The organism is Luteimicrobium sp. DT211, from assembly GCF_049844995.1.
In the GTDB taxonomy this organism is placed as follows: Bacteria; Actinomycetota; Actinomycetes; order Actinomycetales; family Cellulomonadaceae; genus Luteimicrobium.
On the sequence record NZ_JBNCMC010000002.1, the window covers coordinates 230,687 to 288,230 of the forward strand.

General features: G+C 73.7%; 48 protein-coding genes (2 of these 48 cut by a window edge). 18 read left to right on the plus strand and 30 right to left on the minus strand.

Annotated features, from left to right (window positions below; all coding sequences use genetic code 11):
• The 18 genes from ACLQ14_RS05175 to ilvD all read right to left on the minus strand — a co-directional run.
• Positions 1-43, minus strand: the beginning of a protein-coding gene (locus ACLQ14_RS05175; protein ID WP_425810585.1) for a helix-turn-helix domain-containing protein. 2,273 nt of this gene lie to the left of the window's left edge; 43 of the gene's 2,316 nt are visible here — the first part of the coding sequence; its start codon is at positions 41-43; its stop codon lies beyond the left edge, outside the window.
• Between the two features lie 24 nt (positions 44-67).
• Positions 68-958, minus strand: a complete 891-nt coding sequence (locus tag ACLQ14_RS05180) for an RNA polymerase sigma-70 factor (RefSeq protein WP_425810587.1) — start codon at positions 956-958, stop codon at positions 68-70.
• Positions 959-1,049: 91 nt separating this feature from the next.
• Entirely contained in the window at positions 1,050-1,814 is a 765-nt protein-coding gene (locus ACLQ14_RS05185) for an SDR family oxidoreductase (RefSeq protein WP_425810589.1), read from the minus strand.
• Between the two features lie 61 nt (positions 1,815-1,875).
• Positions 1,876-3,276, minus strand: coding sequence for an NAD(P)/FAD-dependent oxidoreductase (locus tag ACLQ14_RS05190; protein WP_425810592.1), 1,401 nt, complete (start codon positions 3,274-3,276; stop codon positions 1,876-1,878).
• Between the two features lie 64 nt (positions 3,277-3,340).
• Positions 3,341-4,672, minus strand: a complete 1,332-nt coding sequence (locus tag ACLQ14_RS05195) for an FAD-binding oxidoreductase (protein WP_425810594.1) — start codon at positions 4,670-4,672, stop codon at positions 3,341-3,343.
• 419 nt (positions 4,673-5,091) lie between these two features.
• A complete protein-coding gene (locus ACLQ14_RS05200; protein ID WP_425810596.1) occupies positions 5,092-7,893 on the minus strand; it encodes a glycoside hydrolase domain-containing protein in 2,802 nt (933 codons plus the stop codon).
• A 97-nt stretch (positions 7,894-7,990) separates the two neighbouring features.
• Positions 7,991-8,779, minus strand: a complete 789-nt coding sequence (locus ACLQ14_RS05205) for a hypothetical protein (RefSeq protein ID WP_425810598.1) — start codon at positions 8,777-8,779, stop codon at positions 7,991-7,993.
• A gap of 93 nt (positions 8,780-8,872) precedes the next feature.
• A complete protein-coding gene (locus ACLQ14_RS05210; protein ID WP_425810600.1) occupies positions 8,873-10,474 on the minus strand; it encodes an MFS transporter in 1,602 nt (533 codons plus the stop codon).
• 34 nt (positions 10,475-10,508) lie between these two features.
• Positions 10,509-11,834 carry an APC family permease gene (locus ACLQ14_RS05215; protein WP_425810602.1) on the minus strand — a complete coding sequence of 442 codons (1,326 nt, stop codon included), beginning with the start codon at positions 11,832-11,834 and terminating at the stop codon, positions 10,509-10,511.
• Positions 11,831-13,198: a M20/M25/M40 family metallo-hydrolase gene (locus ACLQ14_RS05220; RefSeq protein ID WP_425810604.1), complete on the minus strand. Its 1,368-nt coding sequence runs from the start codon at positions 13,196-13,198 to the stop codon at positions 11,831-11,833. The genes ACLQ14_RS05215 and ACLQ14_RS05220 overlap by 4 nt, the downstream gene beginning before the upstream one ends.
• Before the next feature lie 38 nt (positions 13,199-13,236).
• Positions 13,237-14,688 (minus strand): anaerobic C4-dicarboxylate transporter family protein, encoded by a 1,452-nt coding sequence (locus tag ACLQ14_RS05225; protein ID WP_425810606.1) that lies wholly within the window; start codon positions 14,686-14,688, stop codon positions 13,237-13,239.
• A 106-nt stretch (positions 14,689-14,794) separates the two neighbouring features.
• Positions 14,795-15,241: a hypothetical protein gene (locus ACLQ14_RS05230; protein WP_425810608.1), complete on the minus strand. Its 447-nt coding sequence runs from the start codon at positions 15,239-15,241 to the stop codon at positions 14,795-14,797.
• 14 nt (positions 15,242-15,255) lie between these two features.
• Complete coding sequence (locus ACLQ14_RS05235) at positions 15,256-15,525, minus strand: SHOCT domain-containing protein (protein ID WP_425810610.1); 270 nt, start codon at positions 15,523-15,525, stop codon at positions 15,256-15,258.
• On the minus strand, positions 15,525-15,977 hold the full coding sequence (locus ACLQ14_RS05240; RefSeq protein ID WP_425810612.1) for a DUF6325 family protein: 453 nt from the start codon (positions 15,975-15,977) through the stop codon (positions 15,525-15,527). Before ACLQ14_RS05240 ends, ACLQ14_RS05235 begins: the two co-directional genes overlap by 1 nt.
• 147 nt (positions 15,978-16,124) lie before the next feature.
• The gene (locus ACLQ14_RS05245; protein WP_425810614.1) at positions 16,125-18,680 is read right to left on the minus strand and encodes a LuxR C-terminal-related transcriptional regulator; all 2,556 of its coding nucleotides are present in this window, start codon (positions 18,678-18,680) and stop codon (positions 16,125-16,127) included.
• A 204-nt stretch (positions 18,681-18,884) separates the two neighbouring features.
• Positions 18,885-19,235, minus strand: coding sequence for a DUF2277 domain-containing protein (locus ACLQ14_RS05250; RefSeq protein WP_425810616.1), 351 nt, complete (start codon positions 19,233-19,235; stop codon positions 18,885-18,887).
• A gap of 96 nt (positions 19,236-19,331) precedes the next feature.
• Complete coding sequence (locus tag ACLQ14_RS05255; RefSeq protein WP_425810618.1) at positions 19,332-20,882, minus strand: tannase/feruloyl esterase family alpha/beta hydrolase; 1,551 nt, start codon at positions 20,880-20,882, stop codon at positions 19,332-19,334.
• A gap of 128 nt (positions 20,883-21,010) precedes the next feature.
• Positions 21,011-22,882: a dihydroxy-acid dehydratase gene (gene ilvD, locus ACLQ14_RS05260; protein ID WP_425810620.1), complete on the minus strand. Its 1,872-nt coding sequence runs from the start codon at positions 22,880-22,882 to the stop codon at positions 21,011-21,013.
• Between the two features lie 88 nt (positions 22,883-22,970).
• Here ilvD and ACLQ14_RS05265 point away from each other — a divergent pair, with 88 nt between their 5' ends.
• Both ACLQ14_RS05265 and ACLQ14_RS05270 read left to right on the plus strand, forming a co-directional pair.
• Positions 22,971-23,819: a helix-turn-helix transcriptional regulator gene (locus tag ACLQ14_RS05265; RefSeq protein WP_425810622.1), complete on the plus strand. Its 849-nt coding sequence runs from the start codon at positions 22,971-22,973 to the stop codon at positions 23,817-23,819.
• Between the two features lie 38 nt (positions 23,820-23,857).
• Positions 23,858-24,508 (plus strand): CatB-related O-acetyltransferase, encoded by a 651-nt coding sequence (locus ACLQ14_RS05270; RefSeq protein ID WP_425810625.1) that lies wholly within the window; start codon positions 23,858-23,860, stop codon positions 24,506-24,508.
• Between the two features lie 91 nt (positions 24,509-24,599).
• Here the strand turns inward: ACLQ14_RS05270 and ACLQ14_RS05275 are convergent, their stop codons facing one another.
• Positions 24,600-25,817 carry an MFS transporter gene (locus tag ACLQ14_RS05275; RefSeq protein WP_425810627.1) on the minus strand — a complete coding sequence of 406 codons (1,218 nt, stop codon included), beginning with the start codon at positions 25,815-25,817 and terminating at the stop codon, positions 24,600-24,602.
• An 83-nt stretch (positions 25,818-25,900) separates the two neighbouring features.
• Here ACLQ14_RS05275 and ACLQ14_RS05280 point away from each other — a divergent pair, with 83 nt between their 5' ends.
• Together ACLQ14_RS05280 and ACLQ14_RS05285 are read left to right on the plus strand one after the other, a co-directional pair.
• Positions 25,901-26,302: a DUF6804 family protein gene (locus tag ACLQ14_RS05280; protein WP_425810629.1), complete on the plus strand. Its 402-nt coding sequence runs from the start codon at positions 25,901-25,903 to the stop codon at positions 26,300-26,302.
• Between the two features lie 64 nt (positions 26,303-26,366).
• Positions 26,367-27,239: an LLM class F420-dependent oxidoreductase gene (locus ACLQ14_RS05285; protein WP_425810631.1), complete on the plus strand. Its 873-nt coding sequence runs from the start codon at positions 26,367-26,369 to the stop codon at positions 27,237-27,239.
• A gap of 36 nt (positions 27,240-27,275) precedes the next feature.
• Here ACLQ14_RS05285 and ACLQ14_RS05290 read toward each other — a convergent pair whose 3' ends face one another.
• The 4 genes from ACLQ14_RS05290 to ACLQ14_RS05305 form a co-directional block, all read right to left on the minus strand.
• The gene (locus ACLQ14_RS05290; protein ID WP_425810634.1) at positions 27,276-28,808 is read right to left on the minus strand and encodes an ATP-binding protein; all 1,533 of its coding nucleotides are present in this window, start codon (positions 28,806-28,808) and stop codon (positions 27,276-27,278) included.
• Between the two features lie 13 nt (positions 28,809-28,821).
• Entirely contained in the window at positions 28,822-30,612 is a 1,791-nt protein-coding gene (locus ACLQ14_RS05295) for an FAD-dependent oxidoreductase (RefSeq protein ID WP_425810636.1), read from the minus strand.
• A gap of 111 nt (positions 30,613-30,723) precedes the next feature.
• Entirely contained in the window at positions 30,724-31,389 is a 666-nt protein-coding gene (locus tag ACLQ14_RS05300; RefSeq protein ID WP_425810638.1) for an FMN reductase, read from the minus strand.
• Positions 31,390-31,472: 83 nt separating this feature from the next.
• Positions 31,473-32,651, minus strand: a complete 1,179-nt coding sequence (locus tag ACLQ14_RS05305; protein WP_425810640.1) for an LLM class flavin-dependent oxidoreductase — start codon at positions 32,649-32,651, stop codon at positions 31,473-31,475.
• Positions 32,652-32,792: 141 nt separating this feature from the next.
• Between ACLQ14_RS05305 and ACLQ14_RS05310 the strand changes: the two genes are divergently transcribed.
• The 3 genes from ACLQ14_RS05310 to ACLQ14_RS05320 all read left to right on the plus strand — a co-directional run bounded on the left by ACLQ14_RS05310 (position 32,793) and on the right by ACLQ14_RS05320 (position 34,228).
• Positions 32,793-33,416, plus strand: coding sequence for an L-threonylcarbamoyladenylate synthase (locus tag ACLQ14_RS05310; RefSeq protein ID WP_425810642.1), 624 nt, complete (start codon positions 32,793-32,795; stop codon positions 33,414-33,416).
• Between the two features lie 223 nt (positions 33,417-33,639).
• On the plus strand, positions 33,640-33,849 hold the full coding sequence (locus ACLQ14_RS05315; RefSeq protein WP_425810644.1) for a helix-turn-helix transcriptional regulator: 210 nt from the start codon (positions 33,640-33,642) through the stop codon (positions 33,847-33,849).
• A complete protein-coding gene (locus tag ACLQ14_RS05320) occupies positions 33,821-34,228 on the plus strand; it encodes a hypothetical protein (RefSeq protein WP_425810646.1) in 408 nt (135 codons plus the stop codon). The genes ACLQ14_RS05315 and ACLQ14_RS05320 overlap by 29 nt, the downstream gene beginning before the upstream one ends.
• A 74-nt stretch (positions 34,229-34,302) precedes the next feature.
• On the opposite strand, the gene ACLQ14_RS05325 is transcribed toward ACLQ14_RS05320, so the two are convergent.
• A complete protein-coding gene (locus ACLQ14_RS05325) occupies positions 34,303-35,544 on the minus strand; it encodes an MFS transporter (protein WP_425810648.1) in 1,242 nt (413 codons plus the stop codon).
• 134 nt (positions 35,545-35,678) lie between these two features.
• Positions 35,679-36,254 (minus strand): Dps family protein, encoded by a 576-nt coding sequence (locus ACLQ14_RS05330; RefSeq protein WP_425810650.1) that lies wholly within the window; start codon positions 36,252-36,254, stop codon positions 35,679-35,681.
• Positions 36,255-36,370: 116 nt separating this feature from the next.
• Between ACLQ14_RS05330 and ACLQ14_RS05335 the strand changes: the two genes are divergently transcribed.
• A complete protein-coding gene (locus ACLQ14_RS05335; protein ID WP_425810652.1) occupies positions 36,371-36,724 on the plus strand; it encodes a hypothetical protein in 354 nt (117 codons plus the stop codon).
• Between the two features lie 11 nt (positions 36,725-36,735).
• Here the strand turns inward: ACLQ14_RS05335 and ACLQ14_RS05340 are convergent, their stop codons facing one another.
• Positions 36,736-38,235, minus strand: coding sequence for a lipase maturation factor family protein (locus ACLQ14_RS05340; RefSeq protein WP_425810654.1), 1,500 nt, complete (start codon positions 38,233-38,235; stop codon positions 36,736-36,738).
• Positions 38,236-38,281: 46 nt separating this feature from the next.
• A complete protein-coding gene (locus ACLQ14_RS05345; RefSeq protein WP_425810656.1) occupies positions 38,282-40,738 on the minus strand; it encodes a glycogen/starch/alpha-glucan phosphorylase in 2,457 nt (818 codons plus the stop codon).
• A 61-nt stretch (positions 40,739-40,799) separates the two neighbouring features.
• On the opposite strand from ACLQ14_RS05345, the gene ACLQ14_RS05350 reads away from it, so the two are divergent.
• Positions 40,800-42,266, plus strand: coding sequence for a UTP--glucose-1-phosphate uridylyltransferase (locus ACLQ14_RS05350; protein ID WP_425810658.1), 1,467 nt, complete (start codon positions 40,800-40,802; stop codon positions 42,264-42,266).
• Between the two features lie 542 nt (positions 42,267-42,808).
• On the opposite strand, the gene ACLQ14_RS05355 is transcribed toward ACLQ14_RS05350, so the two are convergent.
• From ACLQ14_RS05355 to ACLQ14_RS05365, 3 genes are all read right to left on the minus strand, one after another.
• Positions 42,809-44,563 (minus strand): MDR family MFS transporter, encoded by a 1,755-nt coding sequence (locus ACLQ14_RS05355; RefSeq protein WP_425810661.1) that lies wholly within the window; start codon positions 44,561-44,563, stop codon positions 42,809-42,811.
• Between the two features lie 132 nt (positions 44,564-44,695).
• Entirely contained in the window at positions 44,696-45,358 is a 663-nt protein-coding gene (locus ACLQ14_RS05360; protein ID WP_425810663.1) for a TetR/AcrR family transcriptional regulator, read from the minus strand.
• 89 nt (positions 45,359-45,447) lie between these two features.
• Positions 45,448-46,611 carry a DUF3866 family protein gene (locus ACLQ14_RS05365; protein ID WP_425810665.1) on the minus strand — a complete coding sequence of 388 codons (1,164 nt, stop codon included), beginning with the start codon at positions 46,609-46,611 and terminating at the stop codon, positions 45,448-45,450.
• A gap of 33 nt (positions 46,612-46,644) precedes the next feature.
• Between ACLQ14_RS05365 and ACLQ14_RS05370 the strand changes: the two genes are divergently transcribed.
• The 9 genes from ACLQ14_RS05370 to lnt all read left to right on the plus strand — a co-directional run.
• Positions 46,645-47,697, plus strand: a complete 1,053-nt coding sequence (locus ACLQ14_RS05370) for a helix-turn-helix transcriptional regulator (RefSeq protein WP_425810667.1) — start codon at positions 46,645-46,647, stop codon at positions 47,695-47,697.
• Positions 47,690-48,745 (plus strand): helix-turn-helix transcriptional regulator, encoded by a 1,056-nt coding sequence (locus tag ACLQ14_RS05375; RefSeq protein ID WP_425810670.1) that lies wholly within the window; start codon positions 47,690-47,692, stop codon positions 48,743-48,745. Before ACLQ14_RS05370 ends, ACLQ14_RS05375 begins: the two co-directional genes overlap by 8 nt.
• Entirely contained in the window at positions 48,742-49,074 is a 333-nt protein-coding gene (locus ACLQ14_RS05380) for a hypothetical protein (RefSeq protein ID WP_425810672.1), read from the plus strand. Before ACLQ14_RS05375 ends, ACLQ14_RS05380 begins: the two co-directional genes overlap by 4 nt.
• 133 nt (positions 49,075-49,207) lie before the next feature.
• Positions 49,208-49,546 carry a Sec-independent protein translocase subunit TatA gene (gene tatA, locus ACLQ14_RS05385; RefSeq protein ID WP_425810674.1) on the plus strand — a complete coding sequence of 113 codons (339 nt, stop codon included), beginning with the start codon at positions 49,208-49,210 and terminating at the stop codon, positions 49,544-49,546.
• 41 nt (positions 49,547-49,587) lie between these two features.
• Positions 49,588-50,331, plus strand: coding sequence for a twin-arginine translocase subunit TatC (tatC, locus tag ACLQ14_RS05390; RefSeq protein WP_425811635.1), 744 nt, complete (start codon positions 49,588-49,590; stop codon positions 50,329-50,331).
• A complete protein-coding gene (locus tag ACLQ14_RS05395; protein ID WP_425810676.1) occupies positions 50,328-51,284 on the plus strand; it encodes a diacylglycerol/lipid kinase family protein in 957 nt (318 codons plus the stop codon). The genes tatC and ACLQ14_RS05395 overlap by 4 nt, the downstream gene beginning before the upstream one ends.
• A 71-nt stretch (positions 51,285-51,355) precedes the next feature.
• The gene (locus ACLQ14_RS05400) at positions 51,356-54,244 is read left to right on the plus strand and encodes a DEAD/DEAH box helicase (protein WP_425810678.1); all 2,889 of its coding nucleotides are present in this window, start codon (positions 51,356-51,358) and stop codon (positions 54,242-54,244) included.
• 44 nt (positions 54,245-54,288) lie between these two features.
• Positions 54,289-55,929 (plus strand): amidohydrolase, encoded by a 1,641-nt coding sequence (locus tag ACLQ14_RS05405; RefSeq protein WP_425810680.1) that lies wholly within the window; start codon positions 54,289-54,291, stop codon positions 55,927-55,929.
• Between the two features lie 287 nt (positions 55,930-56,216).
• Positions 56,217-57,544: the 5' portion of an apolipoprotein N-acyltransferase gene (gene lnt / locus ACLQ14_RS05410; protein ID WP_425810682.1), read on the plus strand. It continues 253 nt past the right edge of the window; the window shows 1,328 of its 1,581 coding nt (coding positions 1-1,328); it begins with the start codon at positions 56,217-56,219; the stop codon falls past the right edge of the window.

Consider the following 57,544-nt stretch of genomic DNA (forward strand, 5'->3'; position numbering starts at 1 on the left):
GCCGCAGCATCGGGCCCAGGGGCTGGCCGGTCGTGCCGCTCATGGTTCCTCCCGGTCGGGTCGGAGGTCAGCGCCGGAACCGCTCCAGCTTGTCGGGGTTGAGGACGACGAGCAGCCGCTCGATCCCCGCGTCCGACCCGTCGGTGGCGAGCACGGCGACGGGGGCGTCCGTCGCGTCACGCAGCACCAGCGCCAGGCCGCCGTTGACCTCGGCGACATCGAACGTGGACTGCGACCAGTACTTGCGGAGCACGTTGTCGAGGAAGTTGGTGACCCGGGCGCGGCCCACGATGTCGCGGCGCGACGCGTAGACCTTGCCGCCGCCGTCCGAGTAGGCGACCGCGTCGTCGGCGAACACCCGCTCGAGCTCGTCGACGCGTCCGGTCCGGGCCGCCGCGACGAACGCCTCGAGCAGCCGGCGCTGGACGACCGCGGGCGCCGGCGACGTGCGCTCCGACGTGAGCCGCCGCCGCGCCCGGCCCGCGAGCTGCCTCGCGTTGGGCTCCGACGTCTCGAGGATCTCGGCGATCCGGCGGTACGGGTAGGCGAACGCCTCGTGCAGCACGTACGCCGCGCGCTCCACGGGGTTGAGCTTCTCCAGCAGCAGGAGCACCGCGAGCTCGAGCGCCTCGTCCCGCTCGGCCCCGAGCAGCGGGTCCGCCTCGGTGTCGACGGGCTCCGGGAGCCACTGCCCCACGTAGCTCTCGCGTCGCGCGCGCGCCGTGGTGGCGGCGTTGATCGCGAGCCGGGTGGTCGTCGTGGTGAGGAACGCGGCGGCGTTCCTCACCACGTCGCGGTCCGCGCTCTGCCAGCGGATCCACGCGTCCTGGACGACGTCCTCCGCGTCGGCCACGGAACCGAGCATCCGGTAGGCGATGCCGAACAGCTGGGGCCGGACGTCGAGGAAGCGGGCCAGGTCGTCGTCCGACATGGTCCCGGTCGCCGCAGAGGTGGTCACGGGCACCAGAGTAGGGCGCGCGGGCCGGCCGTGCCGCCACCCCGCGAGGGGTGGCCGCACGGCCGTGACCTGCGCTGACGCTGGCACGGGGTCAGGCCGCCGAGCCCGCGGCCTGGGCCTGCTTCCACTCCGCGAGGGTCGTGGCGCCGAGCGTCACGTGCTCGCCCTCCGGGACGAGCGAGTGGTCGTCGACGACGGCGCCCCAGTAGCGGGCGTCCGGGTCGGTGACCACCTCGCGCGGGTCGCCCGCCTCGGCGAGCTCCTGGCGGAGCAGCTCGTCGTACCGGAACCGCTCCGGCCCGGCGACCTCGACGTGGGTCCTCGCGGGGCCGTTGAGGACCGCGTGCGCGACCGCGGCGGCGACGTCACGCGTGGCGATCGGCTGGAACGCGACAGGCGGGACGCGGACCACGCCGTCGACGGTCTGGTAGTCGGCGAGGGTGGGCAGGAACTCGAAGAACTGCGTGGCGTGGACGATCGTCCACTCCGCCGACGACGCCTCGATCAGGTCCTCCTGCGCGACCTTCGCGCGGAAGTACGCGTTCTCGGGCTGGCGCCGGGTGCCCACGATCGAGAGCGCGACGTGGCGGCCCACGCCCGCGGCCTGCTCGGCGGCGAGGAGGTTGCTCGTCGAGCGCCGGAAGAAGTCGAGGACCTCGTCCGGCTCGAAGGTGGGGGAGCCGGACACGTCGGCCACCGCGTCGGCGCCCGCGAGCGCCTCCGCCAGGCCCTCGCCCGTCAAGGTGTTCACCCCGGTGCTGGGCGCCGCGGGCACGGCCTCGTGGCCTTGCTCGCGCAGCTGCGCGACGACCTGGGAGCCGATACGGCCGGTGCCGCCGATCACGACGATCTTCATGGTTCTTCCCTCCGTCTTGCTGGACAGTGCGGATCCCGGGCGGGACGTGCCCGCCCGGTCGTCATACCGACCGGGCGGCCGCCTCGGCCGTGACAGGTTCGGGTGTGGCGGACGTCACGTCCCGCGGTGCGGCGTCGTCGAGCAGGAGGTCGGGCTCGCCGGCGGCGAGGAACGCGGCGCGTGGCCGCTGGACGGTGGGGAGCGCGACGATGTCGCGGCCGAGCACCAGGCTCGCCGTCCAGCCGAGGGCGACCCGGATCTTGCGCTCCCACGTGGGGACCGCGAGGACGTGGTACGAGCGGTGCATGAGCCACGCGGGCAGCCCGGTGACGACGATCCGCCGGTACTGGAAGATGCCGTGGCCGAGCCCCAGCGTGGCCACGGTGCCGAGGCTGTGGTGCACGTACCGGCGCGGCGGGCGTCCTCGGAGGTCGGCCAGGATGTTCCGCGCGAGGAGGCGGCCCTGGCGGACGGCGTGCTGCGCGTTCGGGACCGTGCGGGCCCCGGGGGCGCTCGACGCGAGGTCGGGGATCGCGGCGTTGTCGCCGGCCGCCCAGGCGTCCGGGACGGGGTGCTCGTCGGTCCCGATCCGCAGGTCGGCCCGGGTGACCACGAGGCCCCGCTCGTCGACCGGCAGGTCGGTCTGGCGGGCGACGACCGGGTTGGTCCCGTTGCCGGCCGCCCAGACGAGCAGGCCGGCGTCGACGGCGGTGCCGTCCGCGAGCTCGACGTGCCCGCCCGCCGCGGAGGCGACCGTCGTGCCGAGGTGGAGGTGGGCGCCCCGCGACTCGAGGTGGCGGACCACCCAGCGGCCCGGGCGCTCGGACACCTCGGGGAGGATCCGGTGGTGCGCCTCGACGAGGTGCAGGCTCGGCTCCGACGGGTCGATCTCGGGGTACCGGCGCACGAGGCTCGCCGTGAGCCCCAGCAGCTCGCCGAGCACCTCGACGCCCGTGAACCCGCCCCCGACGACGACGGTCGTCAGGAGCTTGGACCGCGCCGGCCCCGGGGGCAGGCACGCGGCGCGCTCGAAGGACGTGAGGAGCCGGTCGCGGACGGCGACGGCCTCCTCGACGTGCTTGAACCCGATGGCCTCCTCCGCGAGCCCCGGGATGGGGTACGAGCGGGTCACGGCGCCCGCCGTCACGACGACCGTGTCGTAGTGGAGCGTGCGCGGCAGCCCGTCGGCGGTGCGCACCGTCGCGGCCCGGTGGGCGTGGTCGATCGCGGTGACGTAGCCCGTCACGACGGTCGTCCGGCGCAGGTGCCGGCGCAGCGACACCGCCGTGTGGCGGGGCTCGATCGACCCGACCGCCACCTCGGGGAGGAACGGCTGGTAGGTCATGTAGCCGCGGGGGTCGACGAGCGTCACCTCCGCCTCCCCGCGGCGCATCCGGCGCTCGAGGTGCCAGGCGGTGTAGAAGCCGGCGTAGCCTCCGCCGACGACGAGGATCCTTCTCACGACGTGCCTCCCGATGGTGGGTCTCGCACCATCGACCAGGTAGCCGGCGGGAACGTGACAGGGATCAGCCGTGGACCGGGAAGTTGCTCCGCAGCACGCCGCGCGGGTCGCGGTCCGCCTTGAGCGCGCGGAGCCGCTCGAGCGACGCGGCGCCGAGGGCGTCGGCGAGCGACTCGTGCGGCGCCAGGAACGTCACGGGCTTGCGTCCGCTCGTCGGGAGCTCGGCCGCGAGCTCCGCCTGCCGCGCCGCGACGGCTGCCGCGACGTCGGGCCCGAGCGGGAGCCCGAACAAGTAGACGGCATAGGGCTCGGTGAGCGGCCCGTGAGGGCTGTCGGACGGCCGGGCGAGCGCGCCGCCGAGGTGCCGGACCTGCACCCCGACGAGCGGCGCCAGAGGCTTCCCCAGGAGGGTGCGGACGGCGTCGTCGTCGAGGGCGGTGAGCAGCTCGGTGCGTGAGAGCCCGGCGGCCGGCTCCGTCGGGTCGCCCGTGACGCTGCCGAGCTCGGCGACGCTCAGGGGCTGCCGCGTGTCGGCGATCGGCGCCGGGAGGGCGTCCAGGGCGGCGAGGAGCGCCCGCCCCTGGAGCTCGCCCCCGAGGTACGCGACGTCGACCGCGACCACCGGGTCGGCGCCGGGCAGCTGGGCGAGGGAGAGCCACGCGGTGAGCTCGTCCGGCGCGTCGGCGGTCAGGGCCCGGTACGCGTCGACGACGGCGGCCGTGTGCTCGCCCGCCCACAGGACGCGGCCCCCGTAGGCCTCGGGCGCCGGGTGGAGGGCGATCTCGAGGGCCGTGACGACGGCGTAGTCGCCGCCGCCCCCGCGCAGCGCCCAGAACAGCTCCGGGTCGGACGCGGACGTCACGTGCCCGGGCCGGCCCTGGGCATCGATCACGTCGAACGCGGTCACGCTGTCCGCGACCCAGCCGAATGCGCGGCCGAACCAGCTGAGGCCGCCCCCGAGGACGACGCCCGTCACGCTGACGACCGGGGAGCTGCCCGGCAGGGCGGTGAGGCCGTGCTCGGCGGCGGCTGCCTGCAGGGCACCCGAGCGGACGCCCGCGCCGATCAACGCTCGGCGGGCGGCGGGGTCGACCGTGATCGAGTCGAGCCGGCCGGTGCGCAGGACGATCGCGTCCCGGGTGCGACCCGTCGCGCCGTGGCCGTTCGGCTGGGTGGCGACCGTGGCGCCGCGGACCGCCGCGTACCGGACCAGCGCGGCCACGTCGTCGGCGTCGGCGGCCTCGACGACCGCGGCAGCCGGCTGGTCGACGGCGCGGTTCCACGGCAGCCGGGCCTCGTCGAAGCCGTCGTCGCCGGGCAGCCAGACCCGCCCGCGGACCGCGGTGCGCAGGGCGGTGTGGGGGGAGGAGGTGGTGAGGGCGTGGGCGTCGGTCATGGCGGGTCCTTCCGCGGGCGTGCTCAGGTGGGTACGCCACTACGTCGGATGCCGAGGGGAAGATGTGACACGTCGTTCCCTGCCGATCGCCTCCGACCGACCAGAGGGACTCCCGTGGCGCCCACGACGACCCTGCAGGCCTTCGGGTTCGACGAGCTCGCCGACGCGTTCCTCGGGGCCGCCCGCGAGGGCGACCTCGGCGGGCTGCCGGGTCGAGGAGCTCGACCGGTGGTGCTCGAGGCGGCCGGTAGCCCGGGTGTTCGCCGGTCGTGCGGCGCAGGCCGTCGTGGCGCTCGTCGGCGACCTGGTGGTCGTCCTCCCCTTGAGACGCGACGGGGGCGTGGGGGGGGGGGGGGGGGGGGGGGGGGGCCCCCCCCCCCCCCCCCCCCCCCCCCCGCCCCCGTGGGCGCGGAAGCCGCTCAGTGGTGCGCGAGCCCGACCCACAGGAGGTCGACCCGCGACGTCGAGCCCGTCACCCGGGTCCGGTCGGCCGGCACGAACGTCGCCGTGACGAGGTGGAGGCCCACACCCGTCGTCGCCGGGACCGTCACGGTCGCAGCGCCGCCGACGCCGAGCGGTGCCTTCGCCAGAACCTTGAGGCCGTCGCGGAACACGACGGTCCCGGGCTGCGCGACGTCGTCACCGAACGTCACCGCCGCGGTGGCCGTCACCGGTGCCGTCGTGCCCTGCGTCTGGGTTCCGGCGCTGAGCTGCAGCGTCGTGCGCGAGGTGGTCGGGCCGGTGGGGTCCGTCGTGGTCGCCCAGGTCGTCGCCGTGCTGCTCAGCGAGTACCGCAGCGCGGAGCTCGACACGAGCCGGTCCAGGGAGAGCGACGAGCGGTCCTGCGACCTGCCGTCGACCCGAAGCGACCGGATGAACGGCGACGTCGCGGCGTCCTGGTCGGTGAGGATCCGCACCTGGTGCTTGCCGAGCCGGAGCGTCACGTCCGAGAACTGCGGCGTCGAGAGGGCGAGCCCACCCTCCGCCTGCGAGACCGGGAACATGCCGAGGCCCGCGAACACGTACCAGCTCGACAGGGCGCCCATGTCGTCGTTGCCGGGCAGGCCGTCACGGGCCGTGCTGAACGCCGTGCGCATGAGCTGCTGCACCACGTACTGCGTGGACGCCGGCTTGCCCGCGAAGTTGTACGCCCACGGCGCCGGGAAGCCCATCTCGTTGCCCATGTAGAAGCCCTGGGAGTCCTGGCCGCCGTTGAGCTGCTGGAGCGTGGGCACCTTCGTGAGCGCGGAGTCGACGGAGAACAGGGTGTTGAGCCGGTCCACGGCGCTCGTCTTGCCGCCGATGGTGGAGATCAGGTCGGGCCAGGCGTACCCGAACGACCAGAAGTAGTTCGGCTCGGTCGACTCGTGGTAGGAGCCGGGCTCGAGCGACCCCGGGACGCCCGGCGTCGTGGGGGCCTTGCGCGCGACGATGGTCCCGTTCGTGAAGTCGAAGATGTTCTTCCACCAGCTCGAGCGGTCGTCGAGCCTGGCGATGTCCGCCTGGGTCACGTCGACCCGCGGGTCGGCCAGGACACGGTCCGGCAGCGCGGAGAAGAACGCGGCTGCGGCGTGGTCGCCGGCGTACTGCTCGATGTTCGCCGAGGTCGCGTCGGCGTGGTAGCCGTCGCGCAGGTACGTCTCCGGCTCGGACATGCTCGCGCGTCCGTTGCAGCTGCTCGTCGGGTCGAAGACCGACTGCTTGGCCAGGCGTGCCGCCGTCGTGACGTCGAAGTCCTTCGCCCCGAACGCGTACGACGCCGCCAGGACGGGCAGCGCGTTGTCACCAGCCATGGGCGTCGAGTCGTCGCTCGCGTCGACCCAGTGCGGGAACGCCCCGCACTGCTCGCCGTCGACGACGAGGGACTGCATGACGTCGCTCGCGACGTCGGGTGCGAGCATCGCGAGGAGCTGCGCCTGCGACCGGTAGGTGTCCCACATCGACAGGCTCGAGTAGTGGGTCGCGTAGCGTCCGGTCGAGCCGTCCGGCTTCTTGTACGTGTAGTCGCGCACGTTCGCGACCGGGCGGTCGGGCACGCCGCCGGTGGTGTCGACGCCGCTCGGGTACGGGGCCGTCGCCTCCATGCTGCGGAAGTCGCCGTTGACGTCGGAGTACGTCGTGGGGGAGCCGAAGACCCGGTAGAGACCCGTGTAGAACTTCGTGAGGTCGGTGCGCTGGCCGGCCGTCAGGGACGCGGGACGCGCGGCCTCGCCGACCTGGATCGAGTTCAGTCGCGTGTTCCACGTCGCGTCGGCCTGCGCGCGGACCTGGTCGAACGTCGAGCGGGCGTTCTCGGTCTTCAGGTTGAGCTTCGCGTTGGCGACGCTCACCGAGGAGATGCCGACGCGGACGGTCAGCGTCGGGTCCTTGTCCGTGAGGTCGTACTGGAGCACCGTCGCGCCGTTGCTCACCGTGTTCACGGTGCTGCCGTCCGCCTGCGCGCGCAGGGGCTTGTCGGCCTCGAGGTAGAAGTACACGTTGGAGTTGAACTGCGTGCCGTAGGGCGTGCAGAACGCGGGCGCGACGGTCTTGCCGGTCAGGACGCGGCCGTCGTCGGCGACGGTGAGGGCGGTGTTCGCCGCGGAGATCTTGCCGGCGCCGCTGCTGCTGTTGCTGTTCGCGTTGAGGCGGGTGTCGAGCGAGAAGTAGCCCGAGTCCTTGTCCGGGTAGGTGAACTGCGCCATGCCCGTGCGGGTCGTGGCCGTGAGGTCCACGCCGACCTTGTTGTCGAGCGTGACGGCGTACTCGCCGGGGTGCGCGGACTCGGTCGCGGTCTTGAAGCCGACGCCGACGGGCTTGCCGGCCGCGGTCGAGACTGCCTGCGGGGTGGAGGCCGGCATCATGCCGACCACGCCCTGGCCGGGGCAGCCCGGGCCGTTGAGGTGGGTCAGGCTGAAGAAGTTGACCTTGCCGCTCGTCGCGTTCGCGGCGGTGAGGTAGCCGCCCGAGCCGTTGAAGTTGGTGCGGGGCATGTCGGGGCCGAAGTCGACCATCCCGAACGGCACCTGCGCACCGGGGTTGACGTTCCCGGCGTACCCGCTGGTCGACGACACGGCGGTGCCGATGAACGGGTTGACGAACTGCGTCAGCTGCAGCTCTGAACCCTTGCCAGGGGTCGTGTCGTGGCCGTTCGACGCCGCCACGGCGGGCTGCGCGAGCCCGGCGACGAGCGTGGCGCCCGCCACGAGGGCGCTACATCGGGTGAGGGCTGACCTTCGCATGCGATCCACTCCTTCCGCCCGGAGGCGGGGTTGACAACGGTGTCATTGCGGTCGCCACCCTAGGTCAGATCCTCCCCGGGAACCAACTCCCGCCCGCTCAGGACGGACGCGCCGATACCTCGCCCGTCCGCGCCGCGGCCAGTGCCGCGAAGACGGAGCGCGGAGCCGACTCCGCCAGCGTGTGAAGCGCGACCCCGCGGGCCGCCAGCGCCCGGGTCGTCGTCTCCGCGAGGCGGCACGCGGTCGCCGGGGTGGCTTGCACCACCAGGTCGAGGAGGGGCGGGTCGCCGGGGACGAACCACGTCTCCGCCGTGAGCGTCCTGCGGTACCAGCCGGGGAAGTATCGCCTCGTCAGCATGTGCACCGGGCCGAGAACCTGCAGGTCCCGCGGGCCGACGGCGTGCGGCACCCAGCGCTCCCACACCCGGAGCTGGACGTCGTCGAGGAGGTCGCCGAGGTGCAGCCGGCCCGAGAGCAGCGCCCTGACCTTCTCGTCCGCGGCGCCGGCGTCGGCGGAGCACACGCACGTCAGGGCGGCCGTCACCCCGTCGACGTCGACCTCGACCGAGGTGGACCACGCTGCGCCCGGCAGGCCCGAGCCCGGTGCGGTGGCCCGTACCCGGATCGAGACCTCGGCCTCGCCGTGCTGGGTGCGGCGGGCCGCAGCCACGACCCCGGACCGCCGGAGGGCCAGGTCGGGCGTGTCGAAGAAGGCGACCTGCCGAACGCCGACGCCGTGGAGATTCGGCCCCAGGGCGGCGAACGCCCGGCGCTGCTGATGGCCGGCGACGGTGAACCGCAACGTCACCGGATGGTCCGGCCGGAGCGCCGCGAGCACCGCGCTGACGTTCTCCGGATCGTCGGCGCTTCCCGATCGTCCGGTCATGCTCTGCCTCCCCTCCCGGCCATGCTGGCAGCGACGCGGGTGGCGGTGCCCCACCCCCGACGGGGCGGTGTCGTGCCGGGTGCCCGGACGGGCTCAGCGGCTGGAGGGCGAGCCGGCGCCGCGGGGCGTCGCGGGTGCCCCGACGGGACGCGTAGGGAGCAGGCGCGTGAAGAACAGCGCGCCGGCCGTGACCAGGGCGAGCACCGCGAGGCTGAGGCGGAGCGCGGCGATCCGCGCCTCGGCGTTCTCGTCGACGACCGCCGCGGCGACCGGGGCCGGTGCGCCGGCGTCGTCGAGCGACTGCTGGAGCGCGGCGTCCGAGAGGAAGGGGATGCCGCGCTCCAGCTCGACCTGGGCCGACGACGACACCGACGGCGGCACGTCGGGGTTGTCCTTGATCCCCGTGAGGAACGACGTCGTCAGGGCGGCGATGAGGATCGACCCGGCGAGCGCGGTGCCGAGCGACGCCCCGAGGTTCGACGCCGTGTTCTGCAGGCCGCCGACCTCGGAGCTCTGCTCGTCGGGCACGGCCGAGACGGTGACGGCGCCGAGCTGGGACGCCAGCGCGCCCACCCCGAGCCCGGCGAGCAGGAGCGGGACAGTCACGATCTGCGCGTCCGCGCTCACCTCGAGGGCCGCGACGAGCGACACGATCCCGAGGAGGAGCAGGGTGAGGCCGCTCGTCACGACCCGGCGCGGCGACGCCTTCGGCCACAGCCGGGGGACGCCGACGGCGGCGATCAGCAGCGTGACCGAGAGCGGGAGGAGCCGGATCCCGGTGTCGACCGCGCTCAGCCCGAGGGCGACCGACAGGTAGAGGGGCACGGTGAAGAAGACGCCCGCCTGGACGAGGAACTGGAAGAGGAACATGGTGAGGCCGCCCACCAGCTGCGGGTTGTGGAGCAGCGTCGTGCGGACCAGGGGCTCGCGCCCCGCCGTGAGGACATGGTCCTCCCACCGGAGGAACAGGCGGACCACCACGAGCCCGGCGAGGACGAACCAGATCGTCAGCGAGAGCCCGGCGACCGCCGGGGCGCCGGCTCGTGGCAGCACCCAGCCCCACTCGCCCGCGCGCAGGACGCCGAAGACGGCGAGCCCCAGACCCACGGCCGACAGCACCGCGCCGACGACGTCGAGACGCGGGGCGCCCTGGGCCGCCGTGTCCCGGATCCGGCGGGCCAGGACGAGGATCACCAGCACGAGCACCACCTCGCCGACGAAGACGAGCCGCCACGTCAGGTAGGTGGTCATCGCGCCGCCGACCAGGGGACCGGCCGCGACGGCGATCGCCCCGGCGGCCGCGACGAGGCCGTAGGCCCGGGGCCGCCGGGCCGCCGGGAAGTTCGCGGCGACGAGGGCGACGATCGCCGGCATGATCAGGGCCGCGCCCACCCCTTCCAGGAAGGACCAGCCGATGATGAGCACCGTGAGGTTCGGCGCCAGGGCGGTGGTCAGCGATCCGCACGAGTAGATGACGCAGCCGATCATGAACGCACGGCGTCGGCCGATCATGCTGCCGATCTTCCCGCCGGTGATCATGAGCGTGGCCATGACGAGCGTGTAGAGCGTGATCGCGGTCTGGACGCCGGTGACCGTCGTGCCGACGTCCTCGGCGACCTGCGCGATCGAGACGTTCATGACCGAGCTGTCGAGGGTCATGAGGAACTGGCCGGCCGCCAGGGTCAGCAGCACCATGCCGGACGACGCGTGCCCGCTCGGCTGACTGGCCCTAGCCCTGGGTGTCACGGTCCCGACGCCTCCTGATCCTCGTCCACGCGAGGTCGAGCACGATCGCCAGGAGCAGCACGCCGAGCATCGCGACGAAGGTCGCGGGTGCGTTGCGCAGCGTGTCGGCTGCGAAGACGACCAGGACGACGGCCGTCGCCACGATAGCGGCGACGATCACGGTGGCGCTGGAACCAGTCTCGCGGCGCAAGCGCATCGCCGCGACCGACGTGACCAGGAAGATGCCGAGCGCCACCGCGCTGCCCAGCGACGCGATGGCCGTGAGGTCGACAAACGTCGCGAGCACGATGACCACCCCCGCCGAGATGGTGAGGCCGCGGGTGCCGCCCACGAGGGCCCGCGAGCCGAAGACCGGCGGAAACGTCCCGGACTCCGCCAGCTTGGTGGTCGAACCCACGGCGGCGTAGATGTTCGCGTTCACCGAGGACGACGTCGCCAGCATGGCGGCGACGGCCATCATCGCGAACCCGGCGTCGCCGAGCACCGGTCGGGCCGCCTCCGCCAGGGCGGTGTCGCCATGAGCCACGACCTGGTCGACGGTCAGCGTCCCGAAGACCCCCCATGAGACGAGGACGTACAGGAGCGTCGTCGCGCCGAGAGCGATGTAGGTCGCACGAGGCAGGTTCCTCCGGGGGTTCGGGAGGTCGCCGCCCGTGAAGCTGATCACCGCGAACCCGAGGAAGGCGAAGAACGTCAGGGCGACGCTGCTGACGAGATCGCCGACCGACGGGTAGGTCGACGGCGCCAGGAGGCCCGGGTCCAGCTGGCTCAGCGTCACGACGACGAAGACGGCGAAGACGGCGAGGAGCGCGACCACGATCCAGGACTGGATCCGGTCGATGAACGTGGCGCCGGCGATGTTGACCACGGCGACGAGGACGATCAGCCCTACCGAGAGCAGCTTGGCCACGAGCGCGTCGGGCTCGCCGCCGCCCGCGAACAGGGACGCGCCGTAGCTCCCGAACGACGTCGCGACCATGGCCGAGACGATGAGGGACGCGAAGTACAGGAGCCAGGACGTGACGGCGGTGACGTGACCACGCCCGAAGCCGCGCAGCAGGAACGTGACGATGCCACCGGACGACGGGTACGTCGCGCCGAGCTTGGCGATCGCGTAGCCCTGCAGGCCAGCGATTCCGCCGGCGACCAGGAACGAGATCCAGACGGCGGAGCCCGCCACCGCTCCCGCCTGGCCGAGGAGAGCGAAGATGCCCGCGCCGACCATCGAGCCGATGCCGAGGAACGCCGCGCCCCGGACCGTCATCCGGCCGGTGTCGCCCGGCGCGGTGGCCGGCGTGGGTTCGTTCACGGCGTGACGACCTGGTCCGGCGCTCGGGCGGCGAGCTTCTCGAGCAGGAGCGCCTGCGCGACCACGAGCTTCTCGATCTCGGTCGGGTCGACGCTCTCGTCGGACGCGTGGATCCGGGATGCCGCGACGTCCTCGGGCCCCCAGAGGACGAACTCGGCGGCGGGCACCGCCGTGGCGAGGGTCTGCAGGAGAGGGATGGAACCGCCGCAGCCGGCCTCGCCCACGGGTCGGCCGAACGCTTCCGCCAGCGCCTCGCGCGCGGCCGCGTACCCCGGACCGTCGGTCCGGCACCGGAACCCCGGAGCCTTCTTGGTGCGCTGCACCTCGACGTGTGCTCCCCAGGGAGCGTGGGACTCGAGGTGGGACACGAGTGCGTCGAGCTCGGCGCGGGGGTCCGACCCGGGCACGATCCGCATGGAGATCTTTGCGCGGGCCTCCGGGACGAGGACGTTCGACGAGCCGGCGACGCTCGTCATGTCGACCCCGATCGCGGAGACGGACGGCTCGGCCCACAAGCGGGTCCCGATCAGGCCCGTCCCGGCCAGCGCGACACCGTCGAGGACGTCGGCGGCGGACCGGAAGTCGTCCTCGCCGAGGTCCTCGCCCGTCCACTCGCCTCGCGAGACTCCCTCCACCGCCACGTTGCCGTCGGCGTCGTGGAGCGTCGCGAGCAGGTGCGCGAGCGCGATCATCGCATCGGGTGCCGGCCCCCCGAAGACACCGGAATGGAGGGGATGCTCGAGGGTCCGGACCGTGACGACGCAAGCGACGTCCCCGCGCAGGGCGCTCGTGAGGACCGGCTCGCCGACGCGGAGGTTGCCCATGTCGCCGATCACGAACACGTCGCAGGCGAACAGCTCGGGATGCGCCTCGACGAACGCCTCGAGGTTGCTCTCGGTCTCCTCCATGCCCTCGAGGACGAGCTTGACGGTGCACGGAGGCTTCCCGTCGAACACGCGCACCGTGCCGAGGTGGGTGACGAGACCTCCCTTGTCGTCGGCGGCGCCGCGCCCGTAGATCCTGCCGTCCTCCTTGACGGTCGCCGCCCACGGGTCCGACGTCCAGCCCTGCTCCTCGGGCGCGGGCTGCACGTCGTAGTGGGCATAGAGCAGGACGACGGGCGACCCCTCGGGCCCGGGGATGGTGCCGTAGATCGGCGGGAAGCCGGACGGGACGGGCATGAGGGCGGCGTCCTCGAACCCCGCGGCGCGCACGGCCTCGAGGGTCTCGCTTCCCATCCGCTCCACGGGCTCTGGGGGATAGCCGGGGAACGCAACGGACGGGATCGAGACCAGGTGCCGGAGCTGGTCGACCAGGTCCGGCATGAGCGCCTCGGTCGCGCGGACGATCTCGTCGGTTCGCATGGGTGGATCCACCTCTCGTGGCATGGTGCGGCGGCGCGTCAGTAGAAGACGACGCCGATGACGGCGCCCACGACGACCGTCACGACGGCCATGATGAGCATCGGCACGAAGAAGCTGTGGTCGAGCAGCTTGGTGCCCAGCTTCGTCGTCCCCGACAGGTCGAAGTTCGCTGCGGCGATCTGCGTTCCGTTGGCCGGGAGCGTGTAGACGCCGCTGAGGGCGCCGGCCCACATGCCGGTGACGAGACCGGGCGCGAGGCCGGCCGCGAGACCGATCGGCACGATGGTCCGGGTGGCCGTCGACTGGCTCGTCGTGAGAGCGGCGACCAGGAAGACGGCGAGCGCGAAGATGAACTTCCAGTCCGTGACCCAGCCACCGACGGTGTCGACGATGAGCTCCTCGTGGGCCTGGATGAACGTGGCGGTGAGCCAGGCGATGCCGAAGAGGGCGATCGCCGAGATCATGCCGGCCTTGAAGACGGACATCTCAGGGACCTTCGAGACGTCCGGGCGGCCGACGAGCAGGATCGCGACGCCGACGGCGAACATCACGATGATGATGGTCGTGGTCATGTCGATCGGGACCGAGCCCTCACCGAGGTCGAAGCTGGGCCGCAGGCCGGGGAACAGTCCGAGGACGACGATGAGCAGGACGCCGGCGAAGAACGCGAGCGCCGAGTTGCGCCCCTCCTTGGTGGCGGTGAGCTGCGCCGACGCGGGTGTCGAGGTCTCGCCCGTGGCGGTCGCGGCCGTGGGGGCGTCGTCGCCCGTGGGGGCTTCGTCACCCGTGCCGGCCGCGTGGCGCGTCGTGGCGCGGCTCGCGAGCTCGGTCCTCGGCGGTGGGGGAGCGAGGGTGCCTGCCGCGATCTGCGCCTGGACGTCCGCGTCGTCGTCGAGGTCCTTGCCCAGGTGGTTGACGACGACGGCGGTCACGACGATGCCGATGACGCAGGCGGGCAGAGTGATCGACAGGATCTGGGTCAGCCCGAGGTTGTACGGCGGGACCTCGGTGAGGGTCAGCATCGCCGCCATCGCCGCGGACACGGGGGACGCCGCGAGCGCCATGCCGGACTGCACGACCGTGACGGTCAGGGGGCGCGAGGGCCTGATGTGGTTGCGGTAGGAGACGTCGTAGATGACCGGCAGCAGCGGGTAGATGATGTTGCCCGTCCCGGCACCGATGGAGAACGCGAAGGCCGTGAGCGGCGCGATCACGGTGATCTGCCGCGGATGCTTCTCGATCACCCGGGCCGCGACCTTGACCATCCAGTCGATCCCCCCGGACGCCTGCATCATCGACGCGGCCGTCACGACCGAGAGGATGATGAGCAGCGCTGCCGTCGGCGGTTCGCCGGGGGCCTCGCGGAACACGAACACGAGGACGCCGACGCCGAGGCCGCCCCAGAGGCCGACCCCGACGCCGCCGGCCCGGGTGCCCATCACGATGGCGCCGAGGACCACGACGGCCTCGAGAATGAACTTCACGTCCATGATCTCCCCTTCGCTGTCGGCGGCGTTCTCATGGCGCCGCCGGGCTGTCTCGGGCGGGGGGCCGAGCGCCTGGACCTGCGGCCGACGACGCCCCCTGCGGGCCTCGTCAGGTCGTCGGTGTGCTGCACTGCACGTCCGCGACGGCCTGCACGTTGGCGTAGGCCTGCTTGACGGTGGTCACGGCGTCCTCGATGAGCGGCCTGGCGGTCGTGAGCGCGCTCGCACCCGCGTCCACCACGGACTGCCGGAGGTCCGCGACCGCGGTCCGCAGGGTCGAGATCGCGGTGTTGAGCTGGCCTTCGGACGTCGCCTGGAGCTCGTCGAGCTTTCCCTGGACGTCGTCGGCGCGCTGGCGCAGCTGGTCGATGCCCGCGGTCTGGGGGTCCAGCTGCTGGAGCCCGTCCACCGAGGCGACGAGGTCGTCGTACCGCCCGCACAGGTCGTGGTCCTGGGTGTCGCTGCTGCAGCCGGCGAACGTGAGCCCGGCGAGGAGGACTGCGAGCGCGCCGACGGCGAGCCGCGTTCGCTCCTGACGACTGGCCTGGCGCTTCATGGCGTCTCCACGGGTCACAGACCGAGCAGGCGGGCCTTCGCGGCCGCGAACTCCTCGTCGGAGAGGACGCCGCTGGCGTGGAGGCTCGCGAGCCGCTCGAGCTGGGCGGTCGTCGGGTCCTGCGCGGCGGGCGCCGGCGGTGCGACGGGCGCCTCGGGCTGCGGGGGCGCGGCCTGCTCCTGCGTGTCCCACCGACGGGCCTGGCGTCGGGAGACCCGGTTGGAGACGGCGGTCGCGGTGCCCGCGACGACGGCGGTGCGGGCCATGCCGCCGAGGAGGCCCATCAGAGGCTCCCGAGCGCTGCGGGGCCGGCGGCGTCGCGGAACTCCGCGACGACCTCGGACGGCACGCGCGCCTGGTCGACGAGCTCCCCGTCGGCGCGCCGGACCGCCGCGATGAAGGGGATGAGCCAGCGGTTCTCGACGGCGAGCACGGCCGCCGAGGTCCCCGGCTCGAGCGTCGGAGCGATCTCCTCGGCATCCTCCGCGTCGAGCATTCCCCCCTCGAGCTGGCCGGAGATCCCGACGAAGCTGGGCTCGAGGTCGGGTCCGAGGCCCGCCAGCTCGACCACGCCGACGGAACCGTCGGCGTCCTTGTAGACGAAGATGAGGTCGACGATCCGCACGAGGTCACGGACCACGAGGTCGCGGAGGGCGGGACCGATCTCACCCTTGAACCTGTTGCCCGGGAACTTCAGGACGACGACGTCGATCGGGCCTGCTTCGCTCGTGTCCATGTCCGCTCCTCCTGCCGGCGTGCTCGCCGCCCGCCGGCGTCGTCGCCCGAGCGCTGGTCGCTTCGGTCGATCTCATGGTCGACGCCGCACGGGCGGGGCCGCCCCACCCCGAACGGGGTGGATGCGGGCGCCGTTCCCCGGGGCCGCTCAGCGACGGTTCAGGCTGCGACCGTGCCGCGCTCGGGCGAGCGCGAGCCCGACGGCCGCGGCCTCGGCGCGCGAGCCGCAGTCGAGCTTGCGGTAGATGCCGCGCAGGTGGAACTTCAGGGTGTTGGCGGAGATGCGGAGCTCGTGCGCGATCTCGTGCATGGTCAGGCGGGTCGGCAGCAGGCGCAGCACGTCGCGCTCCCGGTCCGTCAGCGCCTCGACCAGCTCGACGGACGTGGGTGCGGTCGGATCGAGGTCGGGCGTGGCGGCCCGGCGGACGCGGTCGAGCCAGAGCACAGGGGAGCGCCAGGCCGCGAGCTCGACGAGGCGGACGGCGTCCGTGCCCTCCGAGGCGACGGTCTGGACCAGGCTGTGGGAGCTCGCGAGCTCGACGGCGTCGATGGCGTGCTTCGCCGCGTCCTCGCTGCCGGTCGAGGCTCGGGCGAGAAGGAGCTCGCGCACGACCCGCTGGCGCACGGAGCGCGGGACCAGCGGCTCCAGCAGCGCCCGCGCGTCGGCGCCCTCGCCGCGGGCGAGCAGGACCCGGGCCGCGCCGACCCCTGCCCCGTACGGGTCCTGGGCCTCGGCGACCCACCGGTCGGCCTCGTCGAGGTCTCGGTCGGCCAGGGCGAGCGCCGTGCCGGCGCGTCCGAGCATGCCTCGTGCGCCGGCTCGCGGGCACTCGGTGCGTACCAGGTCCTCCGCCTCCGCGAACGCACGCCGGGACCGCTCGACGTCGTCGGCGTCGAGGTACGCGCCCGTGAGCTCGAGCAGGGCGAGCACCTGGATGTAGGGGGTCGCCTCACCGCGGTCGAGCGCGATCTCCACCAGAGCGGCGACCGCGGCCGCCCGATCGCCGAGCTCGCGGTGCGCGACGGCCTCCGCGAGCGCCAGCTCCGCCCGCAGGATCCCCATCCCGGCTGCCCGGACGTCCGGGTGGACCGACGACGCGATCTCGAGGGCCGCGAGAGGCTCGCCCGCCAGGGCCTCGCCGAGGGCCCGCGTGCCCTCGAACGCGATCCGTCGGTCGGGGTCGAGGCTCACCGCGCTCGTCACCTCGACGACCTCGTCGTCACCGTCGTCCCAGCGCTCGGAGAGGGCGATCCCGCGACCGACCAAGTTCCAGCCGAACCGGCCCAGGGGGTCGAGCCACCACTGCGGGCCGAACCGGGCGAGGGCGACGCGCGCCTCGAGCCTCCCGACCTCCCAGTCCCCTCGGATCGTGCTGGCGATGCACGCGAGGAGCTCCACCCGCGCCAGCGCGACCGTGGGCGGACCGACCTCGACGGCGACCCGGGCCGACCACCGGACCAGCTCGTCCACGAGCGCGAGGAAGCGGTGCCGGTCGACCAGGAGGTGGCACCAGGCGTACTCGGCCATCGCGGCCAGGTCCTGGGTCGCGACGGCGACGGGGATCGCGTCGAGCGTGCGGGCGATGACGGCGTCGCGACCGCGGTCGTAGAGACCCGCGGTGCCGGACGCGAGAAGCCGGAGCGCCTCCCGCGCGAGGCCGGCCGCCAGCCACTGCTCGAGCGCCAGCGGCACCTCGTCGTGGTCCTCGAGCCACCGGGCGGCCCGGGCGCGGAGCTCGTTCGCGCGGTCCGGCGAGCGCTCTGTCAGGTCGGCGAGCAGGGCTTCGCGGACGAGCGCGTGGACCTCGAACCAGCCGGTTCCGGCCACCCTGCTGACGAAGAGGCCCCGGGCCTCCGCCGTGGCGAGGTCGTGGGCAGCCTCGGAACGGCCGGTGAGGACGGCCGCGAGCCCGGCGTCGGCGCGCTCCACGACGCTCACCGCGCGCAGCGTGTCGACCAGCTCGGCCGGCTCGTTGGCGAGGATCTCGTTCCAGAGGTAGTCCGCGACGAGGAGCCTCCCGCCGGCGTCGGGCGTGGCCAGCCCGGGCTGCGCCCGGTCGGTGCGCGCCGCGAGCGCCGTGAGCCGGAGGCTCGCGGCCCAGCCGCCCGCTCTCACCGCGGCGTGCTCGACGGTGTCGTCGTTCAGCTCGGGCGCGAGCCGGTGCATGAGCTCGACGGCTTCGGACTCGGAGAACCGCAGCTCCGAGTACCGGACCTCACGCAGCTGGCCGCGGGCGCGCAGCCTCCCGACGGGCAGCGGCAGCGAACGCCGGGAGGTCGCGACGACGTGCAGCCACGGCGGCAGCCCTTGGAGGAAGAGGGACAGCGAACGCACGCACTCGGGGACACGGTCGACGAAGCCGACGTCGTCGAGGACCAGCACGGCCGTCGGGCGGTCGACCGCGGCGAGGTCCTCGAGCAGCGTCGGCACCGCTGCTTCACGGCCTCGGGGGCGGGCGAGCACCTTCGAGGCCCGGTCGCCGCACCCGGCCGCGAGCGTCTCGAGCGCAGTCAGGACGCCGGCCCACAGCTGCACGAGGTCCCGGTCGGACTCGTCGACCGAGAGCCACGCGACGGGCAGCCGCGTCCGCGCCACCCAGGTGGCGAGCAGGGACGTCTTGCCGGAGCCCGCCGGCGCGGTCACGGCGGTGATCGGCACTGCCACGTCGTCGTCGAGCAGGTCGAGGAGGCGCGTGCGGGCCATCAGCGTCTCGGCCGTCGCGGGCGGCGAGAGCTTGAGCCTTGCGGCGACGCCCCCGGGTGTCAGGGGCGAGGCAAGCCGTCTCCGGGAAAGTTCCGGTGTGGGCACGAGGACGCCTCCACCAACGTGTGACCCTCATGGTCCCCCCGGGCGGCGTGGGGTTGCACCCCGGGACGCAGACCTCACCCGCGACCCGAGCCCGGCGCGTCAGGTCCGGACGACCGAGCCGTCGTCGTCGTGCTCGTGCGCGAGCCCCAGCTCGTGCAGGCGCTCGTGCTCCTCGCGCTCGGCCATGCGGCGCGCGATCCGCTCCTGCACCTCCGCGCGCCGCAACGGCGGCAGCGTCGGCGGGGGAGTGCGACGCTCGGGCAGCTCGTCGAGCACCCGCTCGGTGGCGGCCGCTACCGCCGCCACGGCGGCCTCGAACGCGTCCCGCGTCGCGTCGGTCAGCTTCTGGACGCCGGTCACCTTGCGCACGTACTGGCGCGCGGCGGCCTCGACCTCCTCGGGCGTCGCGGGCGGCTCCAGCCCGCGCAGGGTCGTGATGTTCCGGCACATGGTTCGAGGCTAGGTCGGCGCGGCGGGTCCGTCGAGGGACGACGACGGCGGCGCCCCGGGGTCGTCCCGGGCCGCCGCCGTCGAGCGAGCGACGTGTCAACGGCGCGTCGACGCGTACGGCCGGACCTGCCGGGTGACCTGCCCGCCGTCGGGCAACGTCGTGGTGGCGGTGAGCGTGGCGGGCGCACGGCCCTTCTCGACCCAGGTCACGAGCGAGTCGAGGGCGTTGGTCGGGTCGGTCCCGTCGGCGCAGTGGTCCACGCCGGGCAGGAGGAACACGCGGTAGAACGAGTCGACGTCCCGGGCGCCGAGCAGCCGGTCGACGCGCTGCTTGTAGTTGACGGTGCCGAGCGTCGGGACGAGCTGGTCGGCCTGCCCGTGCCAGGTGATCAGCTTGCCGCCGGACCTCGCGAAGGCTCGCAGGTCGGGGTCGTCCGTCCCGATGACGTCGTGGAACCGGCGCTGCGAGGAGGCGTAGAGCCGGTAGAACTCCGCGTAGGTGAGCCGGGTGGGGTCGAACGACGGGTCGCGGGTCACGAAGTACTGGGCCCACTGCGAGGCGACCACGAAGGGCGCCCCGTACGCGGCCAGGAAGTCGAGGCTCGCGCCCTTGTTCGGCCCGTACCACAGCTGCTTGCCCGACGGCGCGGTCGGGCCGGCCCAGATCTTGCGGACCGCGTCGGCCGTCGCGGCGGAGATGGTGATCTCCTGGCCGTCGCACCAGACCGTCGTCCCGACGAGGCGCCGGGCGTCCCAGTCGCACTTCTGCGGGTCGTCGATCACGCCGTCGTGGCGTCCGTCGAGGTCGTCGCACGCCGTGACGGCGGCGGCGGTGAAGGCGTCGAGCTCGCACGTGGTCGGCTGGACGTGCTCCTCGTGGAAGACCGCCTGCGACCAGAGGGTGGCGATCGCGAACCGGTCCCAGCTGATCGCGGGGGCGTTCGCGAGGATGCCCTGGAAGTCCGTCGGGTGGTCCTGCGCCTCGGCGTAGCCCTGGCGGCCGCCCGTCGAGCAGCCGTTCCAGTAGGCGTAGGTGACGGAGCGTCCGTAGAACTTCTTCGCCACGTCCTTCCCGACGACCGCGAGGTCGTGCAGCGAGCGCGACGAGAAGTTCGTCAGCAGCGCCGTGTTCACGGTGCCGCGCGGCGTCAGCGCCCAGCCGCTCACGTCGGTCGAGCTCTGGCCCACGCCGGCGTCCGTGGCCCCGGCCGCATACCCGGCCTTGACGGCCTGGACGAGGGCGGGCGCCGGGTCGGTCAGGTCGCCCGCGAGGTAGGCGCTGCCGCCCGCGGCCTGGAAGCGTCCGGACCAGAGCGAGCGGTCCTGCGGCAGCGAGACCTTGATCTTCACGTGGTCGTTCGCCCCGAGGTGGCTCACGGTGACCGTCACGTCGCACCAGGCGGGCACGTCGGAGATCGGGCCGACGGGCGGGTATGCCGTCGGGAAGGAGATCGTGCCGCCCGCGTGGGCGGCGACGGTCACGGAGTCCACGTACGTGCCTGCCGGGGCGGTCGGACGCACGGGCGCGCACGTCGTCGTGGGGGGCCGGGGCCCGTGGTCGGCGGCGTGCGCGGACGCGGTGGGCGCGACGGCGGCGAGGGCCGCGGGGAGCGCCAGTGCCATCAGGGCGAGGAGGTGTCGTCTCATGCCTCCCACCGTCCCGTGGGCCGCCGGGCCGTCGCCCCAGGGGACACCCTGGGCCGCACCCTGGCCGCACCCGTGCGGACGGTGGGTCCACGCGGTGCGGCCAGGGTGGTGCGGTCAGGGTGGTGCGGTCAGGCCTCGCCGGCCGCCACGCGCTCGAGGACGGTCAGGTCGCGCACGGCGCCCTTGTCCGCCGACGTCGCCAACGCTGCGTACGCACGCAGCGCCGCCGACACCTGGCGCACCCGGTCCTTGGGCGCGTACCGCCCGCCGAGGGCCTCGCGCCGGGCCGCCAGGACGTCGTCAGGCACGAGGAGCTCGAGCGACCGGGTGGGGATGTCGATGCGGATGAGGTCGCCGTCCTCGACGAGCGCGATGGTGCCGCCCGACGCCGCCTCGGGGGAGACGTGCCCGATCGACAGGCCCGACGTGCCGCCGGAGAAGCGCCCGTCCGTGACGAGCGCGCACACCTTCCCGAGGCCCCGGCCCTTGAGGAAGGACGTCGGGTAGAGCATCTCCTGCATGCCGGGGCCGCCCTTGGGGCCCTCGTAGCGGATGACGACGACGTCGCCGGCCTTGACCTGCTTGGCGAGGATCTTCTCGACGGCCTCGTCCTGGGACTCGCAGACGACCGCCGGCCCCTCGAACGTCCAGATCGACTCGTCGACGCCCGCCGTCTTCACGACGGCGCCGTCGACGGCGATGTTGCCGCGCAGCACCGCGAGGCCGCCGTCCTTCGAGTAGGCGTGCGCGACGTCGCGGATGCAGCCGTTCGCCGCGTCGGTGTCGAGGGTCTCCCACCGCTCCGACTGCGAGAACGCCGTCGAGGACCGCTGCCCGCCCGGGGCCGCGTGCCACAGGTCGAGGGCCGCCTCGGTCGTCGCACCGCTGCGCAGGTCCCAGTCGTCGAGCCACTGCTTGATCGACGGGGCGTGCACGCTGTGGACGTCCTCGTCGAGCAGCCCGCCCCGGTACAGCTCGCCGAGGAGCGCGGGGATGCCGCCGGCACGGTGGACGTCCTCCATGTAGTACGTGCCGCCCGGGGCGACGTTCGGCGCGACCTTCGCGAGGCACGGCACCCGGCGCGAGAGGGCGTCCATGTCGGCGAGCCCGAAGTCGACGTCGGCCTCCTGCGCGGCGGCGAGCAGGTGCAGGATCGTGTTCGTCGAGCCGCCCATCGCGATGTCGAGCGCCATCGCGTTCCCGAACGCGGCGGGGGTGGCGATCGAGCGCGGCAGGACCGACGCGTCGTCGTCCTCGTAGTAGCGGCGCGTGATGTCCACGACGGTGCGGCCGGCGTCCTCGTAGAGCGCGCGACGCGCGGTGTGGGTCGCGAGGACGGAGCCGTTGCCGGGCAGCGACAGGCCGATGGCCTCGGTGAGGCAGTTCATCGAGTTCGCGGTGAACATGCCCGAGCAGGACCCGCAGGTCGGGCAGGCGTTCTCCTCGATGCGCAGCATGTCGGCGTCGGAGATCGTGTCGTCCACCGCGTCGGAGATGGCGTTGACGAGGTCGAGCTTCCGCACCGTGCCGTTGACCAGCGTCGCGCGGCCTGCCTCCATGGGCCCACCGGAGACGAAGACCGTGGGGATGTTCAGGCGCAGCGCGGCCATGAGCATGCCGGGCGTGATCTTGTCGCAGTTCGAGATGCAGACGAGGGCGTCGGCGCAGTGGGCGTTGACCATGTACTCGACCGAGTCCGCGATGAGGTCGCGGCTCGGCAGCGAGTACAGCATGCCGCCGTGGCCCATGGCGATGCCGTCGTCGACGGCGATCGTGTTGAACTCGCGGGCGATGGCGCCGGCGGCCTGGATGGCCTCCGAGACGATGCGCCCGACGGGCTGGAGGTGGGTGTGGCCCGGGACGAACTCGGTGAACGAGTTGGCGACGGCGACGATCGGCTTGCCGATGTCGCCGGAGGCGACGCCGGACGCGCGCATCAGTGCGCGGGCGCCCGCCATGTTGCGGCCATGAGTGACGGTGCGGGAACGGAGCGAGGGCATGGGCACATTCCCTCACACGGGGGAGGCCACCGGAAGACGGCGCCGGTGCTAGTAGTGGGAGTACTAGCGTCGGGCTAGGGTCGTCGGTGTGAGCGGTGACACCGAGCGGCGCAAGGAGCTGGGCGCGTTCCTGCGCGCCCGCCGCGAGCAGCTCGACCGGGCCGAGCTCGACCTGCCTCCCGTCGCGCGCGGCCGCACCACCGGGCTCCGGCGCGAGGAGGTGGCTGCGCGGGCCGGCGTGAGCATCACCTGGTACACGTGGCTCGAGCAGGGCCGCGACATCAACCCGTCACGGCAGGTCCTCGACGCGCTCGCCGTCACCCTGCGGCTGTCCGCCGCCGAGCACGAGTACGTCCTCTCGCTCGCGGGGTACGCGCCCGCCCCCGTCGCCGCGCTCGCCGCCCCCCAGGACATCCCGGCCCACCTGCAGCGGTTCCTCGACGCGCAGGCGCCGTCGCCGGCGTTCGCGCTCGCGTCGGACTGGGCGATCGTGGGCTGGAACCGCGCCTACGAGGTGCTCTACCCGAACGTGGCGACGGTCGCGCCCCAGGACCGCAACCTGCTGCTCGTCATCTTCACCGACCCCGACGACCGCACCCTGCTGCCCGACTGGGAGACCACGAGCCGGCGCTTCCTCGCCGAGTACCGGGCGCAGGCCGGCCCGCGCCTCGCGCTGCCCGAGCACGTGGCGCTCGTCGGGCGGCTGCGCAGCGAGAGCGAGGAGTTCGCGCGCGCGTGGGCCGACCACCGCGTCGAGCGGTTCGCGTCCCGTGAGCGCCGGTTCACGCACCCGGTCGCGGGGGAGCTCGTGTTCGAGCAGCACGAGCTGGTGCCCGCCGACCTGCCGGGCGTCCACGTCGTCGTCTATCTCGCGGCGGACGAGTCTCCGACGCGCGCGCGGATGTCGGTGTTGCTGGCGGACTCCACGGCGCCCTGAACCCCAGCCCGACCACGACCGACAAGGAGTCGTCCGCCATGCCCGCGCTCGAGCCCGCCGACCCGACCGTCCTCCACCCGATGCCCGAGCAGCCGCGGGTGGTCCTGCTGAAGCCCCTCGTGACGTCTCCGTTGATCGAGGTGGGCGAGTACTCGTACTACGACGACCCGGACGACCCGACGGCGTTCGAGTCGCGCAACGTCCTCTACCACTACGGGCCCGAGCGGCTCGTGATCGGAAAGTTCTGCGCGCTGGGCACGGGGGTGCGGTTCCTGATGAACGGGGCCAACCACCGGATGGACGGCCCGTCGACGTTCCCGTTCCCGACGATGGGCGGCTCCTGGGCCGAGCACCTCGACCTCCTGACGGGGCTGCCGAGCCGGGGCGACACCGTCGTGGGCAACGACGTCTGGCTCGGCAACGGTGCCACCGTGCTGCCAGGCGTGCGCATCGGGCACGGCGCCGTCGTGGGTGCCGGCTCGGTCGTCGCGCGCGACGTTCCCGACTACGGGATCGTCGCCGGCAACCCGGCGCGGCTCGTACGCCGGCGGTTCGACGACGACGACGTCGCCCGCCTCCTCGCGCTCGCGTGGTGGGACTGGCCCGCCGAGCACGTCACGGCACACGTGCGGACGATCATGTCGGGCACCGTCGACGAGCTGGAGGCGGCCGCGCCGGCGCCCGCGTGACCGGTCCGGTCCACAGCGGGTCGCGCGGGTGGCGGCGACGTCGTCGGCGGCGAGCGGGCCGCGGTCGTCGACAGGATCGAGGAGCGGGGCGCTACGGGGCCGGGAGCGGCTCTCCCACGTAGCGGTTCCGGCCCGCGAGGAGCCCCACCACGGCCTGCGCCGCCGCGACGCACGCCACGAGCCCCAGCGTCGCGGCCCACGCGCCGGTCGCGTCGTGGAGCAGCCCGGCGACCGTCGGACCGCCGGCGGCCACGAGGTACCCGACGCCCTGCGCCATGCCCGACAGCCGCCCGGCGTCGCGCGCGGTGCGGGTCCGGGCCGCGAACAGCGAGAGTGCGACGACGAGCGACGCGCCCGAGCTCGCGCCCGCCAGGAGCACCCAGAGGACGTGCGCACCCGGGGCGACGATCAGGCCGACCGCGGCGAGCACCATGAGCCCCGACACGCCGGCGGCGGCGAGGCGCTGGTCGCGGAGCCGGTGCAGCACGGGCCCGACCGCGAGGCCCGCCACGATGCCGACGATCTGCATCGCGAAGAGGAGCCAGCCGGCGGACGCGTGGGACGTGCCGGACCGGTCGTGCTCGATCTCGGGGAGCCACGTGACGAGCAGGTAGTAGCCGCTGGACTGGAGACCCATGAAGAGCGCGACCTGCCAGGCGGTCGCGCTCCGCCACGGGGCGACGCCGAGCGGCTGGGGGTCGTCGTCGGGTGGGGGCGTGTGCGCGCGGGTCCGGGGGAGCCACAGGAGTGCCCCGAGGAGGGCGAGCCCGGCCCACGCGCCCAGCGCGAGCTGCCAGCCGCCGATCGCGGCGAGCGGCACCGCGATGCCCGACGCGACGGCTGCGAACCCGCTCATCACGGCCGAGTAGACGCCGGTGACGACCGGCACCCGGTCCGGGAAGTCGCGCTTGACCAGGGCGGGCACCAGGACGTTCCCGACGGCGATCGCTCCTGCCAGGAGCACCGTGCCGACCCACAGCGACCCGGGCACGGCGGTCACGGACCGGAGCGTCGTCCCGGCGGCGAGCACGAACAGCGCGATCCCGACGGCCGGCTCGGTCCCCGTGCGGCGGGCGAGCGCGTGGACGAGCGGCGAGACGACGGCGAAGGTCAGCAGCGGGACCGCACCGAGCAGCCCGAGCGCGCCCGCCGACAGGCCCGTGTCGGCGCCCAGGTCGTCGATCACGGGCCCGACGGCGGTGATCGCGCCGCGCAGGTTCGCGGCGACGACGAGGACGGTGACGAGCAGGTAGACGTGCGCCCTGCGCCCGGACGGCGCACGGTCGTCGGTGGGGTCACGGCGGGGCATCCCGGCATGGTACGTGGTACGGACGTACCGGTACGGCGTCGGAGCGTGCCCGAGGGGGTCGCCTGCCTCGCTAGGCTCGGGGCGTGAGTCCCAACCCGCCCCGCCGCCCGTCCACCCCCGGGGCGGGGAACCGCCCCGGCGGGCGGCCCTCCGACCGCTACGGTGACGACGGCACGCTCCGCTCCGCGCTGGTGCCCGGGATCCTCGGCGGGATTGCGGCGCTGGTCGGGACGGCCTTCGCGACGTCGTCGGGCGGGTTCACCGTGATCCGGTACGTCGTCGCGATCCTCGCGCTGATCATGATCGTCTTCGCGGTCCAGGCCAAGGCGTTCGTGTGGGTCGTCCCGCTCGCAGCGATCGCCGTGCTCTGGAACCCGGTCGTCGCGTTCGGCTTCCACGGGACCTGGTGGGGGATCGTCCAGGTGCTCGTCGCCCTGCTGTTCGTGGTCGCCGGCGTGCGCATCAAGGTGCCCGCCGACGCCTGAGCGGGCCTCGTTCTCCGACGCGGGCCTTGACTTCGAGCGCGCTCGAGGGTGAAGCATCACCGGTATGCGACTCGGTGCACACCTCATGCGGTTCGACTCGGTCCCGGCCCCCGCCCTGCGTCAGGAGCTCCTCGACACGGCGGACGCCGCGGAGGAGGCCGGCCTCGGCTGGCTGTCCGTGATGGACCACTGGTTCCAGATGACGCGGGCCGGGTTCCCGGCGTCCGACCCCATGCTCGAGGCCTACACGACCCTGGGGTTCCTCGCGGCCCGCACCGAGACGGTGCAGCTCGGCGCGCTCGTGACGGGCGTGACCTACCGGTACCCGGGGCTGCTCGCGAAGACGGTCGCGACGCTCGACGTGCTGGCCGGCGGCCGCTCGACCCTCGGCATCGGCGCCGCCTGGTACGGGGAGGAGCACGCCGCGCTGGGCGTGCCATTCCCGCCGCTCAAGGAGCGCTTCCAGCGGCTCGAGGAGGCCGTGCTGATCGCGCGGCAGATGTACGACCCCGCGAACGACGGCCCGTTCGACGGCGCGCACTACCAGCTGGGCGAGACGCTGTGCTCGCCGCAGCCGCTCAGCAAGCCCGAGATCATGATCGGCGGGTCCGGCGAGAAGGTCACGCTGCGCCTCGTCGCGAAGCACGCCGACGCCTGCAACCTGTTCGCCGCCGACACCGAGCGCCTGCAGCACCTGCTGGGCGTCCTGCACCGGCACTGCGACGACGTCGGTCGCGACCCCGCGGAGATCCGCGTGACGACGCTCCACGGCGGCGAGAAGCTGCTCGACGGGGACGTCGACGGGTTCGTCGAGGAGATGCGCGGGTTCGCCGCCCTCGGCGTCGACACCGTGATCCTGCGTCCGCCGGCCACGTCGCTCGCCGCGTGGGTGCGCGACGTCGTGACCCCCGCCGTCGCCCCGGTGCGCGACCTCTGACTCCGCGAGGTAGACGGGCGCCCGTCTACCTCGCGGTCAGGGCGTGGTCGGCGGGGCCTGCGGGTCGGCTGCGAGGGGGAGGCGGACGACGAACCGGGTGTCGCCGGGCTCGGACGTCACCCGGAGGTCGCCGTGGTGCTTGTTCACGACGATCCGCCACGCGATGTCCAGGCCGAGGCCGGTCCCGGACCCGACGGGCTTCGTCGTGAAGAACGGCTCGAAGATCCGGGGGACGGCGTCGGCGGGGATCCCGGGACCGGTGTCGCCGATCTCGATCTCCACGGCGTCGTCGGGGGAGTCGGGCGCACGCCGGGTCGTGACGGTCAGCGTGCCGGTCCCGTCCCGCCCGCCCATGGCCTGCGCCGCGTTGTCGATGATGTTCGTCCACACCTGGTTGAGCTCGGCCGCGTAGACGGGGACCGGGGGCAGCGTCCGGTCGTAGTGCCGGACGACCTCGATCCCGCTGCCGAGCGCGTGGTCGAGCATGACGAGCGTCGCGTCGAGGAGCTCGTGCAGGTCCGCCGGCCCCTCGGGCGCGCGCCCGATCTGCGAGTACTGCTTCGCGGCGCCGACGAGCGTCGAGATCCGGGTCGTGGCGTCCTCGATCTCGCCCATGAGCTGCTCGGTCTCGAGCGTGTACCCGATCCAGCGGACGGCGCCGTCGAGCGCGTCCGGCGCCACGAGGGCCGCGACCTTGTCGAGCCAGGGGCCGTCGATGCCGGCCTGCACGAACGCGGGAGCGAGGTCCCAGCCGGCCCGCAGCCCGTGGCCGTCGAACCAGTCGACCAGCCCGTCCTCGAGGTCGGACGCCTCGAGCGGGCCCGGCGCGGTGCCCTCGGCCGCCGCGTCGTGCAGGTGCTGGACCGCCTCCTCCTGGAGCTGGATCAGGGTGGCGATGCTCGTACGGTCGTACGGCCCGGCGGCGATGAACGAGAGCTTGTGCCGCATCCCGGCGACGCGCTCACGCAGCGTCGCGGTGGCCCGCGAGGCCGCCGCGGCGGGGTTGTTGAGCTCGTGCGTGAGCCCGGCGGACAGGGACCCCAGCGCGAGGAGCCGCTCGCGCTGCCCGACGGCGCGCTCGGTGTTCTTCTGCCCGAAGAACAGGCCCTCGAGCAGGTGGACCGCCATGGGGAACCACGACGTCATGAGCTCGCGGAAGTCGTCCGCGGACAGCACGTAGAACCGCGACGGCCGCAGCACCCGGAGCGAGTGCAGGTACGTCTGCTGGACGCGGTCGCCCAGGTACGCGTTCCACGCGCCCGCGTACACGCCGCGCTGCTCGGTCCGGCTCACCTCGACGTCGTCGTCGCCCACCCGACGGTAGACGGCGACCTCGCCCTCGATGAGGACGAACAGGCACCGCGCGGGGTCGCCCTCCGTCAGGAGCATGCCCGGCCCGACCTGCTGCACGGCGCCGTGCCCGCACAGCCACGAGAGCTGGTGGTCGTCGAGCTTCTCGAACAGGAACAGCGTGCGCAGCTCGTCGATGTCGCACGGGAGGTCCGGCCCGACGACGCACGGTCCGGCGCCGCGCGTCCTGGGGCCGCCGCGGGTCTGCTGGTCGGTCATGTCGCCTCCGTGGTCAGCGCTGGTCGAGGTAGCGGTGGACGAGCATCACGGCCATGGCGCCCTCGCCGACGGCGGACGCGACGCGCTTGGCCGACTCGGAACGCACGTCGCCGGCGGCGAACACGCCGGGCACGCTCGTCTCGAGGTGGTAGGGCGGGCGGTCGAGGGTCCACCCGGCCGGGGCGGCGCCGTCCTGCAGGAGGTCCGGGCCCGCGACGACGAAGCCGTGGGCGTCCCGCACGAGGACGCCGTCGAGCCAGTCGGTGCGTGGCTCCGCGCCGATGAAGACGAACAGCCACCCCGTCTCGACGGGCGTCCGCGCGCCGGTGGCGACCTCGCTCAGTACGACGCCCTCGAGGTGGTCGTCGCCGGTCGCCTCCGCGACCTCGGTGCCGAGGCGGACGTCGATCCGCGGGTGCGCGCGCACCTGCTCGACGAGGTAGCTGGACATGCCCTGCTCGAGGGCCGTCCCGCGGACGACGAGCGTCACGCGGGCGGCGTCGCGGGCCAGGAACACCGCCGCCTGGCCGGCCGAGTTGGCGCCGCCGACGACGAGCACCGTCTCGCCCGCGCACGAGGGCGCCTCGGTGAGCACGGAGCCGTAGTACACGCCGCGGCCCACGAGGTCGGCCAGCCCGGGCCCGGCGAGCATCCGGTAGGAGACACCGCTCGCGAGGATGACGGTCTGCGCGTCGAGGCTCTGCCCGCCCGTGAGGCGCACGGTGTGCGCGGAGCCGTCGACGTCGAGCCCCACGACCTCGCGGGTGGTGACGAGCTCGGCCCCGAACTTCAGCGCCTGCCGCCGGGCACGCTCGGTGAGCTGGCTGCCGGAGACCCCGTCGGGGAAGCCGAGGTAGTTCTCGATCCGCGAGGACTGGCCGGCCTGGCCGCCCGTGGCGGTCCGCTCGACGAGCGCCGTCCGCAGCCCCTCCGACGCGCCGTACAGCGCCGCCGAGAGGCCCGCGGGGCCGCCGCCCACCACGACGAGGTCGTAGAAGTCCGACGACGGCCGCGTCACGAGCCCCACGCGCTCCGCGAGCGCCGAGTCGTCGGGCGCGACGAGGACGCCGCCGTCGGGCGTGACGACGACGGGCAGCGGGGGCGGGTCGGCGAACGCGGTCCCGAGGCGTCCGGCGGCGGCCGTGAGCAGCCGGTCGCCCTCTGGCGAGTCGACTGCGTACCAGCGGTAGGGGACGGCGTTGCGGGCGAGGAGCTCGCGGACCTCGGACGAGCGGGCGTGCCAGCGGTGGCCGACGACCTTCGTCTCGGCGACGGGCTGCGGCGCCCGCAGCGACCACGCCTCGAGCTGCGCGTCCAGCACCGGGTAGAGCTTCTCCTCCGGCGGGTCCCAGGGCTTGAGGAGGTAGTGGTCGAGGTCGACGACGTTCACCGCCTGGATGGCGGCGTCGGTGTCGGCGTAGGCGGTGAGCAGGATGCGGCGGGCCGCCGGGAACAGGTCCATCGCTTGCTCGAGGAACTCGATGCCGCTCATCCCGGGCATGCGGTGGTCCGCGACGAGGACCGCGACGGTCTCCCCGCGCAGCTTGACCTCGCGCAGTGCGTCGAGCGCCTGCTCGCCGGACTCGGCGCGCACGATGCGGTACGTCTCGCCGTACCGGCGGCGCAGGTCCCGGGCGACGGCCCGGGAGACGCCGGGGTCGTCGTCGACGGTGAGGAGCACGGGACGTGCCCTGTCGCCCCGGGCGGACCGGTCGGCCGATCCGCCCGGGCCGGGGCTCGGGGCGACGGGTGCGGTGCGCGACGGGGCGGCGTCGGGCGCGGTCGTGACGGTGGACGTGCTCACGCGGCGGATCCTCCAGGGGCTGGGGGCGGCCGGCCGCGTGCAGGGGTGCAGCGGCCCGGCCCGGCCTCCAGTCTCCGTCGTCCGGGGCTCCGGCGCGAGGGTCCGGGCGTGTCAGCCGGCGAGACCGCCCAGCATGTCCTCGAACGAGGGGGTCCCGGCGAACGGCGCGGAGTCGTCGGACGACGACGCCGCGCGAGCGTCGCGGGACGCGACGGTGCGGGCCAGCTCGCTGCCGGCCCGGCGCACGCGCTCCGGCAGCGTGCCCGCGCTCCCGCCGGCCTCGGCCCAGTCGTCGGTCGCGGCGAAAACGGTCGTCGTGGCGACGTCGGCGCGGAGGTAGGTGAAGAGCGGGCGGAGCCCGTACTCGAGCGCGAGCGAGTGCCGCGGCGTGCCGCCCGTGGCTCCGAGGAGGACCGGCATCCCGACGAGCGAGTCCTTGTCGAGGATGTCGACGAACGACTTGAACAGGCCCGAGTAGGTGGTCGTGAAGAGCGGCGTGACCAGGACGAGCGCGTCGGCGTCCGTGACCTGCTCGATAGCGTGCGCGAGGTCGCCGGAGGCGAACCCCGTGAGCATCGCGTCCATGATCGCGTGCGCGTGGTCGCGCAGCTCGACGGTCTCCACGGTCGCGCGCACGCCCTGCTCGGCGAGCGCCCCGACGGTCGCCTCGGCGAGGCGGTCGCCCAGCAGCCGGGTCGACGACGGCTGGCTCAGGCCGGCGGAGACGAGGACGATGCGACGCGGCTCGGCCGTGCTCGCGGGCTCGAGGTGGTTCACGATGCTCCTTCGGGTGAGGGGGGCCACAGCCTTGCGGTTGACCGCAGCGTCTCGGTTGACCGGATCAAGTGTCCCACCGGTGGTCATCGGGTCACCGTCTCGGCGGTGTCCTGGGTGGCGTCCTCGGCGCGGCGACCGGTCCAGCGGTCCTCGCCGACGACGTGGAGGCCGGTGGCCTCGCCGGCGGCCTGCGCCTTGGCCACGAGGTCGGTGTGCGACGGCGGGTTCGACGGCACGCCCTCGGGGCGGTGCTTGTCGGCCTCGGCGCGCAGCACGGGGACGATGTCCTCGGCGAGGATGTCGATCTGCTCGAGGACCGTCTTGAGCGGCAGGCCGGCGTGGTCGACGAGGAAGAGCTGGCGCTGGTAGTCGCCGACGTCCTCGCGGAACGCCGCGTAACGGTCGATGACCTGCTGCGGGCTGCCGACGGTGAGCGGCGTCTCGCGCGTGAAGTCCTCCATCGAGGGGCCGTGCCCGTAGACGGGCGCGTTGTCGAAGTAGGGCCGGAACTCGTCCCAGGCCTTCTGGGAGTCCTTGCGGACGAACACCTGCCCGCCGAGCCCGACGATCGCCTGGTCGGCGCGGCCGTGGCCGTAGTGCTCGAACCGCTGGCGGTAGAAGGCCACCATCTGCTTGGTGTGCTCCATGGGCCAGAAGATGTTGTTGTGCAGGAACCCGTCGCCGTAGTAGGCGGCCTGCTCGGCGATCTCGGGGGAGCGGATCGAGCCGTGCCAGACGAACGGGGGGACGCCGTCGAGCGGGCGCGGGGTGGACGTGAAGCCCTGCAGCGGGGTGCGGAACTTGCCCTGCCAGTCGACGACGTCCTCGGTCCAGAGCCGCCGCAGGAGCGCGTAGTTCTCGATCGCGAGGTTGACGCCCTGGCGGATGTCCTGCCCGAACCACGGGTAGACGGGGCCGGTGTTCCCGCGGCCCAGCATGAGGTCCATGCGCCCGTCGGAGATCACCTGGAGCATCGCGTACTCCTCGGCGAGGCGCACCGGGTCGTTGGTCGTGATGAGCGTCGTGGCGGTCGAGAGCGTGATGTTCTTCGTGACGCCCGCGAGGTAGCCGAGCATGGTCGTGGGGGAGGACGCGACGAACGGCGGGTTGTGGTGCTCGCCGGTAGCGAAGACGTCCAGCCCGGCCTCGTCGGCGTGCTTGGCGATGGTGAGGATGTTGCGCACGCGCTCGGTGTCGTCGGGGGTGCGCCCGGTGGTCGGGTCGGTCGTGACGTCGCTGACCGTGAAGATGCCGTACTGCATGCTGCGCTCCCGCTGCCTCGCTCGTCTGGTTCATGCGTTTGCATGTATCGACCGCGTCAACCGGAGACGTACGGCGACTATTCCCCGCCGCCGTCCCCGGCCTCCCCGCCTGGCACGCCGTGGCGTCCTAGTCTCGGAACCATGGCGCGCTACTTCGACGTCCACCCCGTCAACCCGCAGCCACGCTCGATCGAGCAGGTCGCGCAGCTCGTTCGCGAGGACGACCTCGTCGTGTACCCGACCGACTCCTGCTACGCGTTCGGGTGCCGGCTCGGCAGCAGGACCGGCCCCGACCGGATCAGACGGCTGCGCCACCTCGATGCGCGGCACGACTTCACGCTCGTGTGCGCGGACTTCGCCCAGCTCGGGCAGTTCGTGATCGTGGACAACGCCGCGTTCCGATCGATCCGGGCCGCGACTCCCGGCCCGTACACGTTCATCCTCAAGGCCACGGGCGAGGTCCCACGACGCCTGGCCCACCCCAAGAAGCGGACCGTCGGCGTGAGGATCCCCGACAACCCCGTCGCTCTCGCGATCGTGCGCGCGCTCGGCGAGCCGATCGTGTCGTCGACGCTGCTGCTGCCCGGGCAGGACGAGCCGCCGACCGACGGGTGGACCATCAAGGACGAGCTCGACCACGAGGTCGACGCCGTGGTGGACGGCGGCGACTGCGGCACCGAGCCCACGACCGTCGTCGACCTGTCGACGGGCGTGCCCGAGGTCGTGCGCGTGGGCGCCGGAGACCCGAGCCCCTTCGAGATGTGAGGTCGATGAGGTAGGCGCGTCACCACGACCCAGGTGCCCCCTGTGCGCAGCCGCTCGGGAGACGGCGGAGCCGGGCTGCTCGTCGGACTGTCCGACCCTGGCTCGCCGACGATTCAGCGCCCGCCCACGCCGGCGGCCACGAGGGCGTGGACGCCGCCCCTGAACCGACCCTCGCTGTCAAGCATGCTTGACAGACATTTTGGGTGACAAGCAGGCTTGACACGTGCGGAACAGGGTCAGAGAGCTGCGGTCGTCGCGAGGGCTGTCCCAGGGCCAGCTCGGCACAGCCCTCGGGGTCTCACGGCAGACGGTCAACGCCATCGAGACCGAGCGATACACACCGTCCCTGCCGCTCGCCCTGTCCATCGCGAAGTTCTTCGAGGTCAGCGTTGAGGAGATGTTTCATGTCGAAGGGAGTCGTGCGGGTGAGTAGCAACACGGCCACACGGTCCGTCCCTGGTTTCTTTCTCGCCGTCGGAGTCGGCTGCCTCGTGGCCGCGAGCGTCGGCGGCCACCTCGCCCTCGGCCTGATGGCGTTCGGGATCCTGGCGGTCAGCAGTCTTGTCTTGGTCCTGCTGGGACGCCGGAGCGAGACCTATCAGGGCCTCGCCGCGAAGGCCCCCGACGAGCGCTTCGCCCGCATCGGTGCGCTTGCCTGGGCCGGCACGGGCATCGTGCTCACCGTGGGAAACCTCGGCGCCTTCATCGGCGAGCTGGCATCCGGGCGAAGCGGCGATCCGTACTTCTGGTTCGTGGCCACGGCTGCCGTCGCTTACATCACGTTCGTCGCCATCCTGTCCCGGCACACCTGACGGCGAAGTCCCGACACGAGGAGCCTGAGGGCGTTCGCCTCTCCTTCGAACGTCTCCCATGTCGATCACCGGGCTCACGCGCCGACTCGCACCTCGCTGCGCAGATCGCCGGGCCGCATTCCCTGACCCTTCTCGGTGGCGACGGCGGAGGCGGAAAGGAGGGTCGCGGCAGCGAGGCTGCACCAGAGCGCGGCCGAGCCGCGTGCGGCGAGCGCGGTGACGATCGCGGGGGAGACGGCGAGGCCGATGCCCGTGGAGAGCTGGAAGCGGGTGAGGGCGCGCCCCAGGACATGAGCCGGGGCGAGGGCGGCGACGAGCGCGGTGGCGCTGCCGGCGTAGATGATCTCGCCGATGGTGCAGACCACGGACACCGCGGCGACGGCCGGTGCACCCCAGCCGTGTCCCAGTGACGTGGCGGCGAGGAAGCCGAGGTAGGACGCGGCGAGGACCACGCCGGAGAGCGCCAGCACCGTCCGCCGGGAGAAGCGGGACATGAAGACGGTGACCGGAACCTGCAGGGTGACCACCAGCACCGTGTTCGCCACGAAGATGGCTGCCGACCACACCGGGGATGCGTGCAGCTGGGTCACCAGGACCAGGGGAAGCGCGACCTCCGGGATGTTGAGGCAGAAGACGTAGATCACGTTGGCAGCCAGCAGCGCGCGCATCCGGGGTGCGGGCGCGTCGTCCCGGTCTTCGGCCGCGGCAGCGGCCGGATACGCGTGCAGATGGACCGACCATGCCAAGGCCGCCGCGGCGAGGTAGGCGAGGCCGGTGACGGCTGCCAGCGCCTGCAGCGCGGTGGCGCCGCCCGCCAGGCATGCGGCGGCGAGGAGTCCACCGGCGCCCAGGCCAGCGTTGCGCAGCGCACGGCCCCCTGCGAGCGCGGCGTCGCGTTCGCGACCGTGGGCGACCGTGGCGACGAGCGCCGCATGGGCAGCCGGCCATGCCTGGTTGCCGATGCCCAGGAAGAGTGCTGCCGCCGCGAACGGCCACGGGTGCCCCGGCGGGGTGGCCAGCAGCAGCGCCACTCCCAGCACCCGAACCAGCATCGACGCCGCCACCACCGTGCTGCGTGCGCCCCGGTCCAGCCATCGCCCCACCGCAGGCATGCACACCAGAGCCACGACGCTGCCGGCCGTCATGGCGATGCCGGTCGCCGACACGGACAGCTTCAGCACCGCCACCCCGTAGAGCAGAAGAAAGGGACGCAGCAAGCCGGTGCCGAGCGCGTCCACAGCCAGGGCGACGACGTAGCGGGGGCCTCCGGTGGCACGGACGAGAGCGTGCGCCTGGATCTTCGTGGTGGTTGCCATGGCGTCAACGATGCGGTCGGCCGCCGGGCCGAGTGCGTCGGTTGACAAACACTGTCAATTGACGCGGTCGTCACCACCTGCGACCGCGACGGGGTCGACGCCGCCGTGCCGTCGCCGCTCGCCGGCGCGCGGGCTCAGGGCTCACCGCGCGCCCCGGACTCGGCCGCTCCGGCCGCGGACCGCTCGGTGCGCCTGCCCTCGGTCGAGAGATCCCCGCCGGCGTTCTCCAGGTGCGCCCGGACGAACCAGTGGAACTGCTCGAGCGAGTGCAGGTGGCCGATGAGCAGGTCGTTCGTCACGTCGTCGACGCCCTCGGTGTCGGTCGCCGCCTGCCGGTGCCCGGCGACCACGCCCTGGTAGACCTCGTCGAGCGCGCCGAGGTGCGCGATCGCGGTGGCCCGGCCGAGCGAGTAATCCTCCCAGGTGCGCTCCGCGACCAGCGCCCCGGGTGTGCCCTTCGGGGCGACGCCGAGCGTGGCGATCCGTTCGGCGATCGCGTCGACCATGAGCCGGACGGCGTCGACCTGGGGGTCGATCATCTCGTGGACCGCGATGAAGTGCGGGCCCACGACGTTCCAGTGCACGTGCTTGAGCGTGAGGGCGAGGTCGTTGAGCGAGTGCAGGCGTTCCTGGAGGATCGCCGCGACCTTCTCGCCGTCCTCCAGGGACATGCCGGGGACGGTGTAGCGCGGGCTCGACTCGGATGCCATCGTGACGCCTCCTTCGCGGGCGGCACGGCGTTCGTGCCGCCGCCTCCACCGTCGCGCGACGGGGAGGCGTTCGCACGTCGGGTACCGGGGTGCGCGGTGGACCGTAGCCTGGACGTATGCCACGCGTTCTCGTCGTCGGGTACGACCCCGAAGCCGTCCCCGGGATCGACGGACCTGCGATGCGGTCCGCTCTCGACGCCGAGCTCGAGCGCTTCGCAGGGGAGGGTATCGAGGGGTCGATGGTGCTCGTCACGGCGGACCCGTCGACCGTTCCCACCTTCGTGGACGCGCTGGCGTCCCGGCCGTGGGACGTCGTCGTCGTGGGCGGCGGCATCCGCAAGGCGGAGCCCCTGCTGACGCTCTTCGAGCTGGTCGTCAACCTCGTCCGGGAGCACGCGCCCGAGGCCGCCCTCGCATTCAACACGAGCGGTGGCGACAGCGTCGAGGCCGCGCGGCGCTGGCTCTCCTGAGCGCCGCACCGTCAGCCCACCGCGTGGCGCGCCTCGGCGAGCGTGAGCGGGGGCTCGAAGAGGGTCTGCTCCTCGCGCGCCCAGAACGCCCCCGTCCGACGACGTTCCTCGCGTGTCGTGTACCGGTACCGGTAGAGCACGGCCCGGACGGCGGCGGGGCGCTCGCCCCGGAAGGGGTCGCGGCGCAGCAGCGCCAGGGTCGGCCGGTCGGCCTCGAGGAGGCGGAGAAGCAGGACGTCGAACCACGAGCTGCCCCACGGGTCGCGGTAGCCCCGCAGCGCGAGGAACCACATGAGCCAGTCCAGCCGCAGGTGGTAGGGCGCCACCTGCGGCGGCCGCCTGCGCACGTCGCCGGGCTTGCCGCGGAACTCGTAGGCGACCCAGCGGGGCTCGCGCACCGACTCGTTCTCGCCCGGGCCGGTGTCGCGCGTCCCCTCGACGACGACCTCAAACCGGTCCTTCGTCACGGAACCGAACGCGCCGTAGGCGTTGACGAGCCGGTACCGGTCGAAGCTCGCGTTCATGAGCTGGTGGCTCGAGAACAGGTTGGTCAGCGGTCGCCAGCTCTTGACGAGGAGCAGGACCGCCGCCAGACCGACCACCACCGCGAAGGCGACCGGGACGTCGTCGGGCGGGCGCGAGCCCACGGCGACGTCGTCGGCGGCGACCCAGGGGAGGACCCGCGCCCACACGCCGTCGCTCACGACGCCGAGGGCGAGCACGATCGCCGCCCAGTTGAGCCAGGAGAAGTTGCCGGTCGCCACGAGCCAGAGCTGGGTCACGACCATCACCCCGGCCGCGACGGACGCGACGGGCTGCGGAGCGACGAGCAGGACGGGCGCACCGAGCTGGGCGACGTGGTTGCCGACCACCTCGACCCGGTGCCACCACGCGGGCAGGTGGTGCGCCCACCAGGACAGCGGCCCCGGCATCGGCTGGGTCTCCTGGTGGTAGTACATCGCCGTCAGATCCCGCCACGCCCGGTCGCCCCGCAGCTTGATGAGCCCCGCGCCGAACTCGAGCCGGAACAGCAGCCAGCGGCTCAGCCCCAGGACCACGACGGGGACCGCGACCCGTGTCGAGCCGAGGAACGCGAGGAGGAACAGGGCCTCGCACAGCAGCGACTCCCAGCCGAAGGCGTAGAACGTCTGCCCGACGTTCACGATCGACAGGTACAGCGCCCACAGCAGCAGGAACACGACCGTCACGACCCACCACGGCCCCGCCTGCGCCAGCCCGACGACGACGCTCGCCGCGAGCGCCACCCCCACCCACGCGTACGCGCGGAAGAGGCGGTCGGAGTACCGCCACCGGAAGACGGACGGTGCGCTGCGCCACGACGTCCTCGCGAGGAACCGGGGCACGGGCTCGAGCCCGTGCTGCCCCAGCAGCGCCGGGAACTGGGCGAGGGCGGACGCGAGCGCGACGATCGTCAGCGCGGCGAAGCCCCGCAGCAGGACCTCGCGCGCGACGTCGTACCCGTCCGTGCCGAACCAGGTGGCCCAGTCCATACCTCCACGCTACGGCGGGCCGGTGCCCTGCGCCGGGGCCGGGCGTTCAGCCGACGCGCGGCTCTGCGGGCACCGCGTCGGCGCGCCAGACGCGGTCGAGGTAGTCGCGGATCGACCGGTCCGAGCTGAAGAACCCCGTCCTGGCGACGTTGAGGATCGCGGACCTGGACCACGCGTCCGGGTCGGCGTACGCGGCCTCGACGCGCGCCTGCGCGTCGACGTAGGCGCGGTAGTCGGCGAGGACGAGGAACCGGTCCTTCCAGAGCAAGTCCGACACGATCGGCTCGAAGACGGCCCGGTCGCCGCCCGAGAACGCCCCCGACGCGATGAGCTCGATCGCCCCCCGCAGGTCGGCGTCCGCCTCGTAGTACGAGCCCGGGTCGTAGCCCGCGTCCTGGACGGCCTGCGCCTCCGGCTCGGTGAGGCCGAACAGGAAGAAGTTGTCGTCGCCGACGAGGTCCCGGATCTCGACGTTCGCGCCGTCGAGCGTGCCGATCGTGAGCGCGCCGTTGAGCGCGAGCTTCATGTTCCCCGTCCCGGACGCCTCCTTGCCGGCCAGCGAGATCTGCTCGGACAGGTCGGCGGCGGGGATGAGCTTCTCGGCGAGGGTCACGTTGTAGTTGGCGGGGAAGGCAACGCGCAGGCGGCCCTGGAGCTCGGGCGCCGCGTCGACGACGGTGCCCACCGCGTTGATGAGCGCGATGATCTCCTTCGCCATCTTGTAGCCCGGGGCCGCCTTCGCGCCGAACACGACGACGCGCGGGGTGATGTCCTCGGCGCGCAGCTCGCCGCGCAGCACCCGGTCGTAGAGCGTGACGACGTGCAGCACCTTGAGCATCTGCCGCTTGTACTCGTGGAGCCGTTTGATCATGACGTCGAACATCGCGTCCGGGCTGACCGTGATGCCGTCGCGCGACTGGAGCAGCTCGACCAGGCGCTGCTTGTTCGCGGCCTTGACGGCGCGGAAGCGCTCGCGGAACGACGGGTCGTCGGCGAGCGGCTCGAGCCCGCGGAGCAGGTCGAGGTCCCGGACCCACCCGGTCCCGACCGCGTCGTCGAGCAGCGACGAGAGCCCGGGGTTGGCCAGGCGCAGGAACCGGCGCGGCGTCACCCCGTTCGTGACGTTGGTGAACCGCTCGGGCCACAGCTGCGAGAAGTCGTGCAGGACGACGTCGCGCAGGAGCTGGCTGTGCAGCTCGGCGACGCCGTTCACGTGGCTCGAGCCGACGGTGGCGAGGAACGCCATCCGGACGGCGCGCTCGGGGCTCTCCTGGATGATCGACATGCGGCGCACCTGGAGCTCGCTCGCGCCCTGGCCGCGCAGCACGTCCAGGAACTCCTCGTTGATCCGGTAGATGATCTCGAGGTGGCGGGGGAGCAGGCGCCCGAGGAGCTCCACGGACCAGATCTCCAGCGCCTCCGGCAGGAGCGTGTGGCACGTGTAGTTGAAGGTGCGGCGGGTGATGTCCCACGCGCGGTCCCAGGCGACGCCGTGGTCGTCGACGAGCAGGCGCATCAGCTCCGGGATGGCGATCACGGGGTGGGTGTCGTTGAGCTGGAACGCGACGCGGTCGGGGATCGCGTCCCAGTCCTGGTCGTCGAGGGTCCGGTCGAGGAGGTCACGCAGGGACGCGGCCACGAAGAAGTACTGCTGCTGGAGGCGCAGCTCCTTGCCCTGCGGCGTCGAGTCCTCCGGGTAGAGGACCTTCGAGATGTTCTCGGCGTACGTCTGGCCGCGCACCGCGGCCTCGTAGTCGCCCGCGTTGAAGGTCTGCAGGTTGAACGCCTTGGTCGCCCGCGCGCTCCACAGGCGCAGGGTGTTGACGTTGCGCGTGCCGTAGCCCGGCACGAGGTAGTTGTACGGGACGGCCTCGACCGTCCAGCCCGGGACCCATCGGCGCGGGCCCCCCGTGCCGTGGTCACCCTCGACGGTCCCCCCGAACCCGACCGTCACGGCCATCTCGGGGTGCGGCAGCTCCCACGGCGACCCGAGCGCCAGCCAGTCGTCCGCCTGCTCGACCTGGCGCCCGTCGACGAACGTCTGCCGGAAGATGCCGTACTCGTACCGGATGCCGTACCCGACGGCCGGGATGTCGAGGGTCGCCAGGGAGTCGACGAAGCACGCGGCGAGGCGGCCCAGGCCGCCGTTGCCGAGCCCCGGCTCGACCTCCTGGTCCACGACGTCGTCGAACGAGACGCCCAGCGACGCGAGCGCGTCGCGCGCGACGTCGGTCAGGCCGGTCGCGAGCAGGGCGTTCTCGAGCTGCCGGCCGAGCAGGTACTCGGCGGACAGGTAGGCGACCACCTTGGAGCGCCGGTCGAGCTGGGTCGACAGCGTGTCGAACCACCCGTCGACGAGGTGGCGGCGCACGGTGCGGCCGAGCGCCGTGTAGAGGTCGGTGGGGGTCGCCGTGCGGAGGCTCACGCCCTGCTCGTGGAGCAGCTGGTCGCGGAACTCGGCAGCGAAGGATTCGGCGGACGGGAGCGCTGGCGTGCTGGTCACGCTCCTACCGTAGCGACGCCCACCGCGCCCTGCCGAGGTTCGGGCCCCTACGATCGGTCCCATGGACGGACCTCAAGGCCTCGACCTCGCCCGGGACAAGATGCGTGACGCGGGAGTTCCCGACGTCGCGATCAAGGTCTTCGAGCACGGCTACCACCTGCTCGAGGAGGGAGCCACGGGCATCCTGCCCGAGTCCGACGTCGAGCCGCTGGCTGACGTCGGCCGCGCCGCCGACCTCGACGTCGACGACGACGCCGCCCGCGGGGCGCTGGCCCTCACCGCGCTCGTCAAGCTCAACGGGGGCCTCGGCACCTCGATGGGCATGGACCGCGCCAAGTCGCTCCTGCCGGTCCGCGGCGACCTGACGTTCCTCGACGTGATCGCGCGGCAGGTCCTCGCCGCGCGGGAAGAGTCGGGCGCACGGCTCCCGCTCGTCCTCATGAACAGCTTCCGGACCCGGGACGACACCCTCGCCGCGCTCGGGCGCTACCCCGGGCTCCCCGTCGACGGCGTGCCCCAGGACTTTCTCCAGAACCGCGAGCCCAAGCTGCGCGCCGACGACCTCACGCCCGTCGAGTGGCCGGACGACCCCGAGCTCGAGTGGTGCCCGCCGGGGCACGGCGACCTGTACACCGCCCTCCAGACGTCCGGGGTCCTGGACGCGCTGCGCGCCGCGGGCTTCCGCTATGCGGCGGTCTCGAACGCCGACAACCTCGGCTCCGCCCCCTCGGCCGCCATGGCGGGCTGGTTCGCGTCGACCGGCGCGGGCTTCGCCGCCGAGGTGGCGCGGCGTACCCCCGCCGACCGCAAGGGCGGCCACCTCGTCGTGCGCGCGGACGACCACCGGATCGTGCTGCGCGAGACGTCGCAGGTGGCCGACGAGGACAAGGACGCGGCGTCCGACATCGAGCGCCACGCCTTCTTCAACACCAACAACCTCTGGCTCGACCTCGACCGGCTCGCCGACCTCCTCGCCCAGCACGACGGCGTGCTGCCCCTGCCGCTCATCCGCAACGAGAAGAACGTGGACCCGGCCGACGCCTCCTCGCCGCGCGTCGTGCAGATCGAGACGGCCATGGGCGCCGCGATCGAGCTGTTCGAGGACGCCGTGGTGATCGAGGTGGGCCGCGAGCGGTTCCTCCCGGTCAAGACGACCGACGACCTGCTGCGGCTGCGCTCCGACGTGTACGCCCTCGGCGACGACGGCACGGTCCGCGCGACCGTCCCCGAGCCGGACATCACGCTCGACCCTGAGCACTTCAAGACCGTCGCCGACTTCGACGCGCGGTTCCCGCACGGGGTCCCGTCGCTCGTGCTCGCCGAGTCCCTGACCGTCGAGGGCGACTGGACGTTCGGGGCCGACGTCTCCGTGGTCGGCCCCGCCCGGCTCCGGCCCCCCACGGACGGAGGGCCCGGGACCGTGCCCGACGACGCCACGGTCGGTGCCGACGGCGTCGTGGAGCCCGAGGCCAAGCGCGAGGTCCCGGTGGACCTGTCCGACGTGGAGGACGCGGCGCCGACGGTCTGAGCACGCGCGCCTGTGGTGACGCGTCCGTGGCTGGGGCGAGCGGTTCGTGCTGGGGCGGCCGGGGCGGGAGGGGTGCGCGCGGTCTTCCATCCGGCTGCTCGTCCCTCGCGGCCTCCCGCCAGTCCCCCCACGACCGCGCGCACCCCTCCCGCCCCGCCCTTCGCCGTCGTCTCGCCTCCACAGGCGGCTGGCTTCCCGCCAACCCCGCGACGGCGGCACGTGCGTCGAGTACGAGGTTTCTCGCCGAACGGAAGCCACAACCCCTCGGTCTCGACGACAACCCTCGACCTCGGCGCGGGGGTGACCCGTCACCGTGCCGAGCATGCGGTCGGTGATCTTCGCGGCGCCGACCATGCGCGCAGACCCCTTCTCGGCGTCGAGCATGTGCGTGTTCGCATGGTCGGCGGGGCGGGTGGTGCCCGCACCCGCCCGCGGACCCGACCACGGGTGCGGACCCGACCACAATCGCGCACACGAAAGGGCCGGGGCGGTCCGATGACCACCCCGGCCCTTCGTTCACCCGGCCCGGGAGCCGGCTGCCGTCAGTCGGCCTGCCGCGGGGGAGCGGACGGGCCGCTCGGCGCGTCGTCGGCCGAGCCGTCGGGCGTCACGCCCACGCTGACCGTCTCGGGTGCGGCCGGGGCCCCGCCCTCGACCAGCTCGGGCTCGCCGTGCCCGCCCTTCGGCGGCGCCGCGACGGCCTCGCCGCGCGCGACCATGCCGGCGTGCTCCGACAGCTTGAGCTGCGGGAGGAAGAACGCCATCACGAGCGCCAGGACGCCGATCGGCACGAGGTACCAGAACGTCGGCGCGAGCGCGTCCACGTAGGCGTTGAGCACGCCCGAGTGGACGGGCTCGGGGAGCTGCTTGACGACGTCGGGCGTCAGGGACGAGGCACCGCCGCCCGCGGGAGCACCGCCGGCCTGCGTGAACACGTCGTTGAGCCGGTCGGTCAGGCGGGACGTGAAGAGCGTGCCGATCACGGCGATGCCGAGCGTGGCGCCGATCTCGCGGAAGTACGAGTTCGCGCTGGTCGCGACGCCGATCTCGTGCGGGTCGACCGAGTTCTGCACGGCCAGGATGATGTTCTGCATCACCAGGCCGATGCCGAGGCCGAACACGAAGATCATCGCGCCGAACACGAGCAGCGTGGTGTCCACCGCGAGCGTGGTGAGCCACGCCAGGTCGGCCGTGGCGATCGCGAGACCGACGATCGGGTACATCCGGTACTTGCCGCGCTTGGCGATGAGGGCACCGGACACGATCGCCGCGCCCATCATGCCGACCATCATCGGGATGAGGAGCAGGCCGGACGCCGTGACGCCCTCGCCCTTGACGATCTGCAGGTAGGTCGGCAGGAACTGGATCGCCGCGAACATGCCGGCGCCGATCACGAAGCCGATCGCCGTCGTCAGGGTGAACGTGCTGTTCTTGAAGAGGCGCAGCGGGAGGATCGGGTCGTCCGCGCGGAGCTCGACCAGGACGAACACGAGGGCCAGCACGATCGTCGCGATGAGCGTCGACATGAGGCCTGCGGAGCCCCAGTCGTAGCCGGTCGTGTTGGACAGGCTGGGCCAGGAGGCGACGACGATGATGCCCGTGGTCGCGAGCGCCATGGTGACGGTGCCGAGCCAGTCGACGCGCTTGGTCGCGTGGTGCGACGGCAGGCGCAGCGCCTTGAAGGCGACGATGAACGCGATGATGCCGATCGGGACGTTGATCCAGAAGCACCAGCGCCAGCCGGGGCCCTCGGTGAACCAGCCGCCGAGCAGCGGGCCGGCGACGGCCGCGAGGCCGAAGATGCCGCCCATGGGGCCCATGTACTTGCCACGGTCCTTGGCGGGGACGATGTCCGCGATGATCGCCATGGCGAGGATCGCGAGCCCGCCGCCGCCGACGCCCTGGAGGCCGCGGAAGAACACGAGCTCGCCGAACGAGGTGGACATGCCGGCGCCCGCGGACGCGACGGTGAACACGCCGATCGCGACGAGGAACAGCCACCGGCGGCCCCAGACGTCGCCGAACTTGCCGTAGAGCGGCATGACGATCGACATGGCGAGCAGGTAGGACGTGGCGAGCCACGCCTGGTGCTCGACGCCGTGCAGCTCGCCGACGATCGTCGGCATCGCCGTGGACACGATCATCTGGTCGAGCGAGGACAGGAACATGCCCGCGATGAGCGCGGAGAAGATGACCCAGATGGTGCGCTGGGTGAGGACGACCACAGGCCCGGCGGGCTCCGGGGCGCCGCCGGCGGCCGCCTGGGCGGCCGGCGCGGATTCGGTCGGGGAGGACAACGTGACTCCAGGGTGTCGGGGAACGGGGGCTGGGGGGCGTCGCACCGGGTGGACCCGGCGCGACGTGTCGGCTCATCGGGTGAGCCGTGGTCGGTGTGCGGTTCTCGGGCCGCTGTGGGGGGCGGCGGCCGGTCAGGGGGCGAAGATCCCGCGGAGCTGGTCGACGGCGGCGGGCAGGTGGTCGGCGAGCTCGCCCTCCTCGCCGCTCGCGGCCCACAGCTGGTGGGTGAGCCGCACGAACGACATCACGAGGAACGCGCCGACCTCGCCGTCGAGCGGCCGGTCGTCGAGCCCGGTCTCGCCCCGTCGCCGGAACAGCTCGGCGGCGCTGGCCATGTCCCGCTCGAAGCGCCACAGCTGACGTGCGAGCAGCCGCGGCTCGCCGCGCACGAGCTCGCCCTTGTGGTGCATCTCGTCGTGACGGAAGTCGTGCGCCGCGAGGACGCTCGCCACCAGTGTCACGAGGTCGTCCAGGAGAATTCCGGTCGGCCCGCCGGCGGCGAAGCGCTCGCCTGCCGCCGGGTCGACGACGTCCTCGCTCCAGCCGAGCGCGGCGTCCTCCTTGGTCTCGAAGTAGTTGAAGAAGGTGCGTCGTGCCACGCCGGCCCGCTCGCAGATGTCCTCGACCGTGGCGCCGTCGAGGCCGTGCTCCGCCACGAGCGCCTGCGCGGACGCGATCAGCGCGCGACGTGTGGCGCGCTTCTTGCGTTCGCGGGTGCCGAGCTCCGGCGCCGTGCCCGGTTCGGCGGGCGCGGGGGCGACGGGCTCGGCCAGCTCGGCGGCAGCGGGGGACATGCGTCAATTCTTGCACCCGGTGCACGCATGCACCGGGTGCATTTTCCGCCGGGAGCGCGTGACCTTGGTCACACGGGGCGGCGCGAGCCTCAGGCCGACGCGGGGATCGTGGCCGCGTGGACCCCGGCGACGGCCGCGGCGACGAACGACGCGGGGTCGGCGTCGAGCCCGCGCCCCATGGTGGACAGGCCGACCGGGCTGCGTCCGAGCGCGGCCAGCAGGTCCGCGTCGGCAGGGACGTCGACGAGGCGGTGCCTCGCCGGGACGCCCGCGAGCGCCGCCGCCTGCTCACGCACGCGCTCCGCCAGGCCGGTGGGCCAGGCGGCGGCGACGTCGTCGTCGGGCACGGGGACGGGGACGTCCGCGGGCGCCAGCGCGACGCGCCCGTACGCCGTGAGGGAGTGGTGCGAGACGCCGCGGTGCCTGTCGCGCGCGTCGGCCCCGGAGACCCGCAGCGAGGCCACGGCCCGGCCGCCGAGCGTCGCGGCGGCGTTCACGGCCTCGCCTGCGGCCACTCCGGAGAAGCCCCACCGGGTGCCCGTGCCGAGGTTCCCGGGGCCCTGGGCGACGACGACGAGCTCGGCGCCCGCGACGTGGCGCGCGGCCAGCAGGCCGGTGTGGACGGTCACGGCCTCGAGGTCGCCGCCGAACGCCTGGCCGACCGTCACGCTCGCGTCCAGCCAGCGGGCCTCGCGCAGCCCGGCGACGGTCCGCGAGAAGGCCGCGGGCAGCGCGCCGCCGTCGGTCATCACGTAGACGGCCCGCGGAGGACGGCGCCCGGCGACCTCGGCGGCGTGGCGTGCCCCCGCGAGGACGGCGGGCAGGGCCGAGTGCAGGTCGGCGACGACGACGGGCAGCCCGGCGAGGTCGTCGGCGTCGCGCAGGACGTCGTGGTGCGGGGACTCCTGCTCGTCGACGCCGAGGACGAGCGTCTGCAGGGGCGTGTACCGGGCCTTGACGAGGTGGCCGGGGCCGGGGGGCGGGTCGGCGGGGAGCTCGTCGGCCGGCGCGACGACCAGCGCGTAGCCGCCCGTCCCGAGGCCCCGGCGCAGCGCCCCGATGTTGAGGAGCACGCGCGAGCCCGGCGCGGGCGAGCCCACGAGCCCGGTGTAGGCGAGGGCCCGGACGTCGGCCGCGGGGGGGTCGGCACCACCGGCGGCGGGGGGATCGGCGACCAGCCGGACCGTCAGCTCCAGGGCGCCGGGCCAGCTCCGCCCGTGCGACACCACCGTCCCCGAGCGCCACGTGATCACACGGCAACGCTACAGCCCGCTAGCGTGGTGCCGATGCCCTCTCAGATCCCGCCGGCCGAACGCCTGCTCAACCTCGTGATCGCGCTCGTCAACGCGCCCTCGTCGCTGAGCAAGCAGCAGGTGCGCACCTCCGTGGCCGGGTACGGCGACGCGCCGTCGCCCGACGCGTTCGAGCGCATGTTCGAGCGCGACAAGGACACGCTGCGCGAGCTCGGGATCCCCGTGCTCACCGTGGACGCGGGCGGCCACAGCGACGACGTGGGCTACCGGGTCGACCTCGACGCCTACACGCTGGCGCCGGTCGACCTCACGTCCGCCGAGCTGGGCGTGCTCTCGCTCGCCGCACAGTTCTGGCAGGACAAGACCCTGCGGACCGACACCGCGCGAGCCCTGACGAAGCTGCGGGCCGCGGGTCGGGGAGACCCGGGCGTCGGGGACGCGGGGACGGACGTCGTCGCGGGGCTGACCCCGCGGGTCCGCGCCGCCGGGCGCGCGTTCGGGCCGCTCCTCGACGCGATCCAGGACCGGCGGCCCGTGCGGTTCACCTACCGGGCCGCGTCGACGGGCGAGGTGCGCGAGCGCGAGCTGGAGCCGTGGCGGCTCGCCGCGCGCCGCGGCGGCTGGTACGTGCTCGGCCGCGACCGCGACCGGGACGCGCCCCGCGCGTTCCGGCTGAGCCGCATCGAGGGAAGCGTGCGTGCGAGCGGTGCGGCGCGCTCGTTCGAGCCGCCCGCCGAGGTCGACGTCGACGCCTTCCTCTCCGGCCGCGGCGGCAGCGAGCGGCTCGCCCGCCTCGCGGTCGTGCCCGAGCGTGCAGGCGCGGTGCGCGCCCGCGCAACGCGGCCCGAGCGAGCGGCCGACGACGTCGCCGAGGACCCCGTGACCGCCGACGGGCGCGACGTGCTGGAGGTGCCGTTCACGAGCCTCGCCGGCTTCGCGTCCGAGCTCGCGGGGTACGCCGACGCCGTCGTGGTCCTCGACCCCCCGGACCTGCGGGACGCGGTCGTCGTGCGCCTGCGCACCGCCGCCGGCCTCGACGCCGGCGAGCGCGAGAACGGGCAGGGACAGGGGGTGGACCGTGGCTGAACGCGCCGACGAGCGCCTCGTGCGTCTCCTCGGGATGGTCGCCTACCTCGACGCCGCGGGCGCGGTGACCGTCGACGACCTCGCCCGGCGGTTCGGCGTCTCGCCGCAGCAGGTGCTCGACGACGTCGACGCGCTCTGGGTGTCCGGGACGCCCGGCTACTGGCCCGACGACCTGCTCGACTTCGACGCCGTCGCGCGCGAGCGCGGCGTCGTGCGGCTGGTCGAGGCCCGGGGGATGACGCGGCCGCTGCGCCTCGGCACCCGCGAGGCCGTGGCGCTCGTCGCGGCGCTGCGCGCGCTGCGCTCCGCGGTCGCGACCGCAGGGCCGGGCGCGCGGTCCGTCGTCGACTCCGCCCTCGAGAAGCTCACCGACGCGACGGGCGAGGCCGCGGCCGCGGTCGACGTGGAGCTCGCCCTCGAGGGCGACCCGGCCGTCGCCGCGACCGTGCGCGACGCGCTCGTGCGGGGCCGCCGGCTCCGGATCCGCTACGTGACGGCCGCCGACGTCTCGAGCGAGCGCGACGTCGACCCGCTGCGGCTCGTCACGCAGGACGAGCACTCGTACCTGCTCGCCTGGTGCTACCGGTCGCAGGACCAGCGCACCTTCCGGCTCGACCGGATCCTCGAGGCCCAGGTGCTCGACGTGCCCGTCGAGTCGCACGGCGACCCGCGCGCCGGTGCCCTCGAGCGGGTCGCCTTCGTCCCGGACGATTCGGCCGAGCTCGTGACGATCGTGTTCGACTCGCCGGCCCGGTGGGTCGCCGAGGAGGTGCCCACCGAGTCGGTCCGCAACCGCGAGGACGGGACCTTCGAGGTGACGCTGCGCGTCGCGGACCCCGTCTGGCTGCGGCACCTGCTGCTCCAGCAGGCCCGGCACGTCCGTTCGGTCGAGCCGTCCTGGCCCGCCGTCGACGTGGCGGAGGCCGCGCGCGCGGCGCTCGGCGCCTACGCTCGGCTGGGACAGGGCTCGGACCTCGACGGCGACGCAGGCGACGCCGGAGGCGCCCGCGGCAACGACAGCGACAGCGACGGAGAGGTGCGGGCATGACCTGGTGGACGCTCGTGTGGTGGGTTCTCGCGCTCGGCGCGGTCGCGACGTTCGCGCTCGTGGGGCTGCGCCTGTGGCGCGCCGGGAGGGGCCTGCTGCGGGAGCTGTCCGCCGCGGGGCGCGCGTTCGAGGACCTGTCCCGCAGCATCGACGCCGCCACTGCCGCCCAGACGGCGGCGCAGGAGGAGATCCGCCCGACGCTGTTCGACGATCCTGCGGAGCACCGCGCGCGGATCCTCACGCTGCGCCTCGAGCGCGACGAGCGCCGCGCCCGCCGCCGCGCGTCGCACCGGGCGACCTACGAGCGGTGGAGCGCGTTCAACCGCTGAGCCGCTGACCTGGGACGGCGCGGCCCGGGCCCGACCCCGGTCGCACAGGCCCTACGATGGGGTCAGCGGTCCGGCGAGGAGGCCGCGACGGCCGGCCCACCGGGCCGTCGATCCATCAGGGAGTGGTGTCGCTGTGAAGCCCTGGCACGTCATCGTCTTGCTCGTCGTCGTGCTGCTGTTGTTCGGGGCGCGTCGTCTCCCCGACCTCGCGAAGAGCGTCGGGCAGTCGATGAAGATCTTCAAGAACGAGGTCAAGGACCTCACCGAGGACTCGGCGCCGTCGCAGACGCCCGCCCAGCCCGCGGCGCTGCCGCCGTCGGCCCAGGCCACCGCCCAGCCGACCGCGCCGGCCCAGCCCGCGCAGCCCCAGCCGGCGCCCGCGCCTGGCCTGCTGTACGAGCGTGAGCCGCACGTCACCCCGAGGACGGACCCTGTCGCGTCCCCGAGGGACGACGCGACGCCCCCGAGCTGACGGTGGCGCGCAGCTCACGCCGCGCCAACCCCGACGGACGGATGCCGCTGCTCGCGCACCTGCGCGAGCTGCGCAAGCGCGTCGTGCTCGCGGCGCTCGGCCTCGTGGTCGGCGCCGTCGTCGGGTGGGTCTGCTACACCCCGGTGTTCGAGGCGCTCCAGCGCCCCCTGCTCGACGCCGCCGCGTCCGCCGGCAAGGACGTGCGCCTCAACTTCACGGGGCTCGCGAGCGCCCTCGACATGCAGATCAAGGTCTCGCTGTTCCTGGGCGTGATCATCACGAGCCCGTGGTGGCTCTACCAGCTCTGGGCGTTCATCACCCCGGGGCTGACCCGCAAGGAGCGGCGGTACGCGGTCGGCTTCCTGGGTGCGGCGGTGCCGCTGTTCGCCGGCGGCGCGTTCATGGCCTGGCTCATGCTGCCCCGTGCGGTGACGATCCTCACGGACTTCGTGCCCGACGGCGCGAGCAACATCACCGACGCCCAGGGCTACCTGAGCTTCGTCATGCGGCTGATCCTCGCGTTCGGGATCGCCTGCGTCCTTCCGGTGGTGCTGGTGGCGCTGAACTTCGTGGGCCTCATGAGCGCGCGCGCGATGCTCGCGGGCTGGCGGTGGGCGGTGTTCCTCGTCTTCCTGTTCTCGGCGGTCATGACGCCGACGCCGGACGCGATCACGATGATCATCGTCGCGATCCCGATGTGCCTGCTCTTCTTCGCCGCCGTCGGCGTGAGCGCGCTCCACGACCGCCGCGTCGCGGCCGACGACGCCGAGCGGCTCGCCGCGTGAGCCCACGCGTCCTCGGCGTGGTCGTGAACCCCACGGCCGACCGAGGTCACGCGGACCGGGCCGGCGTCCGCGCGCTCGCCCGCCTGCGCGAGCGGGGCCACGAGGTGCGGGTGCTGTCGGGGGCCACCTTCGACGACGCCCTCGCCCGGTCCCGCGCCGCCGTCGCGGACGGGCTCGACGCGCTCGTCGTCGTCGGCGGGGACGGCATGGTGCACCTGGGGGCGAACGCGTGCGCGGGCGGCGGGACGCCGCTCGGCATCGTCGCCGCCGGGTCCGGGAACGACTACGCCGGCGCCCTGGGGCTGCCGGTGCGCGACGTCGACGCCGCGGTTCGGGTGCTGCTCGACGCGCTCGACGCCGGCCCGCGCGTCGTGGACGCGGCGCAGGTCACGGCGGACGGGACCGGCGAGCCGCGCTGGTTCTGCGGCGTGCTGTCGGCGGGGCTCGACGCCGCGGTGAACGCGCGGGCCAACGCGATGCGCCGGCCGCGCGGCCGCTCCCGGTACGCCCTGGCCGCGCTCCGGGAGCTGGCGCGCTTCCGGCCCTTCGGCTACCGGATCACGATCGAGTCGCGCGCCGACGACGGCGCCACCGTCACCTCCGTCTGGGAGTCGCCCGGGACACTGGTCGCGGTCGCGAACGGCCCGGCGATCGGCGGCGGGATCCGTATCGCGCCGGACGCCCGCGTCGACGACGGCGAGCTCGACCTGGTCCTCGCGGGACCCCTGTCGCGGCAGGGCGCGCTGCGGGTCTTCCCGCTGACGTACACGGGTCGGCATGTCGGGCACCCGGTGGTGGACGTGCGGCGCGTCGTCCGGGTGCGGCTCGAGCCGACCACGGCGGGCGTGGCGCCGCCGCCCGCGTTCGCCGACGGCGAGCCGGTCGGCCCGCTGCCACGCGAGGTGCGGGTCGTCCCCGGCGCGCTGCACGTCCTCGCGCCGCGCCCGTCCTGACGGCTCCACCCGGGCCTCGCGCCAGGCCCGCCGGCACCCCCGGGGTCGCCCCCGCCCCGTAGGCTGGCGGCATGGCCGCTGACCCCGACATGCTGTCCCCGGCGGAGCGGTACGCCGCGTCACGCGAGCGCGAGGCCCGGCGCCGCGCGCGCGGCGGCGGGAACCAGCTCGAGGAGTTCCGCGAGCTCCTCGGCTTCACGCTCGACGACTTCCAGGTGCGCGGTTGCGAGGCGCTGGAGGAGGGGCGAGGCGTGCTCGTCGCGGCCCCGACCGGGGCGGGCAAGACGGTCGTGGGGGAGTTCGCCGTCCACCTGGCCGTGACGTCCGGCCGCAAGGCGTTCTACACGACGCCCATCAAGGCGCTGTCGAACCAGAAGTACAACGACCTCGTGCGCCGGTACGGCGTGGGCCAGGTCGGGCTGCTCACGGGCGACACGACGATCAACGGCGAGGCGCCCGTCGTGGTGATGACCACCGAGGTGCTCCGCAACATGCTGTACGCGGGCTCGCGCACCCTCGACGGGCTGGCGTTCGTCGTGATGGACGAGGTGCACTACCTCGCCGACCGGTTCCGCGGGCCGGTCTGGGAGGAGGTCATCATCCACCTCGCCGACGACGTCCAGCTCGTCTCGCTGTCGGCGACCGTCTCCAACGCCGAGGAGTTCGGCGAGTGGCTGGAGATGGTCCGCGGCGACACGGCCGTCGTCGTCTCCGAGCACCGGCCCGTGCCGCTGTGGCAGCACGTGCTGGCCGGGCGGGGCGCCGGGGGCGGACCCACGGCGGGCCCGCGGCTCCTCGACCTGTACGCCGGTTCGGTGGACCCCACCGATCCCGGCGTGAACCCTCCCATCAACCCCGAGCTCCTCGCCGTCTTCCGGTCGGCGCGCGGGCTCGAGGGGACGGCGCCACCGCGCGGGCGTGGCCGCCGCGGCCCGGGCGACCGCGGGTACCGCGGAGGTGGGGGAGCCCGCGGCGGGGCGGGCCGGCGCGGGGCCCCGCGCTTCGCGGTCGTCGACGCCCTCGACGAGGACGGGCTGCTGCCCGCGATCTACTTCATCTTCTCGCGCGCCGGCTGCGAGGACGCCGTCGGGCAGTGCCTCGCCGCCGGGCTCCGGCTGACGTCGCCGCAGGAGGAGGCCGAGATCCGGCTCGTCGTGGAGGAGCGCTCCGCGACCATCCCGGGCGAGGACCTCGAGGTGCTCGGGTACCACTCCTGGGTCGAGGCGCTCGCCCGGGGGATCGCCGCCCACCACGCGGGCATGCTGCCGCTGTTCAAGGAGACCGTCGAGGAGCTGTTCAGCCGCGGGCTGGTCAAGGCGGTGTTCGCGACGGAGACGCTCGCGCTCGGGATCAACATGCCGGCGCGCTCGGTCGTGCTCGAGAAGCTCGTCAAGTGGGACGGCTCGCAGCACGTCGACGTGACGCCCGGCGAGTACACCCAGCTCACCGGGCGGGCGGGGCGGCGCGGGATCGACGTCGAGGGCCACGCGGTGGTCGTCGACCACCACGGGCTCGACCCCGTCGCGCTCGCCGGGCTCGCGTCCAAGCGCCTGTACCCGCTGCGCTCGAGCTTCCATCCGACCTACAACATGTCGGTCAACCTCGTCGCGCAGGTGGGCCGGGACCGGGCGCGCGAGGTGCTGGAGACGTCGTTCGCGCAGTTCCAGGCCGACCGGGGCGTCGTCGGGCTCGCCAAGCAGGCGCAGGCCCACGCCGAGGCGCTGCAGGGCTACGAGAAGGCCATGACGTGCGACCGCGGCGACTTCGCCGAGTACCTCGGGATCCGCCGCAGGATCGGGGCGCGCGAGGCGGAGCTGTCCCGCTCGGCGTCGGCCGGCCGGCGGGCGGAGGTCGCGGCGGCGTTCGAGAAGCTCCGCCCCGGGGACGTCGTCGAGGTGCCCTCGGGGCGCCGCGCGGGCTACGTCGTCGTGGTCGACCGGGGGCGCGGCGGCGGGTTCGACGGACCCGGCCCGACGGTGCTGACGAGCGAGGGCCGCGCCAAGCGCCTGACCCTCGCCGACGCGCCGGCTGGCATCGCGGTGGTCGGGACCGTGCGGGTCCCCAAGGGCTTCAACGTGCGCAACGCCCGGCAGCGCAAGGACGTGGTCTCCTCGATGCGCAACGCGCTCGCCGAGGGCCGGACCCCGCCGGGCGCCGAGCGGCGCGGCGCGGGCAGGCGCGGCCGCGCGAGCACCGCCGCCGACGACGCCGAGCTGGCCCGCCTGCGCGCGGCCCTGCGCGCGCACCCGTGCCACGGCTGCCCGGACCGCGAGGACCACGCCCGCTGGGGCGAGCGCTACGAGCGTCTGGCGAACGAGCACCGGGCCCTCGTGCGGCGGATCGAGTCGCGGACCGGCTCGATCGCGGCGGTGTTCGACCGGACCTGCGACGTCCTGCTCGAGCTCGGGTACCTCGCCGCCGACGAGGACCGCGCGCCCGGCGAGCTGCGCGTGACGCAGGACGGCCGCTGGCTGCGCCGCCTGTACGCCGAGAACGACCTCCTGCTCGCCGAGTGCCTGCGCCGGCACGCGTGGGACGACCTCGACGCCGCGGGCCTCGCTGCGGCCGTCTGCGCCGTGGTCTACGACGGCCGCCGCGACGACGGGAGCGAGCCGTACGTGCCCGGCGGCCCGGACGGGCGGCTGGCCCGCGCGCTCGACGCGACGACGCGGATCTGGTCGCGCCTCGGCGACCTCGAAGCGGCCCACCGCATCGACGCGACCAAGCGGCTCGACCTCGGGCTCGTCGCGGCCGTCCACCGCTGGGCGAACGGCCGCCGGCTCGACGCGGTGCTGCAGGGTTCGGAGATCGCTGCGGGCGACTTCGTGCGCTGGTGCAAGCAGGTGGTCGACGTGCTGGACCAGATCGCCCAGGCGGCGCCGAGCTCTGCGCTGCGGACCACGGCGCGGGACGCGCAGCACGCGCTCCTGCGCGGGGTCGTCGCGTACTCGTCCGTCTGACCGGTCGTCCCGCCCCGGCGCGCCGGTCCGGATAGGGTCGGGCGGTGACCTCGATCCTCTACCGGGGCGGCGTCGTCCACTCGCCCCAGGACCCCTTCGCGGAGGCCGTGCTCGTCGACGACGGCGTCGTCGCGTGGGTCGGCGCGAACGACACCGCCGACGGCTTCGCCGCCCGCGCCGACCGCGTCGTCGAGCTCGACGGCGCCCTCGTGACCCCGGCGTTCGTCGACGCCCACGCGCACGTCCTCGAGACCGGCCTCGCCGCCGTGGGCGTCGACCTCGGCGCCGGCGCCGGGGTGGCGTCGCCGGCGGACGCCCTCGCGCGCCTTCGGGACGCCGCGGTCGACCTCGACGCGCGCTCGGGCGAGGTGCTGCTCGCGCACGGCTGGGACGACAGCGCCTGGGGTGACGCCGGGCCGTTCACCCGGGCCGAGCTCGATGCCGCCTGCGGCAGCGCGCCCGTCTACGCGGGCCGGGTCGACGGGCACTCGGCCGTGGTCAGCACCGCGCTCGCGGAGCGCGCGGGGGCGGTCGGCGCCCCCGGCTGGTCCGACGACGGCCTCGTCCGCGAGCAGGCCTACGACCGCGCACGGGAGGTGGCCCGCGACCTCGCGCCGGTCCGCCGCACGGCGCTCTACCGCGCGGTCCTGGAGGAGGCAGCCCGGCGCGGGATCGTCGCGCTGCACGAGATGAGCACGCCCGCCGCCGACACGCGTGCCGGCCTGCGCGAGCTCCTCGCGCTGACGGCCGACGCGGAGTCCGGTCTGCCGCTGGTCGTGGGTTACCGCGCCGAGCTGTGCTCGACGCCCGACGACGCGCGCGCCCTCCTGGCCGACGTCCCGGGTCTCGCCGGGATCGGCGGGGACCTGACCGTCGACGGCTCGTTCGGCTCGCGCACCGCCGCCGTGCGGGCGCCGTACCGGGACGACCCGGCACGCGGCAACGGCACCCTGTTCCTGGGCGCGCAGGAGATCTGCGACCACCTGGTGGCGGTCGCGGCCGCCGGGGTGCCGGGCGGCTTCCACGTGATCGGTGACCGTGGCATGGACGAGTTCCTCCTGGGCCTCGAGATCGCCGCCGAGGTGCACGGCCAGCAGGCCGTCGCCGCGGGTCGGCACCGCCTGGAGCACGCGCTCCTCGTGGACGCCAAGGCCCTCGCGGCCATGCTCGTGTTCGGGCTGAGCGTGAGCGTCCAGCCCGCCTTCGTCACCGCATGGGGCGGCCCGGACGGCATGTACGCGGAGCGCCTGGGCGCGACCCGCGCGGCGGACCTGAGCCCGCTGGCCGACCTCGCGGCGTCGGGCGTGCCGCTCGCGTTCGGGTCCGACACCCCCGTGACGGCGCTCGACCCGTGGGCCGGCGTCCGCGGCGCGGTGTTCCACCCCGAGCCCGAGCAGCGTCTGTCGGCCCGCGCGGCGTTCAACGCGCACACGCGCGGCGGGTGGCGGATCGCCGGCCTCGACGGCACCGGGGCGGGCCAGCTGCGCGTGGGTGCGCCCGCGCACCTGGCGGTCTGGGACGCCGAGCACCTCACGGTGCAGGCGGCGCCCGGCAGCATGTCGTCGTGGAGCGCCGAGGCGCGCGCGGGCACGCCCCTGCTGCCCGACCTGGACCCGGAGCTCCCGACGCCGCGCTGCCTCCAGACCGTACGAGCCGGCGTGGTGCTGCACGACGAGCTCGGGTGAGCGGAACGATCCGTCCCGGTGCCCCGTTCCTCTTGAACCCGGGGAGCGGGGCGCGTTAGGTTCGGACGGTGTGCAGGCCTGGGGGTCCCGGCGGCGACGGCCACATCGAACGTCACAGCGAGAAGTTTCGCCACGTCCCGCCCGGAACAGCTCACAGCGCTCAGGTCGGCTCGCGCGTTCAGTAGAAAACGTGCACGGCGGGTGGCAGCCGTGAACGGCACGAAGGACGCGCGAGCCGGCCGGCATCTGCCGGAACCGCCCCCACCTGCGTGACGTACCCTTCACGGGTGCCACGCTCGTCACCGCCTCCGGCCCCCGGCCGGATCCTCTCGCTCGTCCTCGCTGCAGCAGGTGGCGGAGCCCTCTTCCTCGCGTTCCCCGACGCCGACGTCTGGGGCCTGGTGTTCGTCGCCGTCGCCCTCCTGTACGTCGCCCTGCAGCGGCGCGGGACGTGGTGGAACGGCCTCGTCGGGCTCGTGTTCGGGCTCGCGTTCTTCCCGGCGCACCTGTGGTGGTCGGACGTCGCCGCGGGCGTCGTGGCGTGGCTGGCGCTCAGCGTGGCGTCGGCGCTCTTCCTCGGCCTCCTCGGCGTGGCGTGGGGCCTCGCCCGGGGGCTGCGCCCCCTGTCCCGCGCCGGGTGGTGGGACGCGCTGGCGTTCCCCGTGCTGTTCACGGGCGTCGAGGCGTTCCGGTCCGCGTGGCCCTGGGGCGGCTTCCCGTGGGGCCGGCTCGCCTTCAGCCAGGTCGACTCGCCGATCGGGCGGCTCGCTCCGCTCGGCGGCACGGTCCTGGTGTCGTTCGTGGTCGCCGTCGTCGGGACGCTGCTCGGGATCGTGACGCTGCGGGCCGTCCGGCTGCGCCTCGTCGGCGTCGTCGTCGGCACGGCGGCCGCGTTCGTGCTGGTCGTCGCCCCGCTCAGCGTCGGGCTCGACGTCCTGCCGCAGGCCGGACAGCTCAAGGTCGGGATGGTCCAGGGCAACGTCTCCAAGCCCGGGGCGAGCGCCTTCGACAACGCCGGCGAGGTCCTGCGCAACCACCTCTCGGGCACCTACGACCTGCTCGACCACGTGCAGCCCGGCGACCTCGACATGGTGATCTGGCCGGAGAACGGCTCGGACTACGACCCGCAGCAGTACGCGGACGTCGGGCAGGCGATCACGGAGGCCGCGCAGGCCGTCGGCGCGCCGATCCTCGTGGGCGCCCAGGAGTACCCGAAGACGGGCGGCCGGTACAACGTGTCGCTGCTGTGGGACCCCCAGAAGGGCGTGATCGACCGGTACGTCAAGCAGCACCCCGTGCCGTTCGGCGAGTACATCCCGCTCCGGAGCTTCGTCCGGCACTTCTCCTCGTCGGTCGAGGAGGTGCAGACGGACATGCTGCCCGGGCACGACCCCGCGGTGATGACGCTGCCGTCGGCGCGGCTCGGGCGCGACGTGCCGTTCTCCACGGTGATCTGCTTCGAGGTGGCCTACGACTCGATCGTCGAGCAGTCGGTGAGGCTCGGCAGCGAGGTGCTCGTCGTCCAGACCAACAACGCCTCGTTCGGGTACACCGCGGAGTCCACGCAGCAGCTCGCGATGACGCGGTTCCGCGCCATGGAGACCGGCCGCGCCGC

Excerpts from the sequence above, each read along its gene's own strand:
- ACLQ14_RS05310 (WP_425810642.1), top strand. The coding sequence starts at position 32,793 with ATGGCGCGCTACTTCGACGTCCACCCCGTCAACCCGCAGCCACGCTCG.
- ACLQ14_RS05230 (WP_425810608.1), bottom strand. The coding sequence starts at position 15,241 with ATGAAGCGCCAGGCCAGTCGTCAGGAGCGAACGCGGCTCGCCGTCGGC.
- ACLQ14_RS05320 (WP_425810646.1), top strand. The coding sequence starts at position 33,821 with ATGTCGAAGGGAGTCGTGCGGGTGAGTAGCAACACGGCCACACGGTCC.
- ACLQ14_RS05250 (WP_425810616.1), bottom strand. The coding sequence starts at position 19,235 with ATGTGCCGGAACATCACGACCCTGCGCGGGCTGGAGCCGCCCGCGACG.
- ACLQ14_RS05200 (WP_425810596.1), bottom strand. The coding sequence starts at position 7,893 with ATGCGAAGGTCAGCCCTCACCCGATGTAGCGCCCTCGTGGCGGGCGCC.
- ACLQ14_RS05400 (WP_425810678.1), top strand. The coding sequence starts at position 51,356 with ATGGCCGCTGACCCCGACATGCTGTCCCCGGCGGAGCGGTACGCCGCG.
- ACLQ14_RS05235 (WP_425810610.1), bottom strand. The coding sequence starts at position 15,525 with ATGGGCCTCCTCGGCGGCATGGCCCGCACCGCCGTCGTCGCGGGCACC.
- ACLQ14_RS05275 (WP_425810627.1), bottom strand. The coding sequence starts at position 25,817 with ATGCCCCGCCGTGACCCCACCGACGACCGTGCGCCGTCCGGGCGCAGG.
- ACLQ14_RS05350 (WP_425810658.1), top strand. The coding sequence starts at position 40,800 with ATGGACGGACCTCAAGGCCTCGACCTCGCCCGGGACAAGATGCGTGAC.
- ACLQ14_RS05245 (WP_425810614.1), bottom strand. The coding sequence starts at position 18,680 with ATGGCCCGCACGCGCCTCCTCGACCTGCTCGACGACGACGTGGCAGTG.
- ACLQ14_RS05360 (WP_425810663.1), bottom strand. The coding sequence starts at position 45,358 with ATGTCCCCCGCTGCCGCCGAGCTGGCCGAGCCCGTCGCCCCCGCGCCC.
- ACLQ14_RS05305 (WP_425810640.1), bottom strand. The coding sequence starts at position 32,651 with ATGCAGTACGGCATCTTCACGGTCAGCGACGTCACGACCGACCCGACC.
- ACLQ14_RS05195 (WP_425810594.1), bottom strand. The coding sequence starts at position 4,672 with ATGACCGACGCCCACGCCCTCACCACCTCCTCCCCCCACACCGCCCTG.
- ACLQ14_RS05255 (WP_425810618.1), bottom strand. The coding sequence starts at position 20,882 with ATGAGACGACACCTCCTCGCCCTGATGGCACTGGCGCTCCCCGCGGCC.
- ACLQ14_RS05340 (WP_425810654.1), bottom strand. The coding sequence starts at position 38,235 with ATGGACTGGGCCACCTGGTTCGGCACGGACGGGTACGACGTCGCGCGC.
- ACLQ14_RS05240 (WP_425810612.1), bottom strand. The coding sequence starts at position 15,977 with ATGGACACGAGCGAAGCAGGCCCGATCGACGTCGTCGTCCTGAAGTTC.
- tatC (WP_425811635.1), top strand. The coding sequence starts at position 49,588 with ATGCCGCTGCTCGCGCACCTGCGCGAGCTGCGCAAGCGCGTCGTGCTC.
- ACLQ14_RS05210 (WP_425810600.1), bottom strand. The coding sequence starts at position 10,474 with ATGGTGCTGCTGACCCTGGCGGCCGGCCAGTTCCTCATGACCCTCGAC.
- ACLQ14_RS05335 (WP_425810652.1), top strand. The coding sequence starts at position 36,371 with ATGCCACGCGTTCTCGTCGTCGGGTACGACCCCGAAGCCGTCCCCGGG.
- ACLQ14_RS05370 (WP_425810667.1), top strand. The coding sequence starts at position 46,645 with ATGCCCTCTCAGATCCCGCCGGCCGAACGCCTGCTCAACCTCGTGATC.
- ACLQ14_RS05380 (WP_425810672.1), top strand. The coding sequence starts at position 48,742 with ATGACCTGGTGGACGCTCGTGTGGTGGGTTCTCGCGCTCGGCGCGGTC.
- ACLQ14_RS05225 (WP_425810606.1), bottom strand. The coding sequence starts at position 14,688 with ATGGACGTGAAGTTCATTCTCGAGGCCGTCGTGGTCCTCGGCGCCATC.
- ACLQ14_RS05185 (WP_425810589.1), bottom strand. The coding sequence starts at position 1,814 with ATGAAGATCGTCGTGATCGGCGGCACCGGCCGTATCGGCTCCCAGGTC.
- ACLQ14_RS05330 (WP_425810650.1), bottom strand. The coding sequence starts at position 36,254 with ATGGCATCCGAGTCGAGCCCGCGCTACACCGTCCCCGGCATGTCCCTG.
- ACLQ14_RS05290 (WP_425810634.1), bottom strand. The coding sequence starts at position 28,808 with ATGACCGACCAGCAGACCCGCGGCGGCCCCAGGACGCGCGGCGCCGGA.
- ACLQ14_RS05285 (WP_425810631.1), top strand. The coding sequence starts at position 26,367 with ATGCGACTCGGTGCACACCTCATGCGGTTCGACTCGGTCCCGGCCCCC.
- ACLQ14_RS05325 (WP_425810648.1), bottom strand. The coding sequence starts at position 35,544 with ATGGCAACCACCACGAAGATCCAGGCGCACGCTCTCGTCCGTGCCACC.
- ilvD (WP_425810620.1), bottom strand. The coding sequence starts at position 22,882 with ATGCCCTCGCTCCGTTCCCGCACCGTCACTCATGGCCGCAACATGGCG.
- ACLQ14_RS05270 (WP_425810625.1), top strand. The coding sequence starts at position 23,858 with ATGCCCGCGCTCGAGCCCGCCGACCCGACCGTCCTCCACCCGATGCCC.
- ACLQ14_RS05205 (WP_425810598.1), bottom strand. The coding sequence starts at position 8,779 with ATGACCGGACGATCGGGAAGCGCCGACGATCCGGAGAACGTCAGCGCG.
- ACLQ14_RS05220 (WP_425810604.1), bottom strand. The coding sequence starts at position 13,198 with ATGCGAACCGACGAGATCGTCCGCGCGACCGAGGCGCTCATGCCGGAC.